Below are 56,834 nucleotides of genomic sequence, written 5' to 3'. Positions count from 1 at the left end.
TCCCGCACCACGGCGGGGGTACGCGCGAAGTCGAGCAGACCCGAGTCGTCGACCCGGGCGGTGAGCAGGACCTCCAGGTGCCGGCCCTGCGCCGGCAGCCAGAGGGTCGCGCACTCGGCCTGCATGAGGGCGCGGACCCGGCCGAGCAGCGAGTCGGCGAGCGTGCCGTCGTGGCCGCTCTCGGTGATCGCGCGGGTGAGTTCGTAGACGTCGGTCAGCGTGCTGTGCTGCCGGAACACCTGCGCGTAGGAGCGGTAGACCTGGACGAGAGCGACCACCAGCGCGGCCAGCAGGAAGAGCGACCACCAGGTGGTGTCCAGCGCGATCAGCACGACCAGACCGATGGCGACGTTGACCGCCACGGTGATCAGGTTGGGCATCGCCGTCCGCAGGACCTCCCAGCCGGCCGGTACGCCCTGCACCAGCGAGATCACCCCGACCACCGAGGCCAGGGTGACCAGGGTGACCGTGGTCACCCCGGCGAACAGGGCGAACCAGGTGGCCGGGCCGACCCCGACCATCGGCGGGAAGGCCAGCAGGATCAGGGAGGCGAGCGCCGTGGCCGCCGCCGCCTTGGCCACGTTGAACCAGATCTTGACCATGCCCAGCCGTCTGCGCAGCTGGGTGATCAGGGCGGCAAGCGTCGCGACCAGCACCACGGTGAGTGGCGGGAGAAAGAAGAACGCCAGGACGAGCGGGATCTCACTGAGAGTGACCGCCATCGCCTGGCGGCGGATGATGAAGTAGAGCGCCGGGATCTCGGCCGCCACCATCAACGCCAACACCAGGGCAGCGATCAGCCACTCACCGTACGGATCGTCGCTGAGTAGGCCGAGACCCGTCGAACAGATCACGGCAAGGAGCGCCAGCGGACCGGTGATGAGCCAGGCGTACTCCTCTGACCGCTTCCGCGGCGCCTTCCGGCCGGCCATCGCGCTCCTTAGAACTCCGCGATTATGTGTTCACGCCCGTCATCGGCTCCACGAGCGAGTCCGTCTGGGGCATCGACACGGCTGGCGGAGTGGCCCAGTCGAAGCCGAACGCCCAGTCAAAGCCCGTCGTGCTCCACGAGGTGATGCCCTCGCCCAGTGTGGCAGCGGAGACGACCGCGGCGGCGAGCATCAGGAGCGAGCCAAGCAGCCGGCCCAACCTTCGACCAGACATCTTTGCTCCTGTCAGAAGGGTGTCAGCGGGATGGTGGAGTGTCACGATCCTGCCACAGCCGACGGGAGCAGCAAAGCGCCGGAAAGGCTCACGCCCACACGTTGACGAGGTCAAGCCGTTCGGCGGGCCGCGGCTGCCTGCGCGGGAAGTGCAAGTTGCACGATCATCCCTCGTTTCCTTTGCGAATTCCGCTTGAAAGAACCTTTCTCTTCAAGTTCACTCACTGCCCAAATGCCCACCAAAAGGGCGCAGGATTCCAGACGGACAATTAGGACGATTGCCGTACGTGGGTAAGCCGATCACATCCCCCACCGGATGGCCGCCTGGCCCGTACAGCATTGCAGGAGGTGACAACATTTCGCGTTGCCTGCCGCCCGGCCCCGCCCGGTCCACCTGACGCCCTCGTTCCACCACCAACCGGGCCGACGGCACGTGCTCGCGGCCCCGACCACCCGGGGCGCATCCAGCGCGCGCCGTAGCCGCCGGGTTAGTCATCGCCGGGAGACATCATGAACCCGGGGACCGACAATCTGCCGGGGTGCACCAATCGGAGGTCCATCCCTGACGGGAACGATCTTTATCGGATACCCCTATCGCCCCGTGCCGCACCCCTACGGTCGACGAATCACCTTCGGGCGTGAACCAGGAATTCGCCGTCTCCACCGCCGACCGGTTCCCCACCCCACCCACCGTGAATCCGCGCCACGGAGAATCCGGCCAGACGCAACGACTCCCGCAGTTCCTCCTCGGTACGGAAACGGAGCGTCGCTTTGCTGCAAAGTTCCTCGCCGGGAAAACGGAAGTGGCGGGTGAAGGTCACCGTCCCCTCCCGCACGTCGTCCACCTCCGTCCAGGTCGTCACCGCACCACCGTCCGGCAAGAGCAGCCGACGGCGGGAGTCCCGGGGATTCCACCGTTCCCACCGGCGGTCCGCGGGATCACGTGAGTCGAACAGCAGTCGCCCACCGCGCACCAGAGCGCGCCGCAGGTCAGCCAGCACGGCGGCCCACTCCTCGTCGCCGACCAGGAACTGGGCCACGTGGCTGGTCAGTACGGCCACGTCGAAGGAATTCGGCGGCAGGACGGCCGAGGTGCCCTCGATCCACCGCACCCGCCCAGCGCCCGGTTTCGTCCCTGCAAGGTCGAGGGAGGCGCGGGCCGGATCCACACCGGTGACCCGGTGACCGGCCGCCGCGATGGCGAGGGTGAGCCGGCCGGTACCGCAACCCAGATCGAGCACCCACGCACCGGGGAGCCCATCGACGGCCGACGTACCGGTGTACGACTCCTCCACCCCGGCGAGAAAATAGTCGTCGTCGCGGCCCCAGGGGCACTCGACGTCGTAGACGCGTACCAGTCGAGGATCGATGAACTCCGCCTGCCGCATCAGCGGGATGGTAGGGCGCCATCGGCGAAGGTGGCGAACTCAATTCCCGACTCGCACGCCCTGCGCAGGTATGGCCCGAACTCCCCGTCGTTGAACTCGTCCACGTTCAGTTGAAGGCGCACCCAGTCCACCATGATCGGATGGTATCGGGAGACCTCGATCATCCCAGCGCGTCGCCGATCTTGTCGGTGATGGTGTCGTCTCCCCGTCGATGGACGCGGAAGACCTCGGGGCTCCGCCCCGAACCCCGACCCTCCTCAGAGATCAGCTCTCACGCCTGCGACACAACTTCAGCAGGCGTAATTGCTTGCCAGCAGCCGGATCTCAGTGGTGAGTTCGGCTCGCAGCGAGTCATGCTGCGGGCCGAGCAGGGCATCTGAGGTGTTACGCACCGTGGCTGAATAGCGTGCCACCGGCCTCTTCACCAACTCGGGGGGCTCCCAGTCATATCGGGCGTATATGTGAGCATGCAGAACCGCCTCAAGGTTGCCCAGGATCTCGTAATTCACCCGCCGGAAGCTCGTGTCCCGCCGGGAACAGACCCGTTGGACCGCCTCTCCCACAAGATCCATATCTGCCAGGAACGCAAGCCTGCGGGCACGTGGTAGATCGGTCAGGCGGTCAACGGACGGGTCATCGGCCAAAAAGACGCAGTAGCCCGGCAGGAACTGAGTGTCGCCGATCACCGCAAATCCCGCCGACAAACGCGCCAGAACGGTTGGATTCTCGCCTCGCAACGCCGATCCGATCCTCCCGCCAATCGATCATCGCGACAGGCTACAAGATCGGGTGAAACAACGCCACGGGGCGGGATAGCGCAGCCATGGCCGGCCTCAACCAGGACTTGACGCTCAAGCTCTCGCGGGATCGCCGGCCTTACGGCAGACATGTCGTCCCCCTCGGACGTGCCCGTTGCGTGCCCGATTTACCAGTTGGTCAGGGGCAACAGCGGTCAGCAGCAAGCTGGAGACGACAACGGCCCATGATCAGCATTTCTGCTGGTCAGGGGCCGTTGTCGCACCTGGTGGCGGGTAGAGGATTCGAACCTCTGTAGCTTTCGCGACGGATTTACAGTCCGCTCCCATTGGCCGCTCGGGCAACCCGCCAGGGCGTACCTCCGCTGTCGTGCTGCGGTGGCGGTAGCAAGGATAGCGGTTGCACCCGGCGTCGGCGCAACCGGGTACGGTCAGGGTGTCGTACCGCTGATCACGCGGTGGGCCGGACATGTAAACGTCGCCAGACAGCAGGAGCATCAGCATGGCAGCCAACCCGTCGTTCGACATCGTGAGCAAGGTCGACCGGCAGGAGGTCGACAACGCCCTCCGCCAGACGGAGAAGGAGCTCTCCACCCGCTTCGACTTCCGCGGTACGGGCGCCGAGATCTCCTGGTCGGGCGAGGAGGGGATCAGCCTCCAAGCGGAGACCGAGGAGCGGGTACGCGCCGCACTGGAGGTCTTCAAGGAGAAGCTGGTCAAGCGGAACATCTCGCTGAAGTCGCTGGACGCTGGCGACCCCCGCCCCTCGGGCAAGATTTTCAAGATCGACTGCAAGGTCATCCAGGGTATCGACTCGGACAAGGCCAAGGCGATCAGCAAGAAGATCCGCGACGAGGGCCCGAAGGGCGTGCAGGCGCAGATCCAGGGCGACCAGCTCCGGGTCACCGGCAAGAAGAAGGACGATCTCCAGACGGTCATCACGCTGCTCAAGGGCGAGGAGTTCGGCGTCGCCCTGCAGTTCACCAACTACAGGTAAGACCCGTTCGGCCGTTGCTGGTCGCCGCAGTGTAACGCCGCGCAACCTGGGCAGAGGCCGTCGCCACGGGTCATCGTTGGTCGGCGCTGTTCAGCGTCCGACGGGCCTGGCGACGGCCTGGCATGCTTTCAGCCCAGCACCAGTCCCTCCCTGCGCTGGCTAGCTCCGGTACATGGGGCGATCCTTACGTCCTGACCATCACTCAGCGGAGTTGGCCGTCAGCCAGGGCAACGCAGTGGGCGATCGTTGCATCGTCCGGATCTGCGGCGCTCGACGCCTCTGCTTGACGGACGCGACGGATGATCGCGGCAGGTCCGTGTGCCCGAAGTAGCGCCAGGGCACCGGGCCAGTCGACAAGCCCGAACCGGTCCACAATCCGGCTGGCCCCGTTACTGAGCAGTACGGCGCCGGAGAGGTCGGAGATCCGACAGCTTCCGGTGATGGCTTCGGATGCTGCCCCTGGATCATCCTTGGCTACCCAGAAGCCGCCGGGCTGGTTGCGGTTGGCCCGGAGGGCATCGATGTAGTCATTGCGGGCTCGGTGGTAGTCGGTGCTGCCCTCGGCAACGGCATCGAGCGTCGAGCGGTAGTGCCGGCCGACCGCTGCCTCGCGGCGGTCCTCGACGACAAGCGGCACGTCTTGGACTTGATCAAGCACGAGGACAGAGTCACCGAGTACGAGGTAGTCGACACGGTCGCACCTGAGACGCAGGATGGCCACCGTCGCCGACGGGCTGCTCGGGTCAGCGAGGTCGCAGGTGCTTCGGTGGGTGTCGGCTACCCGCTCGATGGCCTCGCCGAGCAGGGTCGGAAGGTCTTGGCTGGAATCGAGCCACAAGCGGCCGAGAAGTTCTGCTCCAAGCCGGCTCGCGTACCAGGCCACCCCGTGACAGCAGATTGCTTCAATGCCGGACATCCCGGCACCATCGAGCAGTACCGCGGCCGTCGGCACAGCGCCGAAGTAGTCCTCGTTTACGCTGTCCGACCTCGCCGCGACGCTGGCCATAGCCACTCGCATACCCGGCAGACCTCCTCGCCCTTCCTACCGTAGCGAAACTCAGAAAAGAGGTTTCGTTGCTTGCCTCCCGCCACGCCTCGGTCCTGCTCGATGCGGAAGGAAGCGCCAAGACGTTGTCGGGGGACCCGGGCCACCCCGATCAACGCTGCACGCTGCCCCCCACCTCAGGCCGCCACCCGGCTCCGGCCGGGGACCGGTGCTTGGCCGGGCGGCCAAGGTGGTGGGCACGGGTCAGGTGTTGGCACCCCGGGCGGCCACCGCCCAGCGGTCGGCCACCCGCCCATCGGAGACGATCACCAGCTCGTCGGCGAGGTTCACCGCCGAGCAGACGTGGTTGGGCGCCACCCGTAGTTGCTCGCCGAGCCCGGGTGTCGGCCGGTCCGCCGGGAAGACGACGGTGGCATGGTGTTCGGAGAGGGCGGTGATACGGGCCTCGGGATGGTCCGGCAACCGCCCGGCTCCGGTCACCCAGGCCGGCTGGTCCGCGCCGAGGACCTTGCTGCCGGCGTCGAGGATCACGCGCGGCCCGGACCGGCTGACCACCGTCGCCACGGCGGTGAGGGCCACGTCGGGCCACCCGCAACTGCCGAGTTCCACCTGCTGCGCGTCGCCGAAGACGTACACGCCGGGACGGAACTCGGTGAGCACGTCGCCGTCCGTGAGGTCCGCAGTGGGGGTCGAACCGCCGCTGCGGACCTCAGCGTCGATGCCCTCGGCTTCCAGCGCTGCCGCCGCCGCAACGAGCGCCCCGGCCTCGTCGGCCGCTGCGTCCGCGCGCCGACCCGGCCCGTAGCCGTGCCCGGGGAAGGTGAAGACACCCCGCACCGGCAGGCCCTGCCGGGCGGCGGCGACGGCGACCGTACCGGCCGACGCCGGCTCCACCCCGCTGCGGTGGTGACCGCTGTCCACCTCGACGAGCACCTCGGCGCCGGTGCCCACCAGTGCGCGGGCCAGCAGAGCGGCCGCCTCGGGGGAGTCGACCCCCACCCGCAGGGTGACCCGTTCGGCGAGCGCCCGCAACCGTCGGGCCCGTGCGTCCGACGCCCACACCGGGTACGCGATGAACAGGTCCGTGCACCCCGCCTCCGCGAACACCTCCGCCTCACCGATGGTCGCCACGGTGAGCCCGGCCGCGCCGTACGCCAACTGCCGCTGGGCGATCGGCACACACTTGTGGGTCTTGGCGTGCGGTCGCAGCGCGAGCCCCCGGTCAGCGGCCCCGGCCGCCATGCCCCGCAGATTGCGGTCGAGGATATCGAGGTCGACGGCCAGGTACGGGGTACCCGGCTCGATGCCCGGTGCGTCGTCGTCCATGGCCGTGAGCATGCCATGCGGGCCGGGGGCTGGCGGAACGCCGGGAACCTGGCAGGTTGAGCGCGGAGACTCAGGCCAGGTCGGTGGCGAGGGACTGCTCGACGCGTACCGCCGCATTTTGCTCGGCGCGGGCGATGGAGCCGGACGGCCGCGCGGCGACCCCGGCCGCGACGGCGACCGCAGCCCCGGCGAAGACGAAGGCCCACGGCACGCCGCCGGCCCGGTCGACGATGAGGCCGGCGACCGCGCCCCCGGCGGCGCTGGAGGCGACCGCGACGGTGACCACCCAGGTGTACGCCTCGTTCAGCATGGTGGCGGGTGCGATCCGGCCGACCATGGTGTTCTCCAGGGTGAGTGCCGGCGCAATCAGCGCGCCGCCGACGACCAGCGCCGCCCCGAGCGTGGCCGGGGTGGGCATCACGGCGAAGACCGCGAAGCTGGCGGCGACCCCCGCGAGCAGCAGCGCGAACTGCCGGGCCATGTTCCGGGCCGGTCGGCGGGTGCCGAACCAGAGTCCACCGAGGGCACTACCGACCCCCCAGACCGCGAGCAGGATCCCGGCGAGGCTCTCCGCGTCCCCGCCCGCCCGGTAACCGCTGGCAAACGCCGGTACGGTCACCCCGGCTGCGCCGAAGGCGAGGCCGAGCCCGGCCACGCAGACCAGCAGCGCCGGGAAGCCGGCCACCCGCAGTGGGCCGAGCCCCTTGGCGTGGCCGCTGGTGGGATGCGGTCGCCAGGCACGCATCACCCGGCCGAGGGCCACCGCGACGGTGCCGGTGAGGGTGACCACCGCCGAACCGAGCAGCGCGGCCTTCGCGTCGGCGACCAGCACGAAGAAGGCCACCAGCAGGGGGCCGATGACGAACACGACCTCGAAGAGGGTGGTCTCCGCCGCCAGCGCGGTGTTCCGCAGCGGGTACCGGCCGGAGGCGGGATCGGTAAGGTCGTTCCAGGCACCGCGGATCGCGGCGGTGAGCGGCGGGTAGGTCGCCCCGGCGATGCCACAGGTCAGATAGACCAGCCAGAGGGTTTCCGCACCGGACCGGCTGGCCAGCAGGAGGCCGGCGAGAGCGAACGGGTGGGCGACGGCGGTGACCAGGAGCACCGGGGTCGGTCCCACCCGGTCGGCCAGCCGTCCAGCGATCGGACTGATCACCGCCCCGGCGAGGGCGTAGACGCCGCCGGCCACTGCGGCCAGCGAGTACCGCCCGGTGACCTGCTCGACCACGAGCAGCAGGGCGAGCGGGGTCATCCCGATGCCGAGCCGCGCGAGCAGTCCGGTGACCAGGAGCATCGGTGCCCCGGGAATCCGCCAGACGCCCAGGTACTGACGCAGCGCGGTCACCGGCGGACCCCCTCGGGTGTAATGGGTGGAAGACGTTGTGACCCTAACGCTGTAACACGTTGGGACTGAACCGGTTTCCGTCTGGCGGTAAGCGGCCTCACACGGCCGTCCGCCCGTGACCTGCGGCTGGTCACGGGCGGACGACGGTACGTGTGGACCGGACGGGTCGCGTGCGGGTGACCCTGCATGCGGACCGGACGGGTCGCGTGCGGGGGACCCTGCGTGCGGACCGGACGGGTCAGCGCTGGAAGCGCACCGGACCGGTGTTGGCGGCCATCTGCTCCAGCCGGCTTACCCGGTCCTCCATCTGCGGATGGGTGGAGAAGAGCTTCGCGACCGCACCGCCCCGGAACGGGTTGTCGATCATCAGGTGTGCGGTGCTGGTCAACTGGCCCTGCGCGGGCAGGGGCCGCCGCTGGGTACCCATGTGGATCTTCCGCAGGGCGCTGGCCAGCGCGAGCGGGTCGCCGGTCAGCTGGGAGCCCGAGGCGTCCGCCTGGTACTCCCGGCTCCGGCTGATCGCCAACTGGATGATGGTGGCCGCGATCGGGCCGAGGATCAGGGTCAGCAGCAGGACGGCCGGGTTCGGGGCGTCCTCGTCGTCACCGCCACCCAACGGGATGAACCAGGCGATGTTCGCCAGCATGGTGATGATCCCCGCGAGGCCGGCGGCAACGCTGGAGATGAGGATGTCCCGGTTGTAGACGTGGGACAGCTCGTGGCCGATCACACCCCGTAGCTCCCGGTAGTCCAGGATCTCGGTGATCCCCTGCGTGACGCAGACCGCCGCGTTGGCCGGGTTCCGGCCGGTGGCGAAGGCGTTCGGCTGCGCGGTGGGGCTGACGTACAGCCGGGGCATCGGTTGCCCGGCCTGGGTGGCCAACTCCCGCACCATCCGGTACAGCTCGGGGAACTGTGCCTCGCTGACCTGTTGTGCCCGCATCGAGCGGAGTGCGAGCTTGTCGGAGTAGAAGTAGGTGAAGGCGTTCATCGTCAGGGACACGACCACGGCGATGACGAGCCCGCCACTACCGCCGAACCAGTAGCCCACGCCGAGGATCAGCGCGGTCAGCAGGCCGAGCAGCGCGGCGGTTTTGAGTCCGTTTCTGTGGCTGTGCACATTCACTCCTTCGGTGCACGGGCCGCACGGGCCCGTCGACCGGTACAACAAACCGGTACCCAGCCACCATCCGAATAATGACTGTGAGTTACCTGGGAGTGTCCGAAGGAGTGTTAAGAGGGGGCCCTTCCTATACAAAAAGCGATAAGAAGGGGCCCTTCCTTACCAGCGGGTGGCGTCGAGGAGTAACTGCGGGGCGAAGCCGAGCACGAGGGCGGCGAGGGTGGTGAGGGTGACGGCGGCAGCGACCGGCCAGGGGAGGGAGAATCCCCGACCGGCGGGGGCGGGGGCGGGCTCGGGGGTGGGGGTGAGGGCGGGGGTGTAGAGGGTGGCGGCGAGGCGGAGGTAGTAGGCGAGGCCGATCACCGCGTTGACCGCGACCACCAGGGCCAGCCAGCCGGCTCCGCCGTCCAGCAGGGCCCGGACCACCACGACCTTGGCGAAGAGCCCGGCCAGGCCCGGGGGCAGTCCGGCCAGCCCGACCAGGGCCAGCACCAGTGCGGCACCGACCAGCGGGTGCCGGCGGCCGGCACCCCGGTGGTCGGCGATCGTGCCGCCGTCGGCGCCGACCGGACGCAACGCGACCACCGCCGCGAAGGCGGCCAGTTCCAGCACGACGAAGAGGACCGCGTACGCCAGCGCCGCCGCGACCGCCGTGTCGCGTACCGCTCCGGTGCGGCCTGCGGTGAGGGCGAGCACGCCCAGCGGGGCGAGGATGTAACCGGCCTGGGCCACCGAGGACCAGGCGAGCAGCCGGACCATCCGCTGCTGGCGCAGCGCCACCAGGTTGCCGACGGTCATGGTGACCACGGCCAGAACGGCGAGTACCGGCCCGGTCCGGGTGGCCGGCAACGGCCCCTGCACGACGGCGAGCAGCGCCACGACCCCACCGAACTTGGATGCGGTGGAGAGGTAGGCGGCGACCGGTACGGGTGCGCCGTCGTAGGTGGTCGGTGCCCAGGCGTGCAGTGGTACGGCGGCGACCTTGAAGGCCAGGCCGAGCACGAGCAGCACCACGGCGGCGGAGGTGAGCGGCTGGTGGAGCGGTACCGCGACGCTGGCGGTCTCCGGGGCGGGAAGATCACCGGTGAGGGCCGGGCCGAGCCGGTCCAGGTGCAGCGTGCCGGTGGTGGCGTAGAGCAGGGCCGCACCGAGCAGGGTGACACTGGTGGCGACCACGCTGACCACGAAGAAGGTGACCGCCGCCTCGGCGCTGGCCAGGCTGCCCCGGCGCAGCCCCACCAGTACGTAGAGCGGCAGGGTCAGCGTCTCCAGGGCGACGATCAGGGTGATCAGGTCCCCGGCGGCGCCGAGCACCACGCCGCCGGTCATCGAGCAGGCGAGCAGGAAGCAGTACTCGCCGGTCGGGGTGGGGCCGGCTCGGAGGGCGGGGGCGGAGAGCGCCAGCACGCCGAGGGTGAGCAGTCCGAAGACCACGGCGACCAGGGCGCTGCGCCCGCCCGCGAGGTAGGAGCAGCCATCCGCGACGCAGAACGTGGACCGTGTCTCGCGGCCGGCCAGCAGTGCGACGAGCACGGTGGCGGCGGCCCCCGCGCCGGCCACGGCCATCGTCGCGCCGCGCCGGGCCAGCGCCAGGTCGGTCAGGAGCACGAGTACGGCGGTGCCGGCCGCCACGTACGCCGGCAGCAGGGCCAGGTGATCGATGCTCTGCACCACGCTCATCACGGCGCCACCCTCTCGATGAGTGCCTGGACCGGGTCACCGGCCATGCCGAGCACGAGACCCGGGGCGAGGCCGATGACCAGGGCGAGCAGCACCAGTGGGGCCCAGGCGGCCAGTTCGGTACGGGCCAGTGCGGCGGTCAGCGGGGCAACCGCGGGACCGGGTCGGCCGTGGGTCACCCGGCGCAGCAGCCGGAGCAGGTACGCCGCGGTGAGTGCCCCGCCGACGGCGGCGAGTACGGCCAGGGTGGTCCAGAACGGGCCACCCACCTGCACGGCGGCGACCACCGCGAACGCCTCGCCCCAGAAGCCGGCGAGGCCGGGCAGCCCGAGCGAGGCGACCGCCGCGAAGGCGAGCAGCCCGGCGAGGCGGGGTGCGGTCTCCCGCAGCCCGGAGAGTTCGGCGAGCAGTCCGGTGCCGGTACGGTCCTTGACCGCCCCGGCGAGGAAGAAGAGCAGCCCGGTGATCACCCCGTGGGCGATGTTGCCGATCAGGGCGGCCTGGAGGCCAGTGGCGGTGAGCGTGGCGACGCCGAGCAGCACGAAACCCATGTGCCCGACGCTGGAGTACGCGATGAGCCGTTTCAGCTCGTCCTGGGCGAGGCAGACCAGCGACCCGACGAGGATCGCCGCGACGGCGAGTACGCCGAGCACCGGCGCGGCCCAGCGGGCGCCTTCCGGGGCGACTCCGACGGCGACCCGGATGAGGCCGTAGGTGCCCATCTTGAGCAGTACCCCGGCAAGGACGACACTGCCCACGGTGGGCGCCTGGGTGTGCGCGTCGGGCAGCCAGGAGTGCAGCGGCCAGAGCGGGCTCTTCACCGCGAAGGCGAGGGCGAGCAGGGTGAACGCGGCGAGCTGGGTACCCCGGGACAGCCCGGTCCCCCCGGTCAGGGTGACCAGGTCGGCGGTGCCGGCGGTGGTGACCACGGTGAACACCCCGACCAGCAGCAGCACCGAGCCGAGCAGGGTGTAGAGGGCGAACTTCCGGGCCGCCCGGCGCCGGTCGGTACCGCCCCAGCCGGCGATGACCGCGTACATGGGTAGCAGCACGACCTCGAAGAAGACCAGGAAGAGCACCAGGTCCAGGGCGAGGAAGGTGCCGAGCAGGCCGACCTCGACCACCAGCAGCAGCGCGACCAGCAGCCGGCCCGGCCCGCCGTCGGGTACCCGCCACAGCGTGTACCCGCAGCAGAGCAGGGTGAGCAGGGCGGTGAGCACCACCAGCGGGTACGAGATGCCGTCCACGCCGAGGTGGAAGCGCAGGTCGAGCCCGGGTACCCAGGGCAGGTCGAGTTGGTGCCAGGGGCGGACCGCCGGGGTGTCCGGGGTGTAGGCGGTCCAGGTCCGGTCACCGGCTGCCATGGGCAGTGCCGCCAGCAGGGTCAGCGCGGCGAAGCCGGTGCCGACCGCGCGGGCGGTCCGGTCGGCCCGGGCGGGCAGGGCAGCGGTCAGCAGCGCCCCGAGTAGTGGCAGGACCAGCACCGCGACGAGCAGGAGAGTCACGCCGTACCTCCGGTGAGCAGGACGGCGGCGAGACCGATCAGCAGTACCCCGGCGAGCAGCGCGGCGACGGCCCGGGGCAGGGCCGCCCGGTGCAGGGCGGCCAGCCCCCGGCCGAGCCCCACGGTGGCCCGGCCGGTGCCCTCGACGAGGCCGTCGACCACCACCTCGTCGCCGCGCCGGGCGAGCCGGCCGAGTGCCCGCACGGGGCGTACCACGAGGGTGTGCTGGAGGTCGTCGAGCCGGAACGCCCGGGCGAACACCGGGCGCAGCGGGCCCAGGGCGACCGCCGGGTCGGCAGCCGGGTCGCGGCGCCAGACCCACCAGGCGCCGCCGGCACCGGCGGCGAGCAGCACCAGCGGGAGCAGCAGTGCCGGCCCGAGGTGGATAAGTTCGGCGTCGGGCGCGAGGGGGGCCGGTCCGGCGCCGGGCGAGAGCCGGTCGGCGACCGCGGGCAGGAAACCGGCGAGGCCGAACAGGGCGGCGGGGACCGCGAGCAGCAGCACCGGCCAGCGCATCAGGGCCGGCGGGTCGTGCAGGTGGGCACCCGGCATCCGGGGGTCACCGAGGAAGGTGCGCAGCAGCAGGCGGGTGGCGTACCAGGCGGTGACCGCGACACCGGCCAGCCCGGCCAGCCAGACCAGCCAGCCGACCCAGCCCGGGGTGGGGCCGTCGCCGTGCCGGGCCGCCTCGGCGACCGCGAGGATGCCGTCCTTGCTCCAGAACCCGGACAGCGGTGGAACCCCGGCCAGGGCGCCCAGGCCGATGACCGTGCACCAGAAGGTGACCGGCATGGTCCGGCGCAGCCCGCCCATGGTCGACATCAGGGTGCTGCCCACGGCGTGGATGACGGCTCCGGCGGCGAGGAACAGCAGTGCCTTGAACGCGGCGTGACTGAGCAGGTGGAACAGCGCGGCTGGCGGGGAGCCGACGGCGAGTGCGCCGGACATGTAGCCGATCTGGGAGACCGTGGACCAGGCGAGGACCCGTTTCAGGTCGTCCTGGGCGGTGGCTGCGAACGCGCCGAGCAGCAGGGTGACCGCGCCCATCACCCCGAGCACGGTCAACGCGACGGGGGCCTGTTCGAAGAGCGGGTAGAGCCGGGTCACCGCGTAGATGCCGGCGGCCACCATGGTCGCGGCGTGGATCAGCGCGGAGATCGGGGTGGGGCCGGCCATCGCGTCCGGTAGCCAGGTGTGCAGCGGGAACTGGGCGCTCTTGCCGGCGACCCCGGCGAGCAGCAGCAGGCAGGCGGCGGTGAGGGTACCGGTCGGATGGTCGTGGGCGAGCACGTCGGCGATCCGGAAACTGCCGGCGGAGACGCCGAGCAGGGCGATGCCGAGGAGGAAGCCGACGTCACCGACCCGGGTCACCAGGAACGCCTTCATCGCCGCCGCCGGCGCCTCCGGCAGCCGCCGGTCGTGGGCGATGAGCAGGTAGGAGCAGATGCCCATCACCTCCCACCCGACCAGCAGCATGATCAGGTCACCGGCGACCACGACCAGCAGCATGGCGGCGGTGAAGAGGCTGATCTGCGCGGCGTAGGGCGGGTACCGGTGGTCGAGGTCGAGGTCGGCGTCGTCGGGGCCCCGGTGCAGGTAGGCGACCGAGTAGACCTGCACGGCCAGGGCCACCGCCGCGACCGCCACCGCGACCAGAGCGGCGACCGGATCGAGCCGGAAGCCGAGGGTGACCGACAGCCCGCCGAAGTCGATCCACGTCCGGGACGTCTCGACCGGACCGTCCACGGTGACCAGCAGGGCCAGCGCGACCAGCAGGGCACCGGCCGCCCCGGTGATCCCGAGCGCGATCGCCGCCGCGCGGGCCCGGTCACCACCGCCGACCCGGCCCCGGCCCCGAGTGCTGCGGCGTTGCGGCGCGGGCGGCAGCAGCAGCCCGGCCAGGGCGGCGACGAAGGGTACGGCCGGCAGCAGCGGTCCGAGTACGCGGGTCACGCCTGCACCACCTGGTCCTCGTCTGCGGTTGCCGATGGCGCGTCGTCCCCGGTCAGTGGGATCTCGTCGACCGCGACGTTGGCGCGCAGCCGGTAGAGCGCGAGGACGATGGCCAGCCCGACACCGATCTCGGCGGCGGCCAGCACGATCACGAAGAGCGCGAAGACCTGCCCGCCATGCGGCAGTGTGGCGCGGACCGTGGTGTCGGCGGTGACCAGGACCAGGTTGACCGCGTTGAGCATCAACTCCACCGCCATCAGCACCAGCACCGCGTTGCGTCGGCGCAGGACGCCGTAGACGCCGAGGCCGAAGAGGAGGGCGGCGGTAACGTACGGGATGACCGGTCTCACGGGCGCCGCCCGATCTCGGGCCGGGAGAGCACGATCGCGCCGACCAGGGCGGCCAGCAGCAGGATCGACAGCACCTCGAACGGCAGTACCCAGGAACCGAAGACGGCGGTGCCGAGCCGCTCGGCGGTACCCGCCTCCGGCAGGTCGACCCGGGTCCAGCGGAACGCGTCGACCAGCAGTACGGCCAGCCCGAGGCCACTGCCACCGCCGATCAGCGCGGCCGGCCAGCCGGGCCGGTCCAGGTCGTCCGAGGCGCCGATCGGGGCGCGGGTCAACATCACCGCGAAGAGCAGCAGCACCACCACCGCACCGACGTAGATCAGCACCTGTACCCAGGCGACCAGCTCGGCGGTGAGCACCAGGTAAAGCCCGGCCAGCGCGCCCAGGCAGACGACCAGGTAGAGGCCGGCTCGGACCAGGTGTCTCGTGGTCACCACCAGGACGCCGGCCCCGACGGCCAGCGCACCGAGGGCGGCCAGCAGGACGTCCGCCACGGTCACGGAGCCTCCCCACCGGCGGTGGGGCCGGGCTCGGGGCGTACCCGGGGAGGAGCCGGCGGGGCGGCGGGCGGCGCGGGGGCGGCGGCCTTGCGCGCGGCGGTGGTCTCCTCCTTGGCCGGCTCGCCGTTGCGGTCGTGCGCGGGCGGTGGTGGCACGGTGGCCATCCACTGGCCGAGGTGCTCCTTGTCGTGCAGCAGGTCGCGGATGTCGTACTCGGCGTACTCGAACTCCGGCGACCAGTAGAGCGCGTCGAACGGGCAGACCTCGACGCAGATACCGCAGTACATGCAGAGCGAGAAGTCGATGTCGAAGCGGTCCAGGACGTTACGTTGCCGGGGACGGGCGGCGCCGGGTACCGACACCTCCTCCTTGTGCGAGTCGATGTAGATGCACCAGTCCGGGCACTCCCGGGCGCAGAGCATGCAGACCGTGCAGTTCTCCGCCAGCAACGCGATCACCCCGCGCGAGCGGGGTGGCAGCTCGGGAGCGACGTCCGGGTACTGCTGGGTGGTCGACCGGCGGGTCATTGTCTTGAGGGTGACCGCCAGCCCCTTCGCCAGGCCCTCGCCGGGAAATCCCCGCTCGCTGCGCTCGGTCATGGCGTTCATCCTGCCCTGTGCCCCCGGCGAGCGCGACCACCACCCGGCACTTCATGCGCGACCATCAGCCGGCGTCTCAGCCGTCACCGCCGGCAGGCGTCTCAGCCGTCACCGCCGGCGGTCAGCGGGGGCAGCAGTTCCACGCCGAGTTGTTGGAGAAGCTGGAAGAGTTCGTTGACGCTCCACACGTCGCTGATCAGTCCGGCGGCGTCGAAGCGGAGGAACGTCGCGCCGGAGTAGCTGACCACCTGCCCGGTGGGTGGCACCGGTCCGAACCGGCCGAGCTGGGTGCCGGCGGCCCGCCAATGCAGGGCGACCCGGCCACCGGAGGCCACCAGGTCGACGATCTTGTAACGCAGGTCCGGGAAGGCCGCCCGGCGGTCCCGGTGCCAGGCGAGGACCGCATCCGGGCCGGTCCCACCCAGACCAGGGCAGTCGGCGGCGATCAGGTCGTACGCCGAGTCCTCGCGGTTGCCGTTCCACACGTCGGCGACGAACCGCCGGGCCGTCGCCTCCACCTCGGTCATCCGGCGCAGCCTACGCGCAGCCCCGCCCGCTGCACGAAGATCGACCGTCGGGCGACGGCATCATCTTTCGCCCGGGTGATGTGCAGCAGGTCGCCGGACCTGAGGGCGGTCACCGCGTCCATCCGACGAACCGCCTGTGCAACGAGCCCGCCGGCACCCAGGTCAGGTCCTGACTTGCGGCCACCAGGCAGGAGGCCAGGTAGAGCGCCAGGGACACCGGGGCTGCGTCGTACTCGGCCTGAAGCTCCCCGCGACGGGTGGCACAGGGCCACGGCATCGAGCACCCCGCGCAGGTCCAGACGGGCAGCACCGGACCGTGTGCGGTCATCGGTCCTCACCCGGCCAGTGCCCCCGATTGATCGGCACTCGGTGGCGGGATCGGCAGGGCAGGTTCGATCCGCAGCGGCAGACGTACCGCCACCGGCTCCACGACCAGACCGGCCGATGACGACGAGCCAGGGTCAGGGCTACGGCAGTCAGGTACTCCTCGTAGGCGACGTGCCTGGGCATGTCGTGCTCCTCTCGGAAGCGGCTCAACAAGGGGCGCCGTCACTCTACGTGCTGTATTGACGTCAACACAACAGTACGCCAGTATGGAGTCACCTACCGTGCGCGTGTGAGCAGTGAGAGCGACTTCGATCCCGATGTCGCCACGTGGAAACAACTCGCGGACCGGCTCCGACAAGCCATCCGCTCAGGCGAGCTTGCTCCTGGTCAGCGAGTTCCGACCGAACTGAGCCTCACGCAGGAATACCGGCTCAGCCGGCTCACGGTCCGCCGCGCACTTCAGCAACTGCGAGGTGAGGGCCTGATCGTGGTCGTGCAGAGTCGCGGAACCTTCGTCAAGGGTGAACAGGAGCGCGCTAGGGTAACCCTCGGTAAGGGCGACCAAGTGCAGACGCGGATGCCTGACCCCGAGGAACGCAGGAAGTACCACCTTCACGAAGGCGAGCCGGTCGTCTTGGTGACGAGGACGAACGGAACCGTGGAGTGCTACGGCGCGCACACCGTGACCGTCGTCGGCGGATAGGCCGCCACCACGTGGCCGCCGGCACCTCTTTCTCCGAACCTCTCCGGGGCAAGGTGGGGGCGATGGTCGAGCCGAGGCACCGCTACTGCCGGCGCCTTTTCATGCCACCCGACACTGCGGGTACTCAGTCGAGCGCCACCCGTACGGCGGCGGTGAGCACGAGCTGGCCGAGGGCGACCGGTACCAGCACCAGCCAGCAGAGCCGCTGCAACTGGTCCTCGCGCAGCCGGGGGTACGCCACCCGGAACCAGATGATCACGAACGAGACGGCGAAGACCTTCAGCAGGGTCCAGAGCCAGCCCAGGTACTCGTCACCGAACGGGCCCTGCCAGCCGCCGAGGAAGAGCACGGTGGTGAGCGCGGCGATCACCACGATGCCGACGTACTCGGCGAGCAGGAAGAACGCGAACCGCAGCCCGGTGTACTCGGTCAGGTAGCCGAAGACCAGCTCGGAGTCGGCGATCGGCATGTCGAACGGGGGACGCCGGATCTCGGCCAGCCCGGCGACGAAGAAGACGAAGAGCGCCGGGGCCTGCCAGAGCAGCCACCACGGCTGCCACGCCTGCACGATCCCGGGCAGGCTGAGCGTCCCCGCCGCCATGGCCACACTGGCGGCGGCGAGCACCAGTGGCAGCTCGTACCCGAGCAGTTGCGCGGCCCCGCGCAGCCCACCGAGCAGGCTGTACTTGTTGGCCGACGCCCACGCGGACATCAGCACCGCGACCACGCCCACCCCGACCACGGCGAGCACGAAGAACAGGCCGATGTCGAGCGGCTGCCCGACCAGGTCACCCGGGCCGAGCGGGATCACCAGCAGGGCGAGCAGGTAGGGCACCAGCGCCACCACCGGGGCGAGCCGGAACACCGCCCGGTCCGCCTCGCGCGGGGTGACATCCTCCTTCTGTACGAACTTGATCCCGTCGGCCACGAGCTGGGCCCAGCCGTGGAACCCGCCCGCGTACATCGGGCCGAGCCGGCCCTGCATGTGCGCCATGACCTTGTGCTCGGCCTGCCCGACGATCAACGGTAGGACGAGGAAGGCGGCGACCACCGCCACCACCCGGATGGTCAACTCCAGCCAGAGCGGCATCAGCCCTCTCCCCCCTGGTCAGCCCGTGGTGGTCCGGCAGGCCGTTCGGGTCGGGACGTGCGGGGCTCACGTTCGGCGCGGGGCTCGCGCGGTGGCCGGGCCGGGCGGGCGGGCGTACCGCCGCGCGGGCCCTCACCGACGCCACCGGCACCGGCGGGCGTCGGGGTGGTCCCCCACTCCCCCGGCGCCGGTACGCCCGGCGGGCGCATCGGCCGGCGACCGCCGCCCGCCTCCGACTCGCCCGGTTCCTTCGCCCCCGGCCAGGGTTTGGCAACCCGGGAGGCCAGGACGAACTCCTTGCGCAGCGGATGCCCCTCGAACTCCGGTGGCAGCAGCAGCGGGCGCAGCCCGGGGTGGCCGGTGAAGTCGATGCCGAACATTTCGAACGTCTCCCGCTCGTGCCAGGCGGCGCCGGGGAAGACGTCCACCACCGAGGTGACCGCCGGATTCTCCCGGGGTACCCGGGTGCGCAGCAGGATCCCGTGCCGGCGGGTGGTCGACCACAGGTGCGCCACCACGTCGAAGCCACCGACCAGCTCGTCGACGGCGGAGAGCCAGTCGAAGAAGTCGCAGACCAGCTCAGCGTCGTCGCGGGCGGCCAGCAGCGCGTCCCGCCAGTTCGTCGGGGGTACGTCGACGGTGGTGCGGGCGTACCCCTGACCGCCGGAGATCCCGGTCGCCACCTCGACGCCCGGAAGCAGCGCGACCAGCCGGCTGGCGACCTCTTCGGGAGTCATGCCGCCGATCCTATGGCCCGCGAGTGTTCTGGGTCGCGTCCGCGCCCTCCACCCCCCGACCACAGCGTTGATCATGAAGTTATTGCCACGACACGCCGGCCTGGATGACAACAACTTCATGATCAACGGGGCGGGGGTGGGGAGGAAGGGGGCCGGGGGTGGGGAGGAAGGGCGGAAGCGTGGGTGGGAACGGCGGGCACGGGGAAGAATCGGACTGTGCGCGCCGTGACTGTGACACCCGGGGTACCCGACTCGCTGCGCCTGGTCAACGACTGGCCGGAGCCGCCCAGCGAGGAGGGCGCGATCCTGGTCGAAACGTTGGCGGTGGGGATCTGCGGCACCGACCACGAGATCATCGCGGGCGACTACGGCAAGGCGCCGCCCGGGGCGACCGAACTGGTGATCGGGCACGAGTCACTGGGCCGGGTACTGGAGGACCCCACCGGCACGCTCCACCCGGGTGACCTGGTCGCCGGCATCGTCCGGCACCCGGACCCGGTACCCTGCACCAACTGCGCCGCCGACGAGTGGGACATGTGCCGCAACGGGCAGTACACCGAACACGGGATCAAGGCACTGCAGGGTTTCGCCCGGGAACGCTGGCGCATCCCGCCCAGGTTCGCGGTCGGTCTCGCCCCGGACCTGGCCGAAGTCGGGGTACTGCTCGAACCGACCAGCGTGGTGGCCAAGGCATGGGACCACATCGACCGGATCGCGCACCGCACCGAGTGGCAGCCGCAGAGCGTACTCGTCACCGGGGCGGGACCGATCGGGCTGCTCGCCGCCCTGCTCGCCACCCAGCGCGGGCTGACCGTACACGTCCTCGACCGGAACACCACCGGACCGAAGCCGGGCCTGGTCGGCGCGCTCGGGGCGAGCTACCACACCAGCACCGTCGACGAACTCGGCTTCGAGCCGGACGTGGTGGTGGAGTGCACCGGGGCACCGGCCGTGGTGCTGGAGGCGATGTGCAAGGCCGCCCCCATCGGCATCGTCTGCCTCGCCGGGATGTCCAGCGGCGGCCGGACCATCGACTTCGACGCCGGAGCACTCAACCGGACCCTGGTGCTGGAGAACAACGTGGTCTTCGGCTCGGTCAATGCAAATCGGCGGCACTGGGACCTCGCCGCCGAGGCGCTGACCCGGGCCGACCCGTCGTGGCTGGAGTCGTTGATCACCCGGCGGGTGCCGGTCGGGGCGTACGCGGAGGCGTACACCCCGACCGGGAACGACATCAAGGTGGCCCTGGAGTTCGCCGCCTGACCGCCGGAGCGCCGGTCGGGGCACCCCGGGCGCTGCCACTACAGGCCGGGGCATCCGGCGTGACCGCTACAGGCCGGGCAGCCGGCCGTTGCGGAACAGGTCCACGAAGATCTGGTGGTCCTCCCGGGCCCGCAGGCCGTACGCGTGCGCGAACTCCACCAGGTACGACACGAAGCCCGGCTCGTCGGCCGACACCGCCGCCACGATCGCCTCCTCGGTGGAGAAGTCGACCAGGTCATGGCTGGACTCGTCGTCGGCCACCGAGTGCATCCGGGCCACCGAGCGGCCGAGGTCGGCGATCACGCCGGCAAGTTCGTCGGGCTCGTTCACGTCGGCCCAGTCCAGGTCGGCCGCGTACGGGGAGACCTCGGCGACGAGCTGCCCCACCCCGTCCAACTCGGTGTAGCCCACCCACGGGTCGGCGTGCGCCTGCAACGCCCGCTGGGATTCCGCCGTACGGTGACCCTGGTGCCGGAAGTAGCGACGGACACCCTCGTCGTCGATGTGCCGGGCCACCGCGGGCACCTGGGCCTGCTTCATGTAGATGATGACGTCGTTCTCCAGCGCCTGGGTGTGCCCCTCCAGCAGGAGGTTGTACGACGGCAGGCCGGCCGAGCCGATCCCGACGCCCTTACGCAGCACCACGTCCTTGACGTGCGCGGAGACCGGACGCAGCCGGGCGGTCGCCTCGGGCAGGGTGTCCAGGTAGTGGGTGAACGCCTCGCAGACCCGCTCCCGGGTCGCGTCGTCGATCTCGTACACCCCGTCGCCGAGGGAGAACCGGCGTTCGTAGTTGTCGATGGTGGTCTGCCCGTTGAGCAGGTCCACCCGGGTGTTCAACCGGGCCTGCTGGAGGACCCGGCGCAGCACCCCGTCGGCGTTGGCCAGCGTGATCGAGCCGATCGCGTCGTCCCCGCCGGCCGCGATCGCCTTCAGTTCGGTCAGGTAGGCGGTGGCGAACACGCCGACCAGCTCGCTGATCACCTGGTCGGAGAGGGCTTTGGCGTACCCGAGCAGGGCGACGCTGGCCACGAACCGCTTGAGGTCCCAGGAGAACGGTCCGACGTACGCCTCGTCGAAGTCGTTGACGTTGAAGACGAGCTGCCCGGATCCGTTCATGTAGGTGCCGAAGTTCTCGGCGTGCAGGTCACCGTGGATCCACACCCGGCTGGTCCGCCCGTCGAGGAACCGGTCGTCGGCGAAGTCGCCGATCTGGTCGGCGTAGAAGAGCGAGGCGCTGCCCCGGTAGAAGGCGAACGGAGAGGCGGCCATCTTGCGGAACTTCCGGCGGAAAGCGGCCGGGTCGAGTGCCATCGACGCACCGAATTCCTCGATGAGAACGTCGACGATGTGGGCGGAACGTTTCTCCGCGGTCTGGGTCATGGACGGCAGGCTAATCCTCCACCGCCACGGCGGGGACCACCGGTGGTCAGGTCGTCGGGGGCCGGACGACCGGCGCGGTCAGCGACTCGACCGACCGCTGGTCGGCGGAGGGGCCGGCCGGTGGGGCGAGCGGGTCGGGTCGGGCCACCCCGCCGATCCCGGACTGCTCGGCAGCGATCTTCTCCTGGAGGCGGAGGATGCCGTGCAGCAGCGCCTCCGGTCGGGGCGGGCAGCCGGGCACGTACACGTCGACCGGGATGAGCTGGTCGACGCCCTTGGTGACGGAGTACGAGTCCCAGTACGGGCCGCCGCAGTTGGAGCAGGCACCGAACGAGATGACGTACTTCGGTTCGGGCATCTGGTCGTAGAGGCGCTTGATCGCCGGCGCCATCTTGTCGGTGACCGTGCCGGAGACCACCATCAGGTCGGCCTGGCGTGGGCCGTGCGCGAACGGGATCACGCCGAGCCGGATGAAGTCGTGCCGACCCATGCTGGTCGCGATGAACTCGATGGCGCAGCAGGCCAGGCCAAAGTTGAAGACCCAGAGCGAGTAGCGCCGGCCCCAGTTGAGCACGAACCGGATCGGCTCGCCGAGCACTGCCGGTAACTGCACGGCGCCCTCCTCTCCTGTCCCCTGGCCGACAGTCAACCACAGCGCCCCGCCGGCAACCTCCGCAACCGGAGGCAGCATCGACAGGTGTTACAGGAACCGCGGGTGACCACCCGCGGGGAACGGGGAGGGGCACGTGACGGTGACGATCAACTCCCGGGCGGGCGTACCGCCGCCGGACATCTGGTCGATAGGGACTCCGGCCACGCCAGCGGACGAAACGGCGGGGACCACGGCCGGCGGACCGGGCACAGCCGCCAGGCAGGAGACAGCCGCCAGGCAGGAGACAGCCGGGCCAGACCGGACAGCCGGCGATCCGGTACCGGCGGAGCTGGTGTTCGACGACTTCTACCATGCGCACTTCCGGAGTCTGACCGTGCAACTCTGCGCGTACACCGGTGATCTGGGACAGGCCCAGGACCTGGCCCAGGAGGCGTTCTGCCGGGCCTTCGCCCGCTGGGACCGGATAGTCCGGTACGACGATCCGGTCGCCTGGGTACGGCGGGTGGCCTGGAACCTGGCCAACAGTCGCTGGCGGCGGCTCCGTACCGCCCACGCCTACCTGCGCCGCCAGCGGGAGACCCATGTCGCCGGCCCGAATCCCGACCGGGTGGCCCTCGAAGCCGCGCTCGCCCTCCTACCGGCCAACCAGCGACGTGCCGTCGTGCTGCACTACCTCGCCGACCTGCCGGTGGCGGAGATCGCCCACCAGGCCGGGGTGGCGGAGGGAACGGTGAAATCCTGGCTGCACCGGGGACGGGCCGCCCTGGCCGCGCTGCTCCGCGACGAGACCGAAGAGACCGCCGGGGAGGCCCGAGATGGCTGAGCAGGAACCGTCCGGGCTGGACTCCCGCTTCGCCCGGTACCGCACCGGCCTCGCTGCGCAGGTACACGGCCCCGGACCGGACGCGGTACGCCGCACCGTGCGGCAGCGCCGACGGACCGCCCTGGCCACCACCAGCGCCCTCGCCGTCGCGCTCGTGGTCAGCCCGCTCGTCGGGTACGCGGCCAACCGGGGCGAGGGACGGCCACCTTCCGTACCGGCCGGATCCATCGGGCCGACCGGGTCCCCGTCGACCCGCCCGCCGGAAACGCCGCCGCCCCGGTCCACCACACCGGGCACCCCGTCCTCCGTACCCGACGGCCGGATCAGCCGGGGCCAACTGCTCGCGGCCCGGGTCGACCTGCCGGCCTGGCGGCCGGGCCCGGGCTGTCCGGCCGGTCGGGGGGTCCGGTTGACCGGCGAACCGGTGCACGACGGGGACAACGTCCTGGTCGCGGTGGACCACACCGACCTCGACGGTGACGGTTCCCCGGAGACGGTGGCCCTGGTCCGTTGCATCATCGGTCAGGGCGGTCCGGCCCAGGTGGTCGCCTTCGACCGGGACCGGGGCGGCCGGATCGTCACTGTCGGCCAGGTGTTCCGCACCGAGCGCTGGTCCGGGCCGGCTGATGTCGCCGGACACGATCCGGAGTGGCTGCTCGCCCTGGACGCCCGGCCCGACGGTTCGGTACGCATCGAGATGGCCGACATCGCCCCGGGCGGTGGCTGGCGCCTGGAATGGTCGCAACGGCAGTGGCGGACGTACCGGTGGAACGGGCAGCGGTTCACGCAGACCGGCGGGCCGACCACCTTCGCGTCGAACCCGCGCCTGCGGAACGTGGGGGTACACGCCACCGATCTCACCTGGGGGGCCGCCCGGACGGACGGAACCCGCAGCGGGACGACGACCGTGACCATCCGTAACCACGGGGACCGACCGTTTGATGGCATCCGGCTGGTCATGCGCGTGCAACCGGGTCTGTATGCCCAAGGCGACGGCTGGTCCGCCTGCACCGGCGGACCGCCGGCCGCCGGTTCCCGGGAACTGACCTGCCGTCTCGGTCCCCTCGATGCCGGCGCATCCCGCACCCTGGTCCTCGGGCTCGCCGGTCCCACCTCGGGCAGCGGTACCGGCATCGCGTCGGTCGAACCGCTCGGTCCGGACGGGGAACCGCTGCTGGACCCGGACCGGGAGAACAACGAGGGCCGGTTCACCTACCGGTGACGGGTGGCCGGGCCGGCGCCACCTGTCCGGCATGGCTGGCAACGACAGGGGCGGCGACCGCAGCCGTCCTCGACGTGGCCGTGCAGGACCGGTTCGAGGTGCGGTTGCACCCCGCCCCTGTCGTGTTGCCGTCCCGGGCACACCGCAACGCTCCCGCCGCTCATCGCGTCTTCCTTGCATCGACGCTGACCGTAGCCTGCACACCGATCGCCCGGCTGGAGGTGTTTCCGGCCGGGCGATCGGCGTTCCCGGGCCCGGCAGGGCCGGGTGTCACCCGGTTCAGTAGCTGGGGCGTTGCAGCAGACTGACGAACTCCACCAGCAGCTTCTCGCGCAGGCGCACCGGGGCGGCGTCGAGCAGCCGGTTGATCACCGCCGCACGGTCCGGCAGCGGCCCGCCACCGGTACCGCCGCCCAGGCCGAGACTGGCGGCCAGCCCGGCCACCAGTTCCGGGGTGAGCGCCTCGGGGGTCAGCGTGCCCGCCAGGGCGAGCAGTTCGGCCGGCAGCGCGACCGGACCGGCGGCGCGGGCCGCCGCGACCGCGTCGTGCAGGTCCGGCCCGAACTCGGCCACCCGGGGGGCCACCGACGCGGTCACCGTCAGGTGCACGCTGGCCGGCAGTTCGCCGTACGACAGCTGCGGCTGGGTGTGCCAGCCACGCGCGGTCAGCTCGTCGACCAGCACGAACAGGTCCAGCCCGGGATCGGTGGAGGTGAAGCAGACCACGGTGGACTCCGGTCCGGCCATCAGCCGCAGCCCGTCGACGCCCTGCACCGCGTCGGCCAGGGCGCGTACCGCGTCCCGGGTCTGCCGGACCAGTTCCAGGTAACCGTCGTCGCCGATGTGCCGCAGCGTGGCGTACGCGGCGGCGATCGGGCCACCGGAACGGGTGGAGGTGATCACCGGGTTGATCATCCCGTAGCCGGGCCAGTCGGCGTACGCGAAGTACTGCGGGGCGCGCAGGGTGGCGTCCCGGTGCAGCAGGACCGAGACGCCCTTCGGGGCGTACGCGTACTTGTGCAGGTCGACCGAGATCGACGTGACCCCGGGGACGGTGAAGTCGAACGCCGGTACCGGCTCGCCGAGGCGTCGCAGCCAGGGCAGCGTCCAGCCGCCAAAGCAGGCGTCCACGTGGCAGCGCACCCCGGCGGCGGCAGCCGCAGCGGCGATCGCCTCCACCGGATCGACCACCCCGTGGGCGTACGACGGGGCGGAGCAGACCACCAGCACGGTGTCCGGCCCGATCGCGGCGGCCACCGCCTCCGGCGCCGGACGCAGGGTCACCGGGTCGACGGGTACCAGGTCCAGGGCGACGCCCAGGTAGTGTGCCGCCTTGGCGAACGCCGCGTGCCCGCTGACCGGTACCACGATCCGGGGCCGCTCGACGGCGGGCCGGGCGTCCCGGGCGGCCTTGACCGCCAGGATCAGCGACTCGGTACCACCGCTGGTGACACTGCCGACCACGTCCGGCGCGGTCGTCCCCGGCCCGCCCCCGAGCAGTTTGGCGGCGGCGCCGACCAGCGCGTTCTCCATGGCCAGCAGGGACGGGAAGGCGGTCGGGTCGAGCCCGTTGACGTGCGCGCTCAGCGCGTGCGCCGAGGCGGCCAGTTCGTCCAGGCCGGGTACCGCCGGGTCGTAGACGTACGCGAAGAGCCGCCCGCCGTGGGTGGGGCGGTCTGCGGCGCGCAGCCCCCGGATCTCGTCGAGCACCTGCTCGGCCGGTACGCCCTTCTCCGGCAGTGCCTCGTTCACCACGAACCCTCCCCAGTTGTGTCGATCATGGAGTTATGGTGCCCTTTTTATCAGGCTTCGCGGCTCTTATCCCCCACCACAACTCCATGATCGACGGGGTGGGTGGGGGTGGCCGCTGCGAGGCGTTCCGGGGTGAGGTCGTACCCGCGCAGCAACGGCACCGCGAGCACCACCAGCAGGGCGGGGAGCACGGTGAACCCGATCAGTACGCCCAGCCGGGCGCCGTCGGACTGGGCCGCTGCCGTGCCGGTGCTCGACGAGACGTACCCGGAGAGCTGGAGCACCAGGCCGTAGATGCCGGGACCGAGGGCCAGGCCGAACGTCTCACCGGCGGTCCACAGGCCGGTGAAGACCCCCGCCTGGCGGCGGCCGGTGCGCGCGGTGTCGTAGGCGATGCAGTCCGGCAGCATGGCGAGGGCGAAGACCTGCTGTCCGGCGTAGCCGGCACCCATCACCGCGACCAGCAGGTAGACCAGCACCGGGGGCAGCACCGGGGCGGCCAGCAGACCGAGCGCCGGGCCGGCGAGCAGCAGCGAGGCGACGACGAACGCGGTCCGCTTGCCGAGCCGGGTACCGGCCCGGGTCCAGAGCGGCATCACCAGCAGCGCCGGGCCGACGAAGCAGGCGAAGAGCAGGGTGGCCCCGGTCTCCGGGCTGCGCAGGATCTGGTCGGCGAAGTAGTTGACCCCGGCGAGGATGGTCGCCACCCCGGCGGACTGGATGACGAAGCAGATCAGCAGCAGCCGGAACGGCCGGTTCCGGCCGGCGACGGCGAGCTGGGCGCGCAGGCTCGGTTCGCTCTCGGTCACCGTGCCGTCCGGTACGCCCCGGGTCCCGAGGAACGCGCCGGCCGTGCCGAGGACGATCAGCCCGGCCACGAAGAGCCCCATCCACCGGTGCCCCGGCACCCCCTCCCCACCGGCGGTCACCACCAGCGGGGCGAGCGCGCCGGAGACCAGGATGGCCAGCGCCAGCACCGCGATCCGCCAGCTCATCAGCCGGGTACGTTCGGTGTAGTCGGCGGTCAGCTCGGCGGGCATCGCCACGTACGGCACCTGGAAGAAGGCGAACGCGGTCGCGGTGGCCAGGAAGGCCACGGCCACGTACGTCCCGGCGCCCGCCCCGGCACCGAACGGTGCGGCGAAGATCGCGGCAAAGAGCACCGCGAGGGTCAGGCCGCCGGCGAGCAGGTACGGCCGGCGGGCTCCCCAGGGCGAGCGGGTGCGGTCGGAGATCCGGCCGGCGACCGGGTTGACCAGCACGTCCCACGCTTTGGGGACGAGCACCAGCAGGGCGGCGAGACCGGCGGCGATGCCCAGGGTGTCGGTCAGGTAGGGCAGCAGCAGGAGTCCGGGCACGGTACCGAAGGCACCGGTGACCAGCGAACCGAGCGCGTAGCCGGCGTGCACCCGGCGGGGCAGCCCGACCGGCGCCCGTGGCGCGGACCGGGTGGGGTTCACGGCGCGCGCCGGGTCGGTTTCATGGCGCCGAATGTTACTCACGTTTTGCTCGACGTTGAACCCCCGATCAGTCGCGACCGGGGCCCGGCTCGGTCGGGGACCAGGCGGCGGCACGGATGTCCACGCCGTCCCCCCGCAGCGGGGTGCCCTCGGCACGCAACCGGGCCCGCGCCTCCACCTCGTGTCCGGGCGGCAGCCGGCCCGCCGAGTTGACCACCCGGTGCCACGGCACCCCGCCACCGTGCCGGGCCATGATCGACCCGACCAGCCGCGCTGACGCCCGGCCGGAAACCTCCGCCAGGGCATCGGCCACCGCGCCGTACGACATGACCCGCCCCGGCGGGATCCGCTCCACCAGGCTGAGTACCGCTTCGACGTACTCGTCCGGCGTCATGACCGGACCTCGCCAACCGTCACCGGACCTCGTCCATCCCCGTCACCGGACCTCGCCAACCGTCACCGGACCTCGTCCATCCCCGTCATCGAACCTCATCCTCTCCGTCACCGGAGCCCACCAGACATCGTCACCGGTCACTCACACCCGTCATGACCGGCCAGGATATGGGAACCGCCGCCGGCCGGGCGGGGTGCACCGCGCAGAATGGGCGGGTGCGTGAAGCGGTGACAACAGCCCAGCGGATCGTGGTCAAGATCGGGTCCTCCTCGCTGACCACCGCCGAGGGCGGACTCGACTCCGACCGGGTGGACGCCCTGGTCGACGCCCTCGGCGGGTTGACCGCCGAGGGGCGGGAGGTGGTGCTGGTCTCCTCCGGCGCCATCGCCGCCGGGCTGGCTCCGCTCGGCCTGCGCCGCCGGCCCCGGGACCTGGCCACCCAGCAGGCCGCCGCCAGCGTCGGGCAGGGGCTGCTGATCGGCCGGTACGCCACCAGTTTCGCCCGACACGGGCTGACCGTCGGCCAGGTGCTGCTGACCGTCGACGACGTGACCCGCCGGGCGCACTACCGCAACGCGTACCGCACCCTGCGCAAGCTGCTCGACCTGCGGGCCGTACCGATCGTCAACGAGAACGACACCGTCGCCACCGACGAGATCCGGTTCGGCGACAACGACCGGCTGGCCGCCCTGGTGGCCGCCCTGGTCCACGCCGACCTGCTGGTGCTCCTGTCCGACGTGGACGCCCTCTACACCGGTGACCCCTCCCGGCCGGACACCACCCGGATCAGCGAGGTACGCGACGCCGCCGACCTCACCGGCATCTCGGTCGGCGGGGCCGGACGGGCCGGCGTCGGCACCGGGGGCATGGTCACCAAGGTGGAGGCCGCCCGGATCGCCACCGGCTTCGGCATCCCGGTGGTGCTGACCTCCGCCGCGCTCGCCGCCGAGGCGCTGTCCGGCGCCGCCGTGGGCACCCTCTTCCACCGGGTACACCAGCGTCCGACCGCCCGGCTCTTCTGGCTCGCCCACGCCACCTCGCCCCGGGGCCGGCTGCACCTCGACCCAGGGGCGGTGCAGGCCGTGGTCAACCGGCGTAAATCGTTGCTGCCCGCCGGAATCACCGCGGTCGACGGGGCGTTCACCGCCGGCGACCCGGTCGACCTGGTGGACACCGAGGGCGCCCCGGTCGCCCGTGGCCTGGTCAACTACGACGCGGTGGAACTGCCCGGACTACTCGGCCGGTCCACGGGTGAGCTGGCCGCCGCGCTCGGTCCGGCCTACGAACGTGAGGTCGTCCACCGCGACGACCTGGTACTGCTGTAAGGAAGGGCCCCTTCTTATCGCTTTCGGTATAGGAAGGGGCCCTTCCTAACACCTGGGAGGGAAGAGACATGAGCGTCACCGAGCAGGCCCGGCGGGCCCGGGAGGCGGCAAACACGCTGGCCACCGCGACGCGTACCCGCAAGGACGCGGCACTGCACGCGATGGCCGACGCGCTGGTGGCGCGTACCCCGGAGATCCTGGCCGCGAACGAGACGGACCTGGCAGCCGGGCGCGATGCCGGCCTGACCCCGGCCGTGCTGGACCGGCTGGCGCTCAGCGAGCAGCGGGTCGCCGGCATCGCCGACGCGCTGCGTCAGATGGCCGGCCTGCCCGATCCGGTCGGCGAGGTGGTCCGGGGCTCGACCCTGGCCAACGGCCTGGAGCTACGGCAGATCCGGGTACCGTTCGGCGTGGTCGGCATCATCTACGAGGCCCGGCCCAACGTCACCGTCGACGCCGCTGGCATCTGCCTCAAGTCCGGCAACGCGGCGCTGCTGCGCGGTTCCTCCTCGGCGGCGCACTCCAACGCCGCCCTGGTGGCGGTGCTGCGCGACGCGGTCGCCGGGGCGGGGCTGCCGGCCGACGCGGTCCAGTTGCTCGACGCCAGCAGCCGGGACTCGGTGAAGGAGCTGATGCGGGCGCGGGGTCTGGTCGACGTGCTGATCCCCCGGGGCGGTGCGTCGCTGATCCGGACCGTGGTCGAGGAGTCCACCGTGCCCGTCATCGAGACCGGGGTGGGTAACTGCCACGTCTACGTCGACGCCGCCGCCGACCTGGCCAAGGCGGTGGCGATCACCCTGAACGCCAAGACCCAGCGCCTCTCCACCTGCAACACCGCCGAGTCGCTGCTCGTGCACGCGCAGATCGCCGACGCGTTCCTGCCGCCGATGCTGGCCGCGTTCGCCGAGGCCGGAGTCACCGTGCACGGCGACGCCCGGGTCGCCGCCCACTCGGACGCCGTCGAGCCGGCCACCGACGAGGACTTCGCCACCGAGTACCTCTCGGCGGACATCTCGGTCGCCGTCGTCGACTCGCTCGACGACGCGGTCGCGCACATCCGCCGGTACGGCTCGGGGCACACCGAGGCCATCGTCACCGACTCGGCCAGCGCGGCCCGGGAGTTCGTCGCCCGGGTCGACTCGGCCGCAGTGATGGTGAACGCCTCCACCCGGTTCACCGACGGCGGCGAGTTCGGCTTCGGTGCGGAGATCGGCATCTCCACGCAGAAGCTGCATGCCCGTGGCCCGATGGGCCTGCCCGAGCTGACCTCGACCAAGTATGTCGTCACCGGCGACGGGCACCTGCGGAACTGACCGCGCGTCGACGGACCGGTCCCGCCGCCCGCCGGGACCGGTCCAAACCAACGCCAGGCCGAACCACAGCGCCAGGCCGGACCACAGCGCTAGGCCGATTCAGCGCCAGGCCGATTCAGCGCCAGGCCGATTCAGCGCCAGGCCGAACCACAGCGCTAGGCCGATTCGGCGACGGGTTGGAGAGATCCTCAGCGGCAGGCACGAATGGCGGCGAGCGTGGCGTGCACGTCGAACTGGTGCCCGTCGTCGCTCTCCCAGCCACCGTCGCTGCGCTGGGTCTCGGCCAGCCGCCGGCGGGCGGAGACCAGCGTCCAGTCGTCCGCGGCGATACCGACCCGGCGCAGGGTCGCTGCCAGCCAGGCCACGTTACCCGGGGACATCTCCGGCAGCCGCTCGTTGAGCACCGTCTGGATCCGGGCCGACTCGTAGAACATGGTCTGCCGGTACAGCACGGCGGCGCTCAGCCAGCCGGTGGCAAGGTACGACGGCCAGGTCCCGTCCGGGCGGAGGTGGTTGGCGAGCGCCTGGGCCGCCGCGTAGACGACTCCGGCGTACACCCCACCCACCCGGTCGTCCAGCGGTCCGGCGGCCCGGGCATCGAGCCCGGCGGTGGCCAGCCAGAATCCGGCGTTCGCGGTGAGGTAGAGCTGGGCCTCCAGATCACCGGGACGGGCCCAGGGCGGGGCGGCGGGGGCGAGGGACTCGTCCTCTTCCCAGGTACCGTTCCGGTACTGCCGGGCGGCCAGCCAGTCCAGCGCCTTGCGGGCGGCGGGCCGGCCGAGCGCGCCGAGGTCGTCGAGTTCGGCGAGGCGGAAGCAGGTGGCGTCGACGGAGGCCACCCCGGTCTCCAGGCGCGCCGGCCATCCGCCGTCCGGCAACTGGCCGGTCTCTGCGGTCTCCAGCACCTCCACCGATGGCATGGTGCCGGTGCGCAACCAGGAGAGCCGCGCACGGTCCACCGGGTCACCGTGCGCCACGACAAAGCCGATGGCGGCGTCAATATCGACCACGCGGCCAGGCTACCGGCGCAAACGTGATTCCGCCTCACCAGGAAAGGCGGCGTGACCAGCCCCTCGGCGAGCTTTCACCCAGCCGACGGCCGGGTTTTTTGGACCCCTTCGACGACTTCGGTCCGCCGCGCTCGTGCGCTAGGCCGCAGGTTAAGAAGGGGCCCCTCCTATACCGAAAACGATAAGAAGGGGCCCTTCCTTACAGCTGTCAGTAGGCGGGGAGGCTCGGGTCGACCTGCCGGATCCAGGAAATGATGCCGCCCTGCACGTGGACGGCCTCACGGAAACCGGCCGCCTTGAGCGCGGCGAGCGCCTCGGCGGAGCGTGCGCCGGACTTGCAGTGCAGCACGATCTGCCGATCCTGCGGCAGGTTGGACAGCGCCTCGCCGGAGAGGATGTCGCCCTTCGGGATCAGCGTGGCACCCGGGATGCGGACGATCTCGTACTCGGCCGGCTCCCGGACGTCGACCAGGAAGAGGTCCTTACCGGCGTCCTGCCACTCCTTCAGCTCCAGTGCGGTGATGGTGGAGTCCACCACCGCCGCCTCGGCCTCCGGGGAGACCGCACCGCAGAAGTCCTCGTAGTCCTCCAGCAGGTCGGTGACGGTCGGGTTCTCGCCGCAGAGCACGCAGTCCGGGTCCTTGCGGACCTTGATCTTGCGGTAGGTCATCTCCAGGGCGTCGTAGACCATCAACCGGCCGACCAGCGGCTCGCCGATCCCGGCGAGCAGTTTGATCGCCTCGTTGACCTGGATCGAGCCGATGGAGGCGCAGAGCACGCCGAGGACGCCGCCCTCGGCGCAGGACGGGACCATCCCGGGCGGCGGCGGCTCCGGGTAGAGGCAGCGGTAGCAGGGACCGTGCTCGGCCCAGAAGACCGAAGCCTGGCCGTCGAACCGGTAGATCGAGCCCCAGACGTACGGCTTGCCGAGCAGCACGGCGGCGTCGTTGACCATGTACCGGGTGGCGAAGTTGTCGGTACCGTCGACGATCAGGTCGTACTGGGCGAAGATCTCCCGGACGTTCTCCCGGTCCAGCGCAGTGTTGTGGATCTCGACGTTGACCAGCGGGTTGATCTCGCGAACGGTGGCTGCGGCCGACTCGGCCTTGGAACGGCCGACGTCGGACTGCCCGTGGATGATCTGGCGCTGGAGGTTCGACTCGTCGACGGTGTCGAAGTCGATGATGCCGAGCGTGCCGGCGCCGGCGGCGGCCAGGTACATCAGGGCCGGCGAGCCGAGGCCACCCGCGCCGACACAGAGCACCCGGGCGTTCTTCAGCCGCTTCTGTCCCTCCACCCCGACATCCGGGATGATCAGGTGACGCGAGTAGCGACGGATCTCGTCAACGGTGAGCTCGGCGGCGGGTTCGACGAGCGGGGGCAGTGACACGGTGGACTCCCCGGGTTCGGCGGCGTGTGCTGGGCCATTGTTGCGCGATACCGAGCCACTCGGCCATGAGGAGGGCCACGCCGTCCGACATCCGGGAGCGGGAATAGGGGCCGCCGGACCGGGGCAGGGGTGCCGGGGGACCTGGCTGGCGCCGCCAGGGCCGATCGGGTCGGCGCCCACGCTGGGGGAGGATCGGGTCGGCGCCTGCGCTAGGGGACGATCGGGCCGGCGTACCGCACACCGTCGAGGTAGGGCCAGGCGTTCGCCACGCACCCGCGCAGACCGTACGTCTGCTGCTGCATCACCGGGGCCGGCCGACCCGGACCGGGGCAGTCCTCGTGCCCCTCGCCCAACTCATGGCCGACCTCGTGGTTGATGACGTAGGCCCGGTAGGTGTCCAGCGGTGCGCCGTAGTCCGGCACCGCCTCCATCCAGCGGGCCAGGTTGATGACCACCCGGCCGGGCAGCCGGCAGGAGGTGTACCGCTCGGTGACCAGGCCGCCTTCCGCGCAGATCCGTTCCGAGGTGGCCGGGGTGGCGAGCAGCACGGTGAAGTCGGCGGGCAGGTCGGCCGGTACCCGCTGCATCCGCAGCCGACCCGACGCGATCCAGCTACGGGCGTCGCCGAGTGTCCCGTCCACGGCGGCGGCGAAGTCGGCGGGTGTCACCCCGGACCGGTCCTCGACCGCGACCCGGTAGCGGAGCAGCTCACCTTCGGTGCCGTGGACCGGCCCGGGGCCGGCCGCCTCCTGGAAGGTCCCCGGCCCGGTCACCGGGTACGGCGGCACACCGGGCTCCGGCAGCGCGGGCCGTGCCGGCACCGGGGACCCCGGTCCGGCGGGCCGCCCGGCGTGGCCGGGGGTGGGATCGACGCGGGACCCGTCGCCTGCCGCGCCGCCGGGACGCTCCCCCGACTGGTCGACACCATCCGGCCGGCCACCGGCGCCCGGCCCGTCGCCACTGGTCAGGGTCAGGCAGATCAGCCCTGCCACGACGGCGAGCAGGACCGGCCCGGCCCCCCGGGTGAGTGCGGTACGGCGGTACGCCCGACCGGTAGGGGTCCTCATGACTGCCAGGCTGGCAGGCCGTTCCGGATATTCCTCGCTTTTCCGTCCGGAGTCCACCGGACGGTACCCCGGCTAAAGCCGGCTAGAGCTCGGCTAGAGCGGCGGCCCGGCGTACCGGCGGCCGGACAGGTACGGCCAGGGGTTGGCCAGGCAGCCCCGGAGGAAGAGGGTCTGCTGCATCATCACCGGCGCCGGCCGGCCCCGACCCGGACAGCGCTCGTGGCGGTACCCCAGTTCGTGCCCGACCTCGTGGTTCACCACGTACGCGCGGTAGGTGGCCAGCGGCACCGTCGCGGACACGAAGTGCGGCACCGAGAGCCGCCACCGATCGAGGTTGATGATGACCTTGCCCCGCGCCCGGCAGGAGGTGTACGGCACCCCGCCGACCATGATGTTCACCCAGCCGGCCGCGCACATCTCGCGGGCGGTCCGGGCGGTGGCGAGATAGACGGTGAAGTCGTGCGCCGCCCCGGCGGGTACCCGTTGCAGGCGCAACCGGCCGCTACCGGTCCAGCTCGCCGGGTTCCCGAGCGCCCCGTCCACCTCGTTGGCGAAGGCGGCGGTGCCCTCGCCCGCCCCGTTCTCCACCGCCACCCGGTACCGCCGCAGCTCACCGGCCCGCCCCCGGACCGTCCCGGCGGTCATCTCGTAGCTGAAGGTGCCGGCCCCGGCGGCCGGCGGCACCCCGGGCATCCGCAGCGTGACGGTGGGCGTGGCCACCGTGGCCGGGCCGGGTGGAGCAGGCGGGGACGACGGGAGCGGAGCGCCGGCCGACGGCGTACCGGTCGCCGGAGCCGGAGGGCCGGACAGCCCGGCCCACCCCGTCGGGGTCCCGGAGGCGACAGACTCCTTCTGCGCGGTCGCCACACCGGTACGACCACCGGCGACGTGAACCCCGCCGACCAGACCGGCCAGCAGGGCGACGCCGAGCAACGGGACCCAGACGATCCGGCCGATCCGCACCACAGGTCCCCTCACCGCTCGGCTGCGGGCCCCCGGGTCCCGGCGGCATCCGCCATATCGCCGCAGGCCGGACCCGACGTACCGCTGCCGACCGTACCCGCTGCGTCGCCGCCGGCCGCGCCCGACGCGCCCGTCGTGCCACTGTCGGTAGTGCCGGCCGCACCCCAGGTCGCGTACTCGTCGACGAGGGCCGCGATCGCCTGGGCGACCAGCCGGGGCACCTCCATCTGCGCCACGTGCCCCACCCCGTCGAGCATCAGCAGCCGGCTGTCCGGGATCAGCCGGGCGACCTGCGGGCTGACCCGGACGTCCACCAGCCGGTCCTGCCGACCGGAGATCACCAGCGTGGGCACCGGTACCCGTCGGGCCATCTGCCACAGCGAACCGGATCCGGGCAGGTACGCCCGGAGGAAGCTGGCGACCAGCCCACGGAACGAACGGACGTACGCCGCCGCGTAGTGCTCCGCGGTGCAGCGGATCCGGAATTCCTCGATCGTCTCCTGACGCCGCTGCGTACTGATCCGGCTGGCGTCCGCGATGCACGACGCCAGTACCTGCGCCGCCATCGCCTCGGGCGGGATCCTGGTCAGGTGTCGGGCGGCGAGCCGTTCGGCGCGCGGCAGGACGAGCAGCGGAAGTGCCCTGGCCTGCAACGACCTGCGGACGTCGAGGAACGGCATGGCCGGGGAGATCAGGGTCAGCGTGCGCACGAGGTCGGGCCGCAGCACCGCCACCCGGACCGACACCGCACCGCCGAGCGAGTTACCCACCAGGTGGACCGGCCCCCGCCCGGAGTGTTCGATCCACCGGATGACCCGCTCGGTGAAGTAGGGCAGCGTGTAGCTGGGCCCCGGCTCGCTGTGCCCGAAGCCGGGCAGGTCGATGGCCTGGCCGTCGAGCCGGTCGGCGAGCAGTCCGGCGAGGTCGGTGAAGTTCTGTGCCGATCCGCCCAGGCCGTGGACGTAGAGGGCGGGCTCGGCACCGGGACGGGTGGCCGGGGTGTCCCGGACGTGGAGGGATGTCCCGTCGAGGGGCACCGTACGGCCGGGCCAGGGTGGCGGGAGCGGACCGCTCGGCAGGAGATCGTCCGCTCCCAGCGGCGCCTGTCGCACCGCTGCGGTCCGCCCGCCCTGCCGTACCGTCACCGTCAGGCCAGCAGGGCCTCAAGGCGCCGGTTGACCGCAGCCAGGGTGGCCCGGACCACCGCCTGCCGTGGGTCGCCGGAGACCAGCGCCGAGCCGGCGAGCTGCTCGACCCAGCCGTCACAGACCAGCAGGACGACCACGGTCGCCACCTCGCAGTTGCCGAACGGCACGACGGCCGCGTGCTCGACGAAGCACCGTCCCGATCCGGCCGTCCGCTCGGCACCCCGCAGCAGCTCGTCCACTGCGGACGCGGCGGCCACCGCGCAGAGCCGCAGCACGTACCCGTCGACGGCCGGGCCGGTCGCCAGGCCGGCGGCGGTCTGCGCACCGGCGAGCAGCCGCACCTCGACCGTGGCGTCCAGCCCGAACGTGCTGACCTGGACGTGGTCGAGGACCACCCGGGGGCCGGGCGGTCCGTCCGGGTTGAGCGGTCGGGAGGGTGCGCTCTCCGTCGTGGTGAGCTGCGCACCCGAGTACGACGTCCCGGCCGCGACCGGGCTGCCGGTGGCCCCGCCGGGCAGCGTCGGACCGGACTCCGGTCCGACCGGGAACGGGCGCGGCTGGTCCGCCACGCTGGCCCGGCCGCTGTGGGTGGGGATCTGCCGCCGTCGTCGTCGGGGTACCTCGACCGGCGGATCGGCGTCCTCCTCCGGCGCCCGACGCGGGGTGGGCGGGGCGGTCGGGAGCGGGGCGGTCGGGAGCGGGGCGGTCGGGAGTGGGGCCGGCTCGCCGGGCAGGTTCTGCGGTGCCGCCGCCAGCCCCATCCGCTCCTGGAGCAGTCGGGCCACCTGCCGGCTCACCTCGGCCGGATCGGCTCCGTCGGCCAGGTCCAGCCGCAGGCTGTGGGCCCCGGCCGGGGTGGTCCGCAGGGAGGCGTCGCGCACCCCGGCCACGCCGCGTACCGCACCGAGGATCGCCTTGACGTCGAAACCCTCCGGCCGGTCCCGCAGCGGTGGTGGCTCGTCCTCACGCCGCAGGTGGGTGGCGATGCGGGCCAGTTCGGGGGTCTCCGCGGGCGGCTCCACGGCGGGCAGGTCCGGTACGACCGGGACGTCCGGCTCGGCCGGTACCCGCTGGGGCAGTACCGCCGGCTCCGGGCTGGCCGCCGCGGGTACCGGTTCGGCCTGGTCGGGAGCGGACCGTCGGCCGGTGTAGCCGGCCGACCGGGTACCGAAGAGGGTGCTGGGGTCGCGCTGCACCGGGCCGGCCGGTACCGAAGAGGGTGCCGGGGTCTGCGGTTGGGCGGGGGTCGGCGGTTGGGCGGGGCCGCCCGGAGCGACCGGTGGCCACCCTGCGTGCCGGCGGCCTCCCGCCTCCGCGCGGACCGTACGGGTCTCGTCCGGATGGACCGGACGGGGGTCCTCGGGTCGCAGCGGACCGCTGTCACCGGAGCGGTGCGGGTCGGTGCCACCCGCTGCGGCCGACGGGGCCGGCGGTGCGGAGGACGGCCGGGGGGCCCAGGTCGGGTACTCCCGGTCGGGTGCGGCCCCGGCGGTCGGGTACGCCGCGCGGGCCGGGTCGATGTAGGAGGGGCGTGTCGGCCCCGGCTCGCGGCCCTCGGGCGCCCGGGGCGGCTCCGGATAGGACGGTCCGGTGCCCTGCCCGGCCGCTGCGGCCGGGGTCGGGGGCTCCGGGTAGCCGGCGTACGGCTGCTCCGGCTCCGGCTCGCTGGACGGGGACGGCTGTGGGTACCAGCCCGGCGACCACTCACTCCGGGCCCGTCGCCCGGTCGGCTGCGGGCTCTCCGTCGCCCAGGGTGGCGCCCAGCCCGACTGCTGCGGGCGGGCGGGCTCGGCGCCGTGCCGGGTACGCGCCTCGTCCGGGCGGGCGGGTGGCTCCTCGTGCCGGTTCACCGGCTCACCGAACGCGCCGGCCCAGCGCGGCCGGTCCTGCTCGGTGGCGGGTCCTGCGCCCTCGGCCGGCCGGTCGGGTCCCCGTGGGATGGCCGGCTCCGGCGGCACCGGCGGACCGGACACCACCGGCCCGAAAGGCGGCGCCTGGGCCGCCGGCGGCGCGGACGCCGGTCGGACCGCCTCACGCCAACCCGCCGGTTCGTCGGTCGGACCGGCGGACGGCTCGACGGTCCGCGGCGGCTCGTCCTGACCGTGGGCGTGCCGGGCCGACTCCTCGACCGCGTACCGGGACGGTCCGTCGACGATGTGCCGGGCCGGTCCGTCAACGATGTGCCGGGCCGGGTCGTCGTACCCGTGCCGGGTCGGCTCCTCCGAAACGGGGCGGACGAACTCGTCCGGCAGTTGCCGGGGTGGTTCCTCCCCGACGTGCGGCGTCGGCTCGTCGGTGAGGTGCCGGGACGGTTCGGTGTCGCCAGCCGGGGGTACCAGCCGGAGCCGGGTCTGCTCACCCGCCGGGGCCGGCCGCTGCGCTGGCACCATCAGCCGGTCCTGGGTGGGCGGTTCGAGCGGGGGCTCGGCCCCGGGTGGGGCGCTGACCGGCGTACCCGGGTCCGTCGGGTAGCGATCCCACCGGCGGTAGCCGTTCAACGACCGACCGTTCACCTGCCGTGCCGGCTCGGTCGGAGTGCCGTCCGGCAGCGGAGCGGGCAGATCGCCGTGACGTGCGGAACTGGTCGCCCATCCGGTCGCCGGATCCGGCTGGCCCCATGGGGGTGGGGTCCGGTCGTCAACCGGGGACGACCAACCGTCTTCGCGGGGGGCCCAACCGCCGGACGAGCGGGCGAGGTCGTCGGACCGACCCGCCCTGTCGTCATGCTCTCCCGGGGTGGCGGCCCCGGGTTGCCCTGCTTCGTCCACCGCGCGCTCCTTGGTCGCCTCCGCTGAGGCTACCGTGTGGTGACAGTGGCGATAAGTTACAGCGGCGGGCTATTTCGGCGGCCGGGCGGTTCACCTGGCCATCGGGGGTAGTTGGCAGGCCCGTGCGGAGACATATTCGGAGGTACCCATGACAGCTGCGGGGAACGGCGCACAGACGGCCGGCCGTCCCACGCGCCTGCCACGATCGGCTCGGCGCAAGCAGCTACTGGCGGCGGCGCAGGAGGTGTTCGTCGCGCAGGGTTACCACGCTGCCGCGATGGACGACATCGCCGAGCGGGCCGGGGTTTCCAAGCCCGTGCTCTACCAGCACTTCCCAGGAAAGCTGGAGCTCTACCTGGCGTTGCTGGACACGCACTGCGACGCGATCGTGGCCAAGGTGCACGACGCGATGCGCGGCACCACCGACAACAAGGAGCGGGTCAGCGGCGCGGTCCGGGCCTACTTCGACTTCATGGACCACGAGAGCGAGGCGTTCCGGCTCGTCTTCGAGTCGGACCTGCGCAACGATCCGGCGGTACGGCAGCGGGTGGAGCGCGTCGAGCAGGGCTGCATCGCGGCGATCACCGACACCATCATCTCGGACACCGGGGTGAGCCGGGCACATGCCGAACTGCTCGCCTCCGGCCTGGTGGGTGCCGCCGAGACGGCGGCCCAGTTCTGGCTGGCCGGCGGCCGTCAGGTGCCCAAGGCGGAGGCCGAGGCGCTGCTCGCCGCGCTCATCTGGCGGGGGATTGCCAGTTTCCCGTTACAGGGCGAGCCGGCCTGAGCAGGGCAGATGGAGTCAGCCTGACCATTGCCCCCAGGATCGGCTAGCCTTCCCACGGCGGCAGTTTTCGCCCTGGATGAGGAGGCCACGTGGAGGTCAAGATCGGCGTGCAGTTCGCACCGCGCGAACTGGTCATGGAAAGCGCGCAGTCGCCGGCCGAGATCGAGCAGATCGTGACCGATGCGATCGCCGGTGAGGGCACGCTGTCGCTGACCGACGAAAAGGGCCGGCGGATCATCGTCCCGGTCAACAAGCTGGCCTACGTCGAGATCGCCGAGGCGTCGCCCCGCGCGGTCGGCTTCACCGTCCGCTGAGCACAACCGGCGGTCGTCCACTCGTCTGACGGGACGCCCGGCAGCCGATTCGTCCGGCTGTCGGGCGTCCCGCCGACGGTTCAGTTGTTGAGTCCCACCGCGACCATCCGGGCGGTGTGCGCGGCGGTCAGCCGGCCGAACAGTGCCTGCGCCCCGGCCTGGTCGCCGGAGCGTGCGACAACCAGCGCGGTCAACGCGCCCCGTTCGGCGGCGACCCGGCCGGCCTGGGACAGCCCCTCCCCGAGCAGCCGCCTGGCCCACATGGAGAGCCGGTTGGCGACCTTCGGGTCGGCGGCGATCGCGGCGCGGATCTCGCCCGCGGCGAACTCGTCGTACCGGGAGTCGTGCAGCACGTCGAGGACGAGCTGCCGGTCGGGCCCGGTGAGCGAGTCGGCGATCTCCCGGAGGAAGTCGTCGGCCAGTGCGTCACCGACGTACGCCTTGGTCACCGCCTCCACCCAGTCCTTCGGCTCGGTCGAGTCGTGGTACGCCTGCAGCGCGTCGACGTACGGCGCCATCGCGTCGTCCGGGGTCACGCCGAGTTCGGCGAGCCGGTCGGCGAGCCGCCGGTAATTGGCGATCTCGACGGCGGCCATCTCGCACAGCGCGGCGCGTCGGCGCAGGTCGGGGGCGAGTCGGGCATCGGCGGCCAGCCGGTCGAAGGCGAGCAGTTCGCCGTACGCGACCAGGCCGAGCAGGTCGGCGACGGCCTCGGTGGGTTCTACGGTGGCGGACACGAGCGCAGGGTACCGCTGTACCGCCGCAGCGGCCGGTTCCGGCGGCCGGATCAGCCGCTCCGCCGCCACCGCCCGACGACCGGGGAAGAGGCGGGCCATGGTCGGCGTTGTGGAAGGGGACAGCGGCACGGGAACCGGCCCCAGAAGTGGCCGGCATCACAGTTGACGACCCCGCCGGCAAGTACCCCGGGCGCAACCTGGGACGACGTCACCCCCGGTCAGGTACCATGGAACAGTTGCCGTGGGCGTCTGAGTCATCGAAGTTGCTGCCTACGGCGCGCGTGCGGCCCGGTTCGACCCGACAGGCCCGGTTTGAGACCTCGGCAGCCTGCCGTCGACCGTGTGGCCCGCGCCATACCGATACCGCGCCCTTTGGACCGACGGGGCGCACCACGAGAGGGCACCCCCACAGACACATGAGTGAGCAGATCGAGAACATCATGGCGGATCCGGAGCTGACCGCCGACGCACCGGTTCGTCCGGAAGCTCCCACTTTCGCCGACCTCGGCGCCCGTCCCGAGACCGTGGCGGCGCTCGCCGAGGCCGGCATCACCCGGGCCTTCGCCATCCAGGAGTACGCGCTGCCGATCGCCCTGCGCGGCAGCGACCTGATCGGGCAGGCCCCGACCGGCACCGGCAAGACCCTCGGCTTCGGTGTACCACTGCTGGATCGGGTCTTCGCCCCGGGCGAGGGCAGCGACGGCGTACCGCAGGCACTGGTCGTCGTCCCCACCCGCGAGCTGGGCATCCAGGTCGCCAAGGACCTCGCCGCCGCAGGCAGGACCCGGGGTGTCCGGGTGCTGCCGATCTACGGCGGCGTGGCGTACGAGCCGCAGATCGAGGCGCTGCGTACCGGCGTGGAGATCCTGGTCGGCACGCCGGGCCGGCTGATGGACCTGGCCAAGCAGAAGCACCTCCGGTTGGACCGGATCCGCGCGCTGGTCCTCGACGAGGCCGACCGGATGCTGGACCTCGGCTTCCTCGACGACGTGGAGAAGATCCTGGCGATGCTGCCGGACGACCGGCAGACCATGCTCTTCTCCGCGACCATGCCGGACCCGATCGTCGCGCTGTCCCGCCGCTTCCTGCGGCAGCCGGTGACGATCCACGCCGGCCACACCGCCGAGACCGGCCCGTCGCCGCTGACCCGGCAACTGGTCTACCGCACCCACGCGATGAACAAGATCGAGGTGGTGGCCCGCATCCTCCAGGCGGAGGGGCGCGGACTGACCATGATCTTCACCCGGACCAAGCGGGCCGCCGACCGGGTCGCGGAGGACCTGGACTTCCGGGGCTTCGCGGTGGCAGCGGTGCACGGTGACCTCGGTCAGGGCGCCCGGGAGCGGGCGCTGCGCGCGTTCCGGGCCGGCAAGATCGACATCCTGGTCGCCACCGACGTGGCGGCGCGGGGGCTGGACGTCAGTGGCGTCACCCACGTCATCAACTACGACTGCCCCGAGGACCAGGACACCTACACGCACCGGATCGGTCGTACCGGCCGGGCCGGGGCGACCGGCGTCGCGGTGACCTTCGTCGACTGGGACGACATGCCGCGCTGGCGGATCATCGACAAGACCCTCGGGCTGGACATGCCCGAGCCGCCGGAGACCTACCACACCTCCCCGCACCTCTACACCGATCTGGACATCCCGACCGACGTGAGTGGCACACTGCCGAGTGCGGAACGCACCCGGGCCGGGCTCTCCGCCGAGGTCGAGGAGGACCTGGGCGGACGGTCGCGGCGCGGTGGTGAGGGCGGCGGCCGGGGTCGGGGTACCGGCCGGAGTGACCGGGGCGAGCGGAGCCGTTCCCGGTCCCGCCGGGACCGGGGCGACGACGCTCCAGCGGTCGTCGCGACCGACGAGGTCGTCCCGAACGAGGAATCCGCGGGTACCCCCCGGCGGCGCCGTCGCCGTCGGGCCGGTGAGGTGGTCAGCGCTGAGCCGACCACCGTGGTCACCGCCGAGGTGGGCGGGGACGTGGCCACCGTCGAGAGCGAGGCCAAGCCGCGCCGTCGGCGCCGTCGGCGCAGCGGCTCCGGCACGGGTACGCCCGCCGAGGCGGCCACGGACTGAGAGATCGCACGGTCGCGCCAGCACGCGGCACCTGCACAGCGGAGAGGCGGTCACCCCGTACGGGGTGACCGCCTCTCCGGCTTATCCGGCCGGTTTATCCGGGTGGCTTATCCGGGTGGTGCGGGCCGGCCGGTGAGCGCCTGGTAGAGCGCGGCGCAGGCCGCCGGCTCGGTGTCGAACACGCCACGGACATCGTGGACGCCCCGCTCGTACGAGCCGATCTCCCAGCGCTGCCCGTCCGGGGTCCGGCGCAGAAACCAGTAGTCGGTTGGCGCCGGCCCCGGCTCGTGCACCTCGGCCAGGCAGAACGCCGCCATGGGCACCCCGGCCGAGCGCAGTGCCACACGCAGCCGGTACCGGTCCAATCCGATCACCTGCTCCACGCGTCAGTCGAGGAGACCGGCCGGTACGCGGTCCGTAAATTCGACGGCGTCGTCCCCGGCCACCGGTTCCCCGGCGTCCCAGGGTGCACCGTCCAGCGGCCCGTCCCAGGGTGCACCGTCCAGCGGCCCGTCCCAGGATGCACCGTCCAGGGGCGCGTCCCCGGGCGTGTCGTTCCCGTCCCGGCCGAACACGCCGGGCCGGTCGAGGTCGTCGTCCATCCGGCCGTCCGGACCGTCGGCCCGTTCACCGCCGGTCGTCCCGAGGGCGAGTTGGTGGTGGTAGGCCGGCTCCTCCTCGACCAGGTACCCGTTCGCCAGCAGCCAGGTGACGCTGAGGTTCGCCCCGGCCGCCGGCAGGTACGCCAGATCCAGCTTGTACTGGATCCCGAGGCCGGGCTGACCGAACCACGGCGCGATCGGGCCGGCCGACACGGTGAACGGACGCAGCACGCAGTAGACGTGGTAGTTGCTCAGCGGGGTACCGTCCGGGGTGTTCAGGCTCTGGGGCGGCAGGGACCGCTCAGCGAACGGCGTGTCGACCGGAGCCAGGAACGACCCGCCCGGGAACCCGAACCGGTCGACGCGGACGCCGGGCCGCAGTTCCTTCGGGTACTTGACCGGCTCGCCGTTCTCGGTCAGGAAGCCATCCTGCGCCGGGAAGATGTAGTTCCCGCCGGACCGGTAGGTCGCGAGGAACTGCGCCTCGGTGCGGTCGCCGAAGCGCTCGTACCCGAAAAGCAGCGGGCCGACCGGCGGCGCGGTCGGCAACTCAGCCGGACCGAAAGCCGGCTCCCCCTGGTAGTACCGGTCGGTCTCCGGCACGGTCTGCGGTACGCCCGGCCGGCAGGTGGATCCGTCCGCACTGGTGGTGGTGTCCGCCGAAGCGGCGCTGGCGGACCCGAGAAACAGGCCGGCACCGATCAGTGCAACACAGACGATGCGTGGCAACTTCATGAAATACCTCCTCATATCGGACAGGTGGCCGAAGCCATCATCAGGTCCGCATTCGGAAGGTGAGCCTGTTTCCAGACAAGGGCATCAGATGGGGTGGTTCGGAGCGAACCGGATGCCGGATCCGTCCAGTGCGGCTAGCGACACGTTTCGCCCCGCGCCGTGGCCGGTGCCCACCTGGCGGCGCCACGACAAGGCCCGGCCCGGCGGGGACCGCCGCCCCGGCGACCCGGATGATGGACCGATGCCCGAACAGCTCGACTCCGCCCTGGCCGAAGTACGTGGGTTGCTGCTCGACCCGGGTCTGACCCGGGCCGTCGCCGCCGGACGCCGCCGGGGGCAACGGCCGTCCGTGGTCCGGGCCGAACTGCGCCCGGTCAGCCTCAAGTCGGGCACCCGGCTCCAGATCACCACGTCCGACGGGTCCCGGCCGTACACGCGCAACGTGGCGCCGGGCGCCGAGACGGGTACGGCGGTGGACGAACTACTGGCCGAGCCGTTCGGCAACTGGCACGTCGAGACGACCACCACGACCGTCCAGCTCCGGGTCACCAAGTCCGGCGAGGCCCAGGTACACCGGGCGGCGACGGCCCGCCCCGAGGCGGCACCCGCCGGGCACGACCGGGAGAAGGCGTACCTGCTGGACCCGGGGGACCCGATCTTCGACGTGATCGGCGGCACCGCCGCCAAGCGACGGCAGGTCGACGCATTCCTCCGCGCCCTGGCCGCCACCCTGCCCGACGACCTCACCGGGCCGCTCCGCGTGGTGGACCTGGGCTGCGGCAACGCGTACCTGACCTTCGCCGCCCACCGTTACCTGACCGGGCGGGGAGTGGACGTGGAGCTGGTCGGCGTCGACGTCCGCGAGGACCAGCGCCGCCGCAACACCGAACTGGCCGACCGCCTCGGCTACGGCGACCGGGTCCGGTTCGTCGCCGGGACCATCCTGGATGCCGCCGTCGAACCCACGCCGGACCTGGTCCTGGCGCTGCACGCCTGCGACACCGCGACCGACGAGGCACTCGCCCGGGCGGTGCGCTGGTCGGCCCGCTGGGTGCTCGCCGCCCCGTGCTGCCATCACGAGCTGGCAGCGCAGCTACGCACCCAGCCGACCCCGGAGCCGTACGGCCCGGTGACCCGGCACGGCATCCTCCGGGAACGCTTCGCCGACGTGCTGACCGACGCACTGCGCGCGGCACTGCTGCGGTTGCACGGTTACCGGGTCGACGTGGTGGAGTTCGTCGACTCCCGGCACACCCCGCGCAACCTGTTGCTGCGGGCCCGCCGGAGCAGCGCGGGCGCCACGGCGGAACAGCTCGCGGAGTACCGGGACCTGCTCCGGCAGTGGCAGGTCACCCCGCGTCTGGAGGCCCTCCTGCCCGGGGTGCCGGGCCGGTCCGCCGACCACCACTGAGCGGGCGGCCAGGTCCGCCAGCCGCACCGGCGCCACGACCCGGAGCCGGGTCGGCGCGCCCCGGCCCACCGGGCCCGACCCTGGGCCGACGGCATCATCGGTGGCACCCGGCCGGGAGGGATAATCCCGGAAGCATGGGCACGGCAGACGAATCACCACAGGTGGCCTTCGCGCGTTTCGTACGACGCGCAATCGACGACGCACGGGACGAGCGGGGTTGGACGGTGACCGACCTCGCCGGGCACACCGGCGTCGGCCGCTCGACCGTCTTCCGGTGGCTCGCCGGGGACTGGCAGGACTACCCGGAACTGGCCAAGGTACGCGGCTTCTGTGCCGCCCTGGGCGTGCCGGTCTCCGCCGCGTTCCGGGCCCTCGGGCTGCCCGGATCGGGACCGGCGGTGACGGCACCGGCCGGGGGCGACCCGGATGTCACCGCCGACATCCGGGTGATTCTCGACCACCTGGCCGACCCGGTGATACCGACCGAGGAGAAACAACTGATCCGGGACGCACTGCGCTCACTGGCCCGGCAGCCCGCCCACGCGGGCGGATGGGCCGCCGACCGGATCGAACGGGTGGGCTGACCCCGCCACTTCCCCGCCCAGCCAGCCGGCGGCGCCGGTGGAAACCGCCGTGCCCCGCTCAGCCGGCGGTGAGGGTGAACTCCGCCGTACGCACCACGCCAGCGACCTTGAAGTCGAGGAAGAGGCGGTAGCGACCGGGGGTCGGCACGTTCAGCCAGAACTTGACCGCCCCGTCGACCAGTGCCGGCTCGGGGTGTACGTGCAGGTAGCCGAGATCACCTTCACGGACCGCGACGAGGTGGCCGTACGCGCCGAGGTAGCGCTCGATCCCGGTGACCGGCGCACCGTCGGCGGAGATCCGGAACAGCAGGGGGGTACTCGCGCCGATCTGCGGGGTGCCCTCGTACCCGACGGTGAACCCGTCGACGGCCACGGTCCGGGCCGCCGGTGGCAGCGCACGCGGAGCGTGGTCCCCTGCCGCGACCAGATCGACCCCGAGCGTGACGGCCGTCTGCCGGCCGGCGGCGTCCAGGGCGGTGAAGTCCGCGTACGCCCGCCAACTGCCCGCCCCGGTCAGGGTCAGTGGTACCCGCCAGGTGCCGTCCGTGGACATCGTCGGGTGCAGGTGCTGGTAGCCGGACAGATCCCGGCGGACCACGATCAGGTGCATCGGCTTCTCGTGCACCACCGCGAAGCCGGTGACCGCCCGCCGGGTGTCGTCCCGGACCTGGAAGCGGAACTCCTGCGACCGGTCGACGGGAAAGGTGGTCTGCTCGGCAGTCAGGGTGTAACCGGCTTCGCTGAGCGCCAGCCCGCCGACCGTGTCGTCGGGCGTACCCGGGCCGTGCTCGTGGGCGCCGGTGCCGGGTGAATGGGTGTGCTCGGCCAACGCCCCGGCCGGCACGCCACCTGCCGGGGCGGCCGTCGAGCCGACCGCGAACCGCCCGACCGCGAACCCGGCTACCAGTGCCACCACCAGCCCGCCCACGATGAGCGCGAGCCGGATGGTCCCCGGATCGGTGGTGGTCGGCGCCGCCGTCGGCACGTCTGCCGTCATGCCCGCCACGATACCCCCGGCCCGTATCGACGCTCGTCGTGGTACCTCGCGGAGTGGCCGAGACCATGCCGCCACGCCACGCAGCCGCAGCCGGCCCGACGCTCCGCTCAGCCGGCCACCGCGAGCGCGAAGGGCAGCACAGCCGGCGCGCCGGCCTGCCGGAGCAACCGCCCCGCCATCGTCATCGTCCACCCCGAGTCGACCAGGTCGTCGACGAGCAGGACCGGCCCGGTCAGCCCGGCCAGAGCCTCCGCCAGCTCGTCCGGAACGGCGAGCGAGCCGTGCAGGACGCGTACCCGCTGGGCGCTGTTGCCCCGCGCGCCCCCGCCGCTCCCCTCGGCCCGGACCGTACCCAGCAGCGGGAGCCGTCCCACGGCGGCGATCCGCTCCGCCAGGGAGTTGACCAGCCGGGGCCGGCGCCGGGAGCCGACCGCGACCACGGCGACCGGCCGCTGCGGCCACGGGTCGTCCCCGCGCGCCCAGGCGGCGAGCACCTGGACCACCGCACCGGCCAGGTCCTCCGGCAGCGGCGCGTCCGGCGCCTCCGGACTGACCAGGCCCCGCAGCCGGCCGCCCCAGCCGAGGTCGGAGAGCCGCCCGACGGCCCGGCCGGGTGCGGTCTGCTCCCCCGGCGCGATCCGGCCACGCAGCGGTACGCCGACCGCCTCCAGACCGGTCGGCCACAGCTTCTTGGCCGGGATCTCGACCCCGGGCCGGCCGAGGAACGCCTGCGCGGCGGCGAGCGCCACCGGGGACACCTCGGCGGTGTACTGCGGCCCGGCGCACCGGTCGCAGCGCCCGCAGGCGGTCGCCCCGGCGTCGTCCAGGCAACGGCGCAGGTACTCCATCCGGCAGCCGGCGGTGGCCGCGTACTCCCGCATGGCCTGCTGCTCCGCGGCCCGGGCCTCGGCCACCCGGGTGAGCCGGGCCTGGTCGTAGTGCCAGGGCTCGCCGGTGGCCAGCCAGCCACCCCGGACCCGGCGGACCGCCCCGTCCACGTCGAGCACCTTCAGCATCAGCTCCAGCCGGGCCCGGCGCAGGTCGACGATGGGCTCCAGGGCGGCGGTGGAGAGCGGGCGTTCGGTGGGCAGCGCGGCCAGCACGGCGCGTACCTGCTCCTCGGGCGGAAAGGCCAGCGAGGCGAAGTACCGCCAGATCGCCGCGTCCTCGGCCCCGGGCAGGAGCAGCACCTCGGCGTGCTCCACCGCCCGGCCGGCCCGGCCGACCTGCTGGTAGTAGGCGATCGGGGAGGGTGGCGCCCCGAGGTGCACGACGAACCCGAGGTCGGGCTTGTCGAAACCCATGCCCAGGGCGGAGGTGGCCACCAGTGCCTTGATCTTGTTGTCCAGCAGGTCCTGCTCGGCCGCCCGCCGGTCCGCGTCGTCGGCCTGCCCGGTGTACGAGGCGACCGGGTAGCCCCGGGACCGGAGGAACTGTGCCGTCTCGCCGGCCGCCGCGACGGTCAACGTATAGATGATGCCCGACCCGGGCAGGCTCTCCAGATGGTCGGCGAGCCAGCCGAGCCGGTACGCCGGGTCCGGCAGCTCCAGCACGGCCAGCCGCAGCGACTCCCGGTCCAGTGCTCCCCGCAGCACCAGGGTGCCCCGGTCAGCTTCACCCTGGGCACCGGCACTCTCGGCGCCCACCGGCTGCTCGGTGGCCAACTGCTCGGCGACGTCCCGGGTGACCCGGGCGTTCGCGGTGGCCGTGGTGGCGAGTACCGGCGTACCCGCCGGCAGGTTGGCCAGGAAGGTCCGCAGCCGCCGGTAGTCGGGACGGAAGTCGTGCCCCCAGTCGGAGACGCAGTGCGCCTCGTCGACCACCAGCAGACCGGTGGTGGCCGCCAGGCGGGGCAGCACCCCGTCCCGAAAGTCCGGATTGTTCAGCCGTTCCGGGCTGATCAGCAGGACGTCGACCGTACCGGCGTGGATCTCCCCGGTGATCTGCTCCCACTCGTCCAGGTTCGCCGAGTTGATCGTGCGGGCCCGGATCCCGGCCCGCGCGGCGGCCTCCACCTGGTTGCGCATCAGCGCCAGCAGCGGCGAGACGATCACCGTCGGTCCGGCGGCGGGGCCGTCGACCCCGGCCCGCTCCCGCAGCAGTGCGGTGGCCACGAAGTAGACCGCCGACTTGCCCCACCCGGTGCGCTGGACACAGAGCACCCGCCGCCGGTCGACCACCAGCGCCTCGATCGCCCGCCACTGGTCCTCGCGCAGCCGGGCCCGGTCACCGGCCAGCCGGCGCAACACCGCCTCGGCCCGCTCCCGTACCGCCGTCCGGTCCAGACTCATCCGGCATTTCTACCACTGATGTAAGGAAGGGCCCCCGCTTAACGCTTTCGGTAGAGGAAGGGCCCCCTATTAACAGCTGTCGCTGACGGGAGGGGCGGCCACCCGGGGGCCGCCCCTCCCGCATCTGACGATCGACGCGGCTAGGGGCGGCGGGGCAGGAGGCGGCGGAGTGGGCCGAGCCGGTCGGCGAGACCGGCCAGGCCACCGGGGAAGAAGTAGACCGCCAGGATGAAGACCGTGCCGAGCACGAAGAGCGGCTGCGACAGCGGTCGGCTCAGCACGCTGGGCAGCGCATCCACGGCGGACGAGGAGCCGAATGCGGTCAGCCGGTGGTCCAGGTACATGTAGAGCATCCCGCCCAGCACCGGGCCCCAGCGGGTACCGGGCCCGCCGAGCACCACCATGACCAGCAACGACAGGGTCAGCTCGGAGGAGGTGATGTGCGGGGAGGCACCCCCGACCAGCAGGCAGTAGATCACCCCGCCGGCGGCCGCCAGCGTTCCGGAGAGGGTGAACGCGATCAGCTTGAACCGGTACGGGTCCAGCCCCAGCACCCCGATCCGGCGCTCGTCGTCGCGCAGTCCGGCGAGTACCCGCCCGGTCGGCGAGCCGGAGACCCGGTGCACCACGAAGACCACCAGGGTCAGGTACGCCAGGGCCAGCCAGTACAGGTTGACGGTGTTCGTCACCCCGACCAGGGCGGCCGGCAGCCCGCTCACGTCCAGCGGCAGCCCCTCCTCGCCACCGGTGAGGCCGCCGAAGTCCCGGGCCACCAGGATCGCCCCGACCTGCGCAAATGCCAACGTGACCATGGCGAAGGCGATCCCGGCGGTACGCAGCGCCACCGCACCGAGCAGCGCGGCGAGCGTCGCCCCACCGGTGACGGTGAGCAGGGCCGCCGACCACAGTGGCAGCCCGGCCCGGGTGACCAGGATGTCCACCCCGTACACGCCGGCGGCGAAGTAGAGCGCGTGCCCGAAGGAGAGCATCCCGGTCCGGCCGAACAGCAGGTCGTACCCGGCGGCCAGCCCGCCGAAGACCAGGCAGATGGCGAGCAGTTGCAGGGTGCCGGGCGAGTTCAGCGGTCCCTCGAAGAACCCGGGCAGGTGGGCCGTGGAGTACGGCAGGATCGCGAAGACCACGAGCGCGACCAGCGGCAGCCACGGGCGTACCCGGTGCCATCGTCCCGGGGGCGGGGTGAGTTCGGCCGGCACCTTCGCCGGGGGCGCGTCGACCACCGAGTTCGTCATGCGGTTGCCACCTTTCCGGCGATGCCCTGCGGGCGCAGCAGCAGCACGACGGCGAGCAGTGCGACCACGCAGATGTCCCCGGCACCCGAGGTGCCGTAGTAGTTGACGAACTGTTGCAGCAGGCCGACGGCGACCGCCGCGTACGCGGCACCGACCACCGAGCCCATCCCACCGATCACCACCACGATGAACGCGAAGATCAGCAGAGAGCTGCCCTGGCCGGGTGAGACCGAGCCGAAGTAGATCCCGCCGAGCGCGCCGGCCAGCGCGGCGGCGGCCCCGCCGATCGCGAAGACCAGGGTGAACGCCTTCCGCACGTCGATGCCGAGCGCGGTGACCATCTCCCGGTTCTCCACACCGGCCCGGATGATCAGGCCGTACCGGGTCCAGCGGAGGAACGCGAGCAGCCCGCCGAGCACCACGACGGCGGTCAGAATCAGCAGCAGGCCACTGTTCGGCACCTTGGCGCCGAGCACGTCGGTGACCCCCCGGGTCCACTCCGGCCGGGGGAAGGGCCGGGGGTCGGCTCCCCAGGTGGCCTGGAGCAGCGCCACCCCGGCGAGCGAGAGCCCCACCGTGACCAGCACCTGTTCGATGGTGCGGGAGTAGAGCGGGCGGATCATGACCAGCTCGACCAGCATCGCCACCACCGCCCCGGCGACCACCCCGAACGCGGCGGCGAGCACGAACCCGAACCCGTCCGGGCCGGCGCCCGGCAGGTTCCCGGCGGCCCACCAGGTGGCGTACGCACCGACGCCGAGGAACAGCCCATGCGCGAAGTTGAGCACGTCGGCGAGGCCGAACACGAGGGCCAGACCGGAGGCGACCAGGAAGTAGAGGGCGGCCAGCCCGAGCCCGGTCAGGGTCAACAACACCACGGTGCTCATGAGCTGGGTACCTCCGCAGAGCCGACGCCGAGCAGGGACTTCGTCAACGCGGTCTCCAGTAGCAGTTCCCGGGCAGGTCCGGTCCAGGCCACCTTGCCGGCGGCGAGCACCACGGCGTCGGTGGCGAGCCGGCGGACCACGGCGAGGTTCTGTTCGACCAGCAGCACCGGGACCGCTGCGGCGACCCGTTCCAGCACCTCGGCCACCTCGGTCACCACCTTGGGGGCGAGGCCCTTGGTCGGCTCGTCGATCAGCAGCAGCCGGTTGTCGTTGAGCAGTACCCGGCCGATCGCCAGCATCTGCTGCTGGCCGCCGGAGAGCGAGCCGGCCCGCTGGCGTCCGCGCCGGTCCAGCTCCGGGAAGAGTTCATAGACCCGGTCGTACGCGGGCACGCTGCCCCGCCGCTCGGCGAGGCGCAGGTTCTCCGTGACGGTGAGGCCGGCGAAGACGCACCGGTCCTCCGGCACGTACCCGAGTCCGTCCCGGACCAGTCGGTGGGTGGGCTGGTCGACGAGGCTGCGGGCGCCCATCCGTACGGTGCCCCGGACCTCGCCCCCGGTCGGGGTGAGCCCGAGGACGGCGCGCAGGGTGGTGGTCTTGCCGACCCCGTTGCGGCCGAGCAGCACGGTCACCCCGGTGGGGGCGACGGTGAACGAGACGCCCTGGAGGATGTGCAGCCCGGCGATGCGTACCGACAGGTCCTCGACGGTGAGCACCGGTTCGTGACTCATAGCGACTCCCCGAGGTAGGCCTCCTGGACGGTGGCGTTGGCCATCACGGTCTCCGGGGTGTCGCAGGCCAGCAGCGCGCCGTGGTGCATCACGGCGATCCGGTCGGCCAGTTCGAGGATGACGTCCATGTGGTGCTCGACCATCAGCACCGACCGGCCGGTCTCCCGGGTCAGCGACCGGATCACCTGCACCAGTTCCGGTACGTCCTCGGCACTGACCCCGGCCATCGGCTCGTCGAGCAGCATCACCCGGGGTTCCCCGGCGAGCAGCAGGGCGATCTCCAGTTTCCGTTTCTCCCCGTGGGCCAGGGTGCCGGCGAGCGCCGTACCCCGGTGGTGGAGACCGACCCGGTCGAGCGCCGCGTCGGCGGCGGCAACCACCTCCCGGTCGGCCGCCGCCCGCCGCCACAGTTTCATCGAGCCCCCGCGGTGCGCCTGGACGGCGAGCCGGACGTTCTCCCGGACGGTGAGCGAGCCGAACACCGACGACGCCTGGAAGGTACGGCCGAGACCCAGCCGGGCCCGCCGGTACGGCGGCAGCCCGGTGATGTCCTTCCCGTCCAGCAGTACCCGGCCGGCGGTGGGCCGGCGGACCCCGGTGATCAGGTTGAACAGCGAGGTCTTGCCGGCGCCGTTCGGCCCGATCACGCCGAGGAACTCCCCCGGTGCAAGGTCCAGATAGACGCTGTCGACGATGGCGACCTCACCGATACGCCAGGTCAGACCACGGGTGGCGAGCACAGGTCAGCCCTTCATAGCCACGGCCGGTGGCGCGGTCTCGTCGCCGGTGAGGGTCTTCTGCGCCTCGGCGGTCAGGGCCGTGCCGGTACCGGTCAGCTTCGCCTGGAACATCGGCTGGAGCAGCGCGTGGTCCTCGGCGCGGATGGTCATCTTGCCCTTGACCCCGTCGAAGCTCCAGCCCTCCAGGGCGGTCACCATCTTCTCCACGTCGTCCCCGCCCTGCTCGACGGCACGGACGATCATCTGGGCGGCGGCGAAGCCGTCCGGGTGGAAGAGGTCGAGCACCCCGCCGGGGATCTTCGCCTTGGCGGCCTTGGCCGCCTCGGTGTCGCTGGCGCCGTCGAAGTAGTGGGAGAGGAAGGAGATCTTGCTGCCGGCCGCGCCGAAGGTCGGCCAGGAGGCCCGGATGTCGAGGCCGGTGACGACCGTGGTGGAGCTGAGGACGCCCTGCTGGTCGAGGGTCTGCCACATCGCGGGGGCGGTGGTGCCGGCCCAGGCGACGAAGAGCAGGTCGGGCTTGGCGGCCGAGAGCTGGCTGGCGAACGGGGTGAAGTCGGTGGCACTGGCCGGGGCGAGCACGCTGGTGACGGTGGCTCCGGCGCCGCCGATGACCGCCTTGACGGCGGCCTCGTTGCTCTTGCCGAACGCGCTGTCCTGGGCGAAGACGACCACCTTCTTGCCGGCCGCGTCGCCGATGAAGGACTTGGCGGTCACCACGTCCTGGTACGACTGCCGGCCGGACCGGAAGGTGTACTTGTTGACCCCGGTGACGCCGTCGGTGGCCGCCGGCCCGGAGATGAAGAGCACCTTGTTCTGCGCGGCGATCGGCGCGACCTGGAGCGCGACACCGGAGGCCGTGGATCCGGCGAGGATCTTGACGCCCTTTCCGATCAGGTCCTTGGCGGCGGAGACCGCCTTGGCCGGGTCGCCCGCGTCGTCCACCTCGGTCAGCTCGATGGTCCGGCCGCCGACCTTGCCGGTGCCCTTGGTCGCGTGGTCGAGGCCGGCCTTGAAACCCTCGATGTACTGCTTGCCGTAGCTGGCGAGCGCGCCGGACTGGGAGTACACCAGGCCGACCTTGACCGGGGCGGCGCCGTCACCGCCGCCGTTGGCGGTCTCCTGCGGGCTGCCGCAGGCGGTCGCGGCGACCGCCGCGGCCATCAGGGTGGCGGCGGAGAGGAACACCCGCCGCGTCGTGCGGACCGTCATTTCGACTCCACGTGAGGGACTGGGAGGGAGGTAACTCGTTGTCGGCTCACGCTAGGAGTGACGTCACCCACGGGCTATGTGGTGGCAACACACAAGTAACAGGAGACGGGTGGCCTCCGGGGACAACCGGGGCGGGCAGTGGCAGACGTCGCTCGCCGGTGGTGGGCGGCACCACCACCGGCGCGCCGGGCATGGTGTCGTCAGCTACCACTGGTCGCCGCCGGGTGCGTCCCCCTGGCCGGTGCGGGGCATCCCCTGGTGGGACGCTGTCGAGCTGCTAGCAAAGACGGAGCAGCGCGTCTCACGGCAACCCGACCACGTTTCCGTCAGTCGCAGTCGCCGTCGTGGTGGACCCGTCAGGCACAGCCGCCGTCGTGGTCGGCCGGTCGGGCGCAGCGCCGACGACCGCCCAGCAACCGGTCACAGAAAACCCGCCGTCGTACGCCCTGCGCGTCCTCCTCGGAGACCGTGGTCTCCGCCCAGTCCACGTCGGCCAGGAAGCTCACCGACCGGGTGATCGCCCTGGCGAACCGGGTCGCCGCGTCGAGGTCGGTGGCGACCACCGGCAGGTGCACCACGTACCGGCCCCGGCTCACCAGCGCACCCCCGGGGTGAACCGGGACTGCCAGTTGCGCAGCGCCCGCTTGATCCGGACGTTCTCCTCCCGGGTCATGATCAGCTCCCGCCGGGTGACGGCCAGTTCGGCGGCGACCCGGTGCAGGAAGGCGTACACCTCGGTCGGATCGAGCCCGCGCCGCGCGTCGGTGAACCGGCGGTCGCGGACCTGGTTGGCCGTCAGCGGCCGACAGGAGGCCGACCGGTACCAGCCGGCGTTCGGTGACCGACGCGGCGGGGTCAGCCCCGCTGGTCGGGCATGTCGACTCTGCCAGGTGTGGCGGGCCGGTCGGAACAGGGCGAGGAACCTGCGCATGGGCCACCTTTCCGTAGTGCTGGAAGGTGACCCGGTCCGCCCACGGGGAGAAGACGCGGACCGGGTCACCGGCCCCGGAACCGCAGCCCTCCTCGGCGGTACGACCCCGGAGCCCACTGAGCGCCCACGCGCCGGGGCTTTGCCGAACCAACCGGAGCGGGACAGTCAGCAACCTACTACAGCAGGTGCAACAAGTCGACTCCGGACAGTCACTTTTACTGAACCTATTGCAGTTGCTAGAGCAGGTCCGGCATGATCAGAGACGCCGAACCAACCGGAGTCTTCACCATGCCCACAGCACAGCCATCATTCCGCCGCATCGTCGATGAGATCGCCGAGAAGATCAGGACCGGCGAACTCAAACCCGGCGACAAGCTGCCATCCACCAGTCAGCTCGCCGACATCTACAGGGTCAGCACCGGGACCGTCTACCGGGCCTTGGCCCTGCTGCATGATCGAAACCTCATCATCGGCCAGTCAGGCCGTGGCACGTACGTCGCCGACCGCCCACCGACCTGACGGGCACTGGAGAGCACCATGCCCACAGCACAGGCCCCATACCGCCAGATCGCTAACGATCTCGCCGCGAAGATCAAGAGCGGCGAACTCAAACCCGGCGACAAGTTGCCGTCCACTCGCGAACTTGCCGAGGCTTACGGCGTAAGCATGAACACCGCCTCACGGGCGATGTCCCTGCTCCATGACCGGGAGTTGATCACCGGCCAGCCCGGTCGTGGCACGTACGTCGCCGACCGTCCATCGACCTGACGACCCACCGCCCTGGTCGGCGGTGCCCCCTCGATCCACTCCGTTTTCAGGAAGTCGGGCTATCGGATCGGGGCTGACACCGCGACTACCAGGGAATCGAGTGGATCATAGAGCGGTGGTCGAGGCCGATCAGGGCAGAAACAGGTGGCCGGCGTCATCCCGGCTGAACAGCCCGGCCTCGGGTGCCAGCGCAAACGGTGCAGCTCGACAGGCTGCGAGTCGGAGGTCTGCTCCGGCTGTCGACCAACGGGCGATACCCGCGTTCGAGCTGGGGCCGGTACACGAGCCTGCCGCAGGTACAAGTCGGGCGGGGCGTGAACCGGTGACCGGGGTTCCGTCATCAACGGGTGTGACCGACACTCCGTACCCGCCGGCACCGCCGGGCGGGACCGCCGATCCGCCGACCGGGAGCTGACCAGCACCACCCTGCACGGCCACCCGGCCGATGTCGGACGGCTACCGGAGGGCGGCTGGGTGATCGAGGCGCAGACCCCGGAGGGCCGGCGTACTCCGTCCTTGCCCCGGAGTACTTCACCCGGGAGCAGGTGATCCGGGTCGCCGAGGGGGTCCGCTACTCCCACTGACCGTCGGCAGGACAGTCCCTGGTCGATGGATCGGTTCCAGGTGGGCGCACAGCGCGCACAGCCCGCACTGCACGCACAGACGGTGCAGCTCGACAGGGCACCAGCACCCGGGTCGGGGGCCGGCCCCGGGGAAGGACACGGCTCAGGAAAGGACACGAGGCGGGAAGGACACGACGCCGGAAACACAGCGTTGGCCTGCCGCCCGGCAACGGACCGGCCGGCAGGCCAACGCGG

At 72.0% G+C, this 56,834-nt stretch carries 55 protein-coding genes, 1 tRNA gene and 1 pseudogene (1 of these 57 running past the window's edge); 14 read left to right on the top strand and 43 right to left on the bottom strand.

Going from position 1 to position 56,834, the window contains the following annotated elements:
- The 6 genes from V6U90_RS03105 to V6U90_RS03080 form a co-directional block, all read right to left on the bottom strand.
- Positions 1-932, bottom strand: partial view of a putative bifunctional diguanylate cyclase/phosphodiesterase gene (locus V6U90_RS03105; RefSeq protein ID WP_334431015.1) — the beginning only. The gene continues 1,594 nt to the left of window position 1, outside the view; the window shows 932 of its 2,526 coding nt (coding positions 1-932); its start codon is at positions 930-932; its stop codon lies off the left edge, out of view.
- A 22-nt stretch (positions 933-954) separates the two neighbouring features.
- The gene (locus V6U90_RS03100) at positions 955-1,164 is read right to left on the bottom strand and encodes a hypothetical protein (protein WP_334431014.1); all 210 of its coding nucleotides are present in this window, start codon (positions 1,162-1,164) and stop codon (positions 955-957) included.
- A 625-nt stretch (positions 1,165-1,789) separates the two neighbouring features.
- The gene (locus tag V6U90_RS03095) at positions 1,790-2,551 is read right to left on the bottom strand and encodes a class I SAM-dependent methyltransferase (protein WP_334431013.1); all 762 of its coding nucleotides are present in this window, start codon (positions 2,549-2,551) and stop codon (positions 1,790-1,792) included.
- Positions 2,551-2,673, bottom strand: coding sequence for a hypothetical protein (locus V6U90_RS03090; protein ID WP_334431012.1), 123 nt, complete (start codon positions 2,671-2,673; stop codon positions 2,551-2,553). Before V6U90_RS03090 ends, V6U90_RS03095 begins: the two co-directional genes overlap by 1 nt.
- Before the next feature lie 168 nt (positions 2,674-2,841).
- Positions 2,842-3,237, bottom strand: a complete 396-nt coding sequence (locus tag V6U90_RS03085; RefSeq protein ID WP_334431011.1) for a diadenosine tetraphosphate hydrolase — start codon at positions 3,235-3,237, stop codon at positions 2,842-2,844.
- 336 nt (positions 3,238-3,573) lie between these two features.
- Positions 3,574-3,657, bottom strand: a tRNA-Tyr gene (locus V6U90_RS03080).
- Between the two features lie 151 nt (positions 3,658-3,808).
- Here V6U90_RS03080 and V6U90_RS03075 point away from each other — a divergent pair.
- Positions 3,809-4,303 carry a YajQ family cyclic di-GMP-binding protein gene (locus V6U90_RS03075; RefSeq protein ID WP_334431010.1) on the top strand — a complete coding sequence of 165 codons (495 nt, stop codon included), beginning with the start codon at positions 3,809-3,811 and terminating at the stop codon, positions 4,301-4,303.
- A gap of 202 nt (positions 4,304-4,505) precedes the next feature.
- On the opposite strand, the gene V6U90_RS03070 is transcribed toward V6U90_RS03075, so the two are convergent.
- The 12 genes from V6U90_RS03070 to V6U90_RS03015 form a co-directional block, all read right to left on the bottom strand.
- A complete protein-coding gene (locus V6U90_RS03070; RefSeq protein WP_334431009.1) occupies positions 4,506-5,309 on the bottom strand; it encodes a hypothetical protein in 804 nt (267 codons plus the stop codon).
- A gap of 243 nt (positions 5,310-5,552) precedes the next feature.
- Positions 5,553-6,635, bottom strand: coding sequence for an alanine racemase (locus tag V6U90_RS03065; protein ID WP_334431008.1), 1,083 nt, complete (start codon positions 6,633-6,635; stop codon positions 5,553-5,555).
- A 70-nt stretch (positions 6,636-6,705) separates the two neighbouring features.
- Positions 6,706-7,980 carry an MFS transporter gene (locus V6U90_RS03060; protein WP_334431007.1) on the bottom strand — a complete coding sequence of 425 codons (1,275 nt, stop codon included), beginning with the start codon at positions 7,978-7,980 and terminating at the stop codon, positions 6,706-6,708.
- Between the two features lie 238 nt (positions 7,981-8,218).
- Positions 8,219-9,100, bottom strand: coding sequence for a zinc metalloprotease HtpX (gene htpX / locus V6U90_RS03055; RefSeq protein ID WP_334431006.1), 882 nt, complete (start codon positions 9,098-9,100; stop codon positions 8,219-8,221).
- Positions 9,101-9,262: 162 nt separating this feature from the next.
- Positions 9,263-10,783, bottom strand: a complete 1,521-nt coding sequence (locus tag V6U90_RS03050; RefSeq protein WP_334431005.1) for an NADH-quinone oxidoreductase subunit N — start codon at positions 10,781-10,783, stop codon at positions 9,263-9,265.
- Positions 10,783-12,288 carry a complex I subunit 4 family protein gene (locus tag V6U90_RS03045; protein WP_334431004.1) on the bottom strand — a complete coding sequence of 502 codons (1,506 nt, stop codon included), beginning with the start codon at positions 12,286-12,288 and terminating at the stop codon, positions 10,783-10,785. The genes V6U90_RS03050 and V6U90_RS03045 overlap by 1 nt, the downstream gene beginning before the upstream one ends.
- Positions 12,285-14,240, bottom strand: a complete 1,956-nt coding sequence (locus V6U90_RS03040; RefSeq protein ID WP_334431003.1) for an NADH-quinone oxidoreductase subunit 5 family protein — start codon at positions 14,238-14,240, stop codon at positions 12,285-12,287. The genes V6U90_RS03045 and V6U90_RS03040 overlap by 4 nt, the downstream gene beginning before the upstream one ends.
- Positions 14,237-14,590, bottom strand: a complete 354-nt coding sequence (nuoK, locus tag V6U90_RS03035; protein WP_334431002.1) for an NADH-quinone oxidoreductase subunit NuoK — start codon at positions 14,588-14,590, stop codon at positions 14,237-14,239. The genes V6U90_RS03040 and nuoK overlap by 4 nt, the downstream gene beginning before the upstream one ends.
- Positions 14,587-15,090 (bottom strand): NADH-quinone oxidoreductase subunit J family protein, encoded by a 504-nt coding sequence (locus tag V6U90_RS03030; protein ID WP_442933512.1) that lies wholly within the window; start codon positions 15,088-15,090, stop codon positions 14,587-14,589. The genes nuoK and V6U90_RS03030 overlap by 4 nt, the downstream gene beginning before the upstream one ends.
- A complete protein-coding gene (locus V6U90_RS03025) occupies positions 15,087-15,698 on the bottom strand; it encodes a NuoI/complex I 23 kDa subunit family protein (protein WP_442933511.1) in 612 nt (203 codons plus the stop codon). The genes V6U90_RS03030 and V6U90_RS03025 overlap by 4 nt, the downstream gene beginning before the upstream one ends.
- Before the next feature lie 92 nt (positions 15,699-15,790).
- On the bottom strand, positions 15,791-16,216 hold the full coding sequence (locus V6U90_RS03020) for an ester cyclase (protein WP_334431000.1): 426 nt from the start codon (positions 16,214-16,216) through the stop codon (positions 15,791-15,793).
- The gene (locus V6U90_RS03015; protein WP_334430999.1) at positions 16,213-16,338 is read right to left on the bottom strand and encodes a hypothetical protein; all 126 of its coding nucleotides are present in this window, start codon (positions 16,336-16,338) and stop codon (positions 16,213-16,215) included. The genes V6U90_RS03020 and V6U90_RS03015 overlap by 4 nt, the downstream gene beginning before the upstream one ends.
- A gap of 494 nt (positions 16,339-16,832) precedes the next feature.
- Between V6U90_RS03015 and V6U90_RS03010 the strand changes: the two genes are divergently transcribed.
- Positions 16,833-17,246, top strand: coding sequence for a GntR family transcriptional regulator (locus tag V6U90_RS03010; RefSeq protein WP_334430998.1), 414 nt, complete (start codon positions 16,833-16,835; stop codon positions 17,244-17,246).
- 124 nt (positions 17,247-17,370) lie between these two features.
- On the opposite strand, the gene V6U90_RS03005 is transcribed toward V6U90_RS03010, so the two are convergent.
- Together V6U90_RS03005 and V6U90_RS03000 are read right to left on the bottom strand one after the other, a co-directional pair.
- Complete coding sequence (locus V6U90_RS03005; RefSeq protein ID WP_334430997.1) at positions 17,371-18,336, bottom strand: complex I subunit 1/NuoH family protein; 966 nt, start codon at positions 18,334-18,336, stop codon at positions 17,371-17,373.
- Positions 18,336-19,073: an NADH-quinone oxidoreductase subunit C gene (locus V6U90_RS03000; RefSeq protein WP_334430996.1), complete on the bottom strand. Its 738-nt coding sequence runs from the start codon at positions 19,071-19,073 to the stop codon at positions 18,336-18,338. Before V6U90_RS03000 ends, V6U90_RS03005 begins: the two co-directional genes overlap by 1 nt.
- A 216-nt stretch (positions 19,074-19,289) precedes the next feature.
- Here V6U90_RS03000 and V6U90_RS02995 point away from each other — a divergent pair, with 216 nt between their 5' ends.
- On the top strand, positions 19,290-20,336 hold the full coding sequence (locus V6U90_RS02995; protein WP_334430995.1) for a glucose 1-dehydrogenase: 1,047 nt from the start codon (positions 19,290-19,292) through the stop codon (positions 20,334-20,336).
- A gap of 66 nt (positions 20,337-20,402) precedes the next feature.
- Here the strand turns inward: V6U90_RS02995 and V6U90_RS02990 are convergent, their stop codons facing one another.
- Both V6U90_RS02990 and V6U90_RS02985 read right to left on the bottom strand, forming a co-directional pair.
- Complete coding sequence (locus V6U90_RS02990; protein ID WP_334430994.1) at positions 20,403-21,719, bottom strand: DUF2252 domain-containing protein; 1,317 nt, start codon at positions 21,717-21,719, stop codon at positions 20,403-20,405.
- A 46-nt stretch (positions 21,720-21,765) separates the two neighbouring features.
- The gene (locus tag V6U90_RS02985) at positions 21,766-22,332 is read right to left on the bottom strand and encodes an NADH-quinone oxidoreductase subunit B (RefSeq protein WP_334430993.1); all 567 of its coding nucleotides are present in this window, start codon (positions 22,330-22,332) and stop codon (positions 21,766-21,768) included.
- Positions 22,333-22,660: 328 nt separating this feature from the next.
- Here V6U90_RS02985 and V6U90_RS02980 point away from each other — a divergent pair, with 328 nt between their 5' ends.
- Together V6U90_RS02980 and V6U90_RS02975 are read left to right on the top strand one after the other, a co-directional pair.
- Positions 22,661-23,155: a SigE family RNA polymerase sigma factor gene (locus V6U90_RS02980; RefSeq protein ID WP_334431179.1), complete on the top strand. Its 495-nt coding sequence runs from the start codon at positions 22,661-22,663 to the stop codon at positions 23,153-23,155.
- Positions 23,148-24,377, top strand: a complete 1,230-nt coding sequence (locus V6U90_RS02975; protein ID WP_334430992.1) for a hypothetical protein — start codon at positions 23,148-23,150, stop codon at positions 24,375-24,377. The genes V6U90_RS02980 and V6U90_RS02975 overlap by 8 nt, the downstream gene beginning before the upstream one ends.
- A gap of 279 nt (positions 24,378-24,656) precedes the next feature.
- On the opposite strand, the gene V6U90_RS02970 is transcribed toward V6U90_RS02975, so the two are convergent.
- The 3 genes from V6U90_RS02970 to V6U90_RS02960 all read right to left on the bottom strand — a co-directional run bounded on the left by V6U90_RS02970 (position 24,657) and on the right by V6U90_RS02960 (position 27,983).
- The gene (locus V6U90_RS02970; protein ID WP_334430991.1) at positions 24,657-26,132 is read right to left on the bottom strand and encodes a pyridoxal phosphate-dependent decarboxylase family protein; all 1,476 of its coding nucleotides are present in this window, start codon (positions 26,130-26,132) and stop codon (positions 24,657-24,659) included.
- Positions 26,133-26,179: 47 nt separating this feature from the next.
- Positions 26,180-27,589, bottom strand: coding sequence for an MFS transporter (locus V6U90_RS02965; RefSeq protein ID WP_334431178.1), 1,410 nt, complete (start codon positions 27,587-27,589; stop codon positions 26,180-26,182).
- Positions 27,590-27,656: 67 nt separating this feature from the next.
- Positions 27,657-27,983, bottom strand: a complete 327-nt coding sequence (locus V6U90_RS02960) for an MGMT family protein (RefSeq protein ID WP_334430990.1) — start codon at positions 27,981-27,983, stop codon at positions 27,657-27,659.
- A gap of 167 nt (positions 27,984-28,150) precedes the next feature.
- Between V6U90_RS02960 and proB the strand changes: the two genes are divergently transcribed.
- Together proB and V6U90_RS02950 are read left to right on the top strand one after the other, a co-directional pair.
- Positions 28,151-29,308: a glutamate 5-kinase gene (gene proB / locus V6U90_RS02955; protein ID WP_442933519.1), complete on the top strand. Its 1,158-nt coding sequence runs from the start codon at positions 28,151-28,153 to the stop codon at positions 29,306-29,308.
- Positions 29,309-29,376: 68 nt separating this feature from the next.
- Entirely contained in the window at positions 29,377-30,621 is a 1,245-nt protein-coding gene (locus V6U90_RS02950; RefSeq protein WP_334430988.1) for a glutamate-5-semialdehyde dehydrogenase, read from the top strand.
- Between the two features lie 188 nt (positions 30,622-30,809).
- Here V6U90_RS02950 and V6U90_RS02945 read toward each other — a convergent pair.
- The 6 genes and pseudogenes from V6U90_RS02945 to V6U90_RS02920 all read right to left on the bottom strand — a co-directional run bounded on the left by V6U90_RS02945 (position 30,810) and on the right by V6U90_RS02920 (position 38,697).
- Positions 30,810-31,690, bottom strand: a pseudogene (locus V6U90_RS02945) (prenyltransferase/squalene oxidase repeat-containing protein).
- A 149-nt stretch (positions 31,691-31,839) separates the two neighbouring features.
- On the bottom strand, positions 31,840-33,021 hold the full coding sequence (moeZ, locus tag V6U90_RS02940) for an adenylyltransferase/sulfurtransferase MoeZ (RefSeq protein ID WP_334430986.1): 1,182 nt from the start codon (positions 33,019-33,021) through the stop codon (positions 31,840-31,842).
- 209 nt (positions 33,022-33,230) lie between these two features.
- A complete protein-coding gene (locus V6U90_RS02935) occupies positions 33,231-34,088 on the bottom strand; it encodes a DUF3152 domain-containing protein (RefSeq protein ID WP_334430985.1) in 858 nt (285 codons plus the stop codon).
- 93 nt (positions 34,089-34,181) lie between these two features.
- Entirely contained in the window at positions 34,182-35,066 is an 885-nt protein-coding gene (locus tag V6U90_RS02930; RefSeq protein WP_334430984.1) for a DUF3152 domain-containing protein, read from the bottom strand.
- Positions 35,063-36,163 (bottom strand): alpha/beta fold hydrolase, encoded by a 1,101-nt coding sequence (locus V6U90_RS02925; RefSeq protein ID WP_334431177.1) that lies wholly within the window; start codon positions 36,161-36,163, stop codon positions 35,063-35,065. Before V6U90_RS02925 ends, V6U90_RS02930 begins: the two co-directional genes overlap by 4 nt.
- 35 nt (positions 36,164-36,198) lie before the next feature.
- Positions 36,199-38,697 (bottom strand): hypothetical protein, encoded by a 2,499-nt coding sequence (locus V6U90_RS02920; RefSeq protein WP_334430983.1) that lies wholly within the window; start codon positions 38,695-38,697, stop codon positions 36,199-36,201.
- A gap of 418 nt (positions 38,698-39,115) precedes the next feature.
- Here V6U90_RS02920 and V6U90_RS02915 point away from each other — a divergent pair, with 418 nt between their 5' ends.
- A complete protein-coding gene (locus V6U90_RS02915; protein ID WP_334430982.1) occupies positions 39,116-39,754 on the top strand; it encodes a TetR/AcrR family transcriptional regulator in 639 nt (212 codons plus the stop codon).
- An 89-nt stretch (positions 39,755-39,843) separates the two neighbouring features.
- On the top strand, positions 39,844-40,068 hold the full coding sequence (locus V6U90_RS02910; protein ID WP_334430981.1) for a DUF3107 domain-containing protein: 225 nt from the start codon (positions 39,844-39,846) through the stop codon (positions 40,066-40,068).
- Between the two features lie 80 nt (positions 40,069-40,148).
- Here V6U90_RS02910 and V6U90_RS02905 read toward each other — a convergent pair whose 3' ends face one another.
- Positions 40,149-40,805: a ferritin-like fold-containing protein gene (locus V6U90_RS02905; protein WP_334430980.1), complete on the bottom strand. Its 657-nt coding sequence runs from the start codon at positions 40,803-40,805 to the stop codon at positions 40,149-40,151.
- A gap of 416 nt (positions 40,806-41,221) precedes the next feature.
- Between V6U90_RS02905 and V6U90_RS02900 the strand changes: the two genes are divergently transcribed.
- A complete protein-coding gene (locus tag V6U90_RS02900; protein ID WP_334430979.1) occupies positions 41,222-42,880 on the top strand; it encodes a DEAD/DEAH box helicase in 1,659 nt (552 codons plus the stop codon).
- Positions 42,881-42,987: 107 nt separating this feature from the next.
- Here the strand turns inward: V6U90_RS02900 and V6U90_RS02895 are convergent, their stop codons facing one another.
- Together V6U90_RS02895 and V6U90_RS02890 are read right to left on the bottom strand one after the other, a co-directional pair.
- Positions 42,988-43,254 (bottom strand): hypothetical protein, encoded by a 267-nt coding sequence (locus V6U90_RS02895; RefSeq protein ID WP_334430978.1) that lies wholly within the window; start codon positions 43,252-43,254, stop codon positions 42,988-42,990.
- Positions 43,255-43,266: 12 nt separating this feature from the next.
- Entirely contained in the window at positions 43,267-44,217 is a 951-nt protein-coding gene (locus V6U90_RS02890; protein ID WP_334430977.1) for a TNT domain-containing protein, read from the bottom strand.
- Positions 44,218-44,458: 241 nt separating this feature from the next.
- On the opposite strand from V6U90_RS02890, the gene V6U90_RS02885 reads away from it, so the two are divergent.
- Together V6U90_RS02885 and V6U90_RS02880 are read left to right on the top strand one after the other, a co-directional pair.
- The gene (locus V6U90_RS02885; protein WP_334430976.1) at positions 44,459-45,628 is read left to right on the top strand and encodes a class I SAM-dependent methyltransferase; all 1,170 of its coding nucleotides are present in this window, start codon (positions 44,459-44,461) and stop codon (positions 45,626-45,628) included.
- A 134-nt stretch (positions 45,629-45,762) separates the two neighbouring features.
- Entirely contained in the window at positions 45,763-46,212 is a 450-nt protein-coding gene (locus V6U90_RS02880) for a helix-turn-helix domain-containing protein (protein WP_334430975.1), read from the top strand.
- A 58-nt stretch (positions 46,213-46,270) separates the two neighbouring features.
- Here the strand turns inward: V6U90_RS02880 and V6U90_RS02875 are convergent, their stop codons facing one another.
- From V6U90_RS02875 to V6U90_RS02835, 9 genes are all read right to left on the bottom strand, one after another.
- Positions 46,271-47,209 carry a hypothetical protein gene (locus V6U90_RS02875; RefSeq protein ID WP_334430974.1) on the bottom strand — a complete coding sequence of 313 codons (939 nt, stop codon included), beginning with the start codon at positions 47,207-47,209 and terminating at the stop codon, positions 46,271-46,273.
- 107 nt (positions 47,210-47,316) lie between these two features.
- Positions 47,317-49,500 carry a RecQ family ATP-dependent DNA helicase gene (locus V6U90_RS02870; protein ID WP_334430973.1) on the bottom strand — a complete coding sequence of 728 codons (2,184 nt, stop codon included), beginning with the start codon at positions 49,498-49,500 and terminating at the stop codon, positions 47,317-47,319.
- Between the two features lie 140 nt (positions 49,501-49,640).
- Entirely contained in the window at positions 49,641-50,750 is a 1,110-nt protein-coding gene (locus V6U90_RS02865) for a branched-chain amino acid ABC transporter permease (protein ID WP_334430972.1), read from the bottom strand.
- On the bottom strand, positions 50,747-51,637 hold the full coding sequence (locus tag V6U90_RS02860; RefSeq protein ID WP_334430971.1) for a branched-chain amino acid ABC transporter permease: 891 nt from the start codon (positions 51,635-51,637) through the stop codon (positions 50,747-50,749). The genes V6U90_RS02865 and V6U90_RS02860 overlap by 4 nt, the downstream gene beginning before the upstream one ends.
- Entirely contained in the window at positions 51,634-52,368 is a 735-nt protein-coding gene (locus tag V6U90_RS02855) for an ABC transporter ATP-binding protein (protein WP_334430970.1), read from the bottom strand. The genes V6U90_RS02860 and V6U90_RS02855 overlap by 4 nt, the downstream gene beginning before the upstream one ends.
- Positions 52,365-53,108, bottom strand: coding sequence for an ABC transporter ATP-binding protein (locus V6U90_RS02850; protein ID WP_334430969.1), 744 nt, complete (start codon positions 53,106-53,108; stop codon positions 52,365-52,367). The genes V6U90_RS02855 and V6U90_RS02850 overlap by 4 nt, the downstream gene beginning before the upstream one ends.
- 3 nt (positions 53,109-53,111) lie before the next feature.
- Positions 53,112-54,317, bottom strand: coding sequence for a substrate-binding domain-containing protein (locus V6U90_RS02845; RefSeq protein WP_334430968.1), 1,206 nt, complete (start codon positions 54,315-54,317; stop codon positions 53,112-53,114).
- Between the two features lie 356 nt (positions 54,318-54,673).
- Positions 54,674-54,913, bottom strand: a complete 240-nt coding sequence (locus V6U90_RS02840; protein ID WP_334430967.1) for a hypothetical protein — start codon at positions 54,911-54,913, stop codon at positions 54,674-54,676.
- The gene (locus V6U90_RS02835) at positions 54,910-55,248 is read right to left on the bottom strand and encodes a DivIVA domain-containing protein (RefSeq protein WP_334430966.1); all 339 of its coding nucleotides are present in this window, start codon (positions 55,246-55,248) and stop codon (positions 54,910-54,912) included. The genes V6U90_RS02840 and V6U90_RS02835 overlap by 4 nt, the downstream gene beginning before the upstream one ends.
- A gap of 252 nt (positions 55,249-55,500) precedes the next feature.
- On the opposite strand from V6U90_RS02835, the gene V6U90_RS02830 reads away from it, so the two are divergent.
- A complete protein-coding gene (locus V6U90_RS02830; protein ID WP_442933510.1) occupies positions 55,501-55,767 on the top strand; it encodes a GntR family transcriptional regulator in 267 nt (88 codons plus the stop codon).
- Between the two features lie 18 nt (positions 55,768-55,785).
- Positions 55,786-56,016: a GntR family transcriptional regulator gene (locus tag V6U90_RS02825; protein WP_334430965.1), complete on the top strand. Its 231-nt coding sequence runs from the start codon at positions 55,786-55,788 to the stop codon at positions 56,014-56,016.
- Positions 56,017-56,834: the final 818 nt, after the last annotated feature.

Source organism: Micromonospora sp. CPCC 206060, assembly GCF_036906895.1.
Classification (GTDB): domain Bacteria; phylum Actinomycetota; class Actinomycetes; order Mycobacteriales; family Micromonosporaceae; genus Micromonospora.
The sequence above is the reverse complement of the archived record's forward strand: the minus strand, read 5'-3'. Positions and strand labels throughout refer to the sequence as shown.

Coding starts and splice junctions, on each gene's coding strand:
- V6U90_RS03070 (WP_334431009.1), bottom strand. CDS start 5,309: ATGGCCAGCGTCGCGGCGAGGTCGGACAGCGTAAACGAGGACTACTTC.
- V6U90_RS02870 (WP_334430973.1), bottom strand. CDS start 49,500: ATGAGTCTGGACCGGACGGCGGTACGGGAGCGGGCCGAGGCGGTGTTG.
- V6U90_RS03075 (WP_334431010.1), top strand. CDS start 3,809: ATGGCAGCCAACCCGTCGTTCGACATCGTGAGCAAGGTCGACCGGCAG.
- V6U90_RS02915 (WP_334430982.1), top strand. CDS start 39,116: ATGACAGCTGCGGGGAACGGCGCACAGACGGCCGGCCGTCCCACGCGC.
- V6U90_RS02960 (WP_334430990.1), bottom strand. CDS start 27,983: ATGACGCCGGACGAGTACGTCGAAGCGGTACTCAGCCTGGTGGAGCGG.
- V6U90_RS02845 (WP_334430968.1), bottom strand. CDS start 54,317: ATGACGGTCCGCACGACGCGGCGGGTGTTCCTCTCCGCCGCCACCCTG.
- V6U90_RS03005 (WP_334430997.1), bottom strand. CDS start 18,336: ATGCCGCTCTGGCTGGAGTTGACCATCCGGGTGGTGGCGGTGGTCGCC.
- V6U90_RS02990 (WP_334430994.1), bottom strand. CDS start 21,719: ATGACCCAGACCGCGGAGAAACGTTCCGCCCACATCGTCGACGTTCTC.
- V6U90_RS02950 (WP_334430988.1), top strand. CDS start 29,377: ATGAGCGTCACCGAGCAGGCCCGGCGGGCCCGGGAGGCGGCAAACACG.
- V6U90_RS02875 (WP_334430974.1), bottom strand. CDS start 47,209: ATGACGGCAGACGTGCCGACGGCGGCGCCGACCACCACCGATCCGGGG.
- V6U90_RS03050 (WP_334431005.1), bottom strand. CDS start 10,783: ATGAGCGTGGTGCAGAGCATCGATCACCTGGCCCTGCTGCCGGCGTAC.
- V6U90_RS02830 (WP_442933510.1), top strand. CDS start 55,501: ATGATCAGAGACGCCGAACCAACCGGAGTCTTCACCATGCCCACAGCA.
- V6U90_RS02890 (WP_334430977.1), bottom strand. CDS start 44,217: ATGAAGTTGCCACGCATCGTCTGTGTTGCACTGATCGGTGCCGGCCTG.
- V6U90_RS03000 (WP_334430996.1), bottom strand. CDS start 19,073: ATGACTCCCGAAGAGGTCGCCAGCCGGCTGGTCGCGCTGCTTCCGGGC.
- V6U90_RS02825 (WP_334430965.1), top strand. CDS start 55,786: ATGCCCACAGCACAGGCCCCATACCGCCAGATCGCTAACGATCTCGCC.
- V6U90_RS02975 (WP_334430992.1), top strand. CDS start 23,148: ATGGCTGAGCAGGAACCGTCCGGGCTGGACTCCCGCTTCGCCCGGTAC.
- V6U90_RS02835 (WP_334430966.1), bottom strand. CDS start 55,248: ATGCGCAGGTTCCTCGCCCTGTTCCGACCGGCCCGCCACACCTGGCAG.
- V6U90_RS03025 (WP_442933511.1), bottom strand. CDS start 15,698: ATGAACGCCATGACCGAGCGCAGCGAGCGGGGATTTCCCGGCGAGGGC.
- V6U90_RS03095 (WP_334431013.1), bottom strand. CDS start 2,551: ATGCGGCAGGCGGAGTTCATCGATCCTCGACTGGTACGCGTCTACGAC.
- V6U90_RS03015 (WP_334430999.1), bottom strand. CDS start 16,338: ATGGACGCGGTGACCGCCCTCAGGTCCGGCGACCTGCTGCACATCACC.
- proB (WP_442933519.1), top strand. CDS start 28,151: ATGGGAACCGCCGCCGGCCGGGCGGGGTGCACCGCGCAGAATGGGCGG.
- V6U90_RS03020 (WP_334431000.1), bottom strand. CDS start 16,216: ATGACCGAGGTGGAGGCGACGGCCCGGCGGTTCGTCGCCGACGTGTGG.
- V6U90_RS02885 (WP_334430976.1), top strand. CDS start 44,459: ATGCCCGAACAGCTCGACTCCGCCCTGGCCGAAGTACGTGGGTTGCTG.
- V6U90_RS02860 (WP_334430971.1), bottom strand. CDS start 51,637: ATGAGCACCGTGGTGTTGTTGACCCTGACCGGGCTCGGGCTGGCCGCC.
- V6U90_RS02865 (WP_334430972.1), bottom strand. CDS start 50,750: ATGACGAACTCGGTGGTCGACGCGCCCCCGGCGAAGGTGCCGGCCGAA.
- V6U90_RS02855 (WP_334430970.1), bottom strand. CDS start 52,368: ATGAGTCACGAACCGGTGCTCACCGTCGAGGACCTGTCGGTACGCATC.
- V6U90_RS03100 (WP_334431014.1), bottom strand. CDS start 1,164: ATGTCTGGTCGAAGGTTGGGCCGGCTGCTTGGCTCGCTCCTGATGCTC.
- V6U90_RS02900 (WP_334430979.1), top strand. CDS start 41,222: ATGAGTGAGCAGATCGAGAACATCATGGCGGATCCGGAGCTGACCGCC.
- V6U90_RS02935 (WP_334430985.1), bottom strand. CDS start 34,088: ATGAGGACCCCTACCGGTCGGGCGTACCGCCGTACCGCACTCACCCGG.
- V6U90_RS02880 (WP_334430975.1), top strand. CDS start 45,763: ATGGGCACGGCAGACGAATCACCACAGGTGGCCTTCGCGCGTTTCGTA.
- V6U90_RS03065 (WP_334431008.1), bottom strand. CDS start 6,635: ATGGACGACGACGCACCGGGCATCGAGCCGGGTACCCCGTACCTGGCC.